At 70.1% G+C, this 56501-nt stretch carries 52 protein-coding genes and 4 pseudogenes (2 of these 56 running past the window's edge); 28 read left to right on the top strand and 28 right to left on the bottom strand.

The window, feature by feature from the left end; translation table 11 throughout:
* From ACFYQ5_RS19355 to ACFYQ5_RS19390, 8 genes are all read right to left on the bottom strand, one after another.
* A protein-coding gene (locus ACFYQ5_RS19355; protein ID WP_389198893.1) for a hypothetical protein crosses the window boundary here: on the bottom strand, positions 1-107 show its beginning. 1063 nt of this gene lie to the left of the window's left edge; 107 of the gene's 1170 nt are visible here — the first part of the coding sequence; its start codon is at positions 105-107; the stop codon falls past the left edge of the window.
* Between the two features lie 117 nt (positions 108-224).
* Entirely contained in the window at positions 225-1259 is a 1035-nt protein-coding gene (locus ACFYQ5_RS19360; protein ID WP_389198895.1) for a 2-hydroxyacid dehydrogenase, read from the bottom strand.
* Positions 1256-1879, bottom strand: a complete 624-nt coding sequence (locus ACFYQ5_RS19365) for a histidine phosphatase family protein (RefSeq protein WP_389198897.1) — start codon at positions 1877-1879, stop codon at positions 1256-1258. The genes ACFYQ5_RS19360 and ACFYQ5_RS19365 overlap by 4 nt, the downstream gene beginning before the upstream one ends.
* Entirely contained in the window at positions 1876-3384 is a 1509-nt protein-coding gene (locus ACFYQ5_RS19370; RefSeq protein WP_389198898.1) for an FGGY-family carbohydrate kinase, read from the bottom strand. The genes ACFYQ5_RS19365 and ACFYQ5_RS19370 overlap by 4 nt, the downstream gene beginning before the upstream one ends.
* Positions 3381-4892, bottom strand: a complete 1512-nt coding sequence (locus tag ACFYQ5_RS19375; protein WP_389198899.1) for an FGGY family carbohydrate kinase — start codon at positions 4890-4892, stop codon at positions 3381-3383. Before ACFYQ5_RS19375 ends, ACFYQ5_RS19370 begins: the two co-directional genes overlap by 4 nt.
* 4 nt (positions 4893-4896) lie before the next feature.
* Positions 4897-6126, bottom strand: coding sequence for a sugar ABC transporter permease (locus ACFYQ5_RS19380; protein WP_389199100.1), 1230 nt, complete (start codon positions 6124-6126; stop codon positions 4897-4899).
* 17 nt (positions 6127-6143) lie between these two features.
* Positions 6144-6998, bottom strand: a complete 855-nt coding sequence (locus ACFYQ5_RS19385) for an ATP-binding cassette domain-containing protein (RefSeq protein ID WP_389198901.1) — start codon at positions 6996-6998, stop codon at positions 6144-6146.
* 33 nt (positions 6999-7031) lie between these two features.
* Positions 7032-8099: a sugar ABC transporter substrate-binding protein gene (locus tag ACFYQ5_RS19390; protein ID WP_389198903.1), complete on the bottom strand. Its 1068-nt coding sequence runs from the start codon at positions 8097-8099 to the stop codon at positions 7032-7034.
* A 324-nt stretch (positions 8100-8423) separates the two neighbouring features.
* Between ACFYQ5_RS19390 and ACFYQ5_RS19395 the strand changes: the two genes are divergently transcribed.
* The gene (locus tag ACFYQ5_RS19395; protein WP_389199102.1) at positions 8424-9212 is read left to right on the top strand and encodes a DeoR/GlpR family DNA-binding transcription regulator; all 789 of its coding nucleotides are present in this window, start codon (positions 8424-8426) and stop codon (positions 9210-9212) included.
* Between the two features lie 212 nt (positions 9213-9424).
* Here the strand turns inward: ACFYQ5_RS19395 and ACFYQ5_RS19400 are convergent, their stop codons facing one another.
* The 4 genes from ACFYQ5_RS19400 to ACFYQ5_RS19415 form a co-directional block, all read right to left on the bottom strand.
* A complete protein-coding gene (locus ACFYQ5_RS19400; protein ID WP_389198905.1) occupies positions 9425-9988 on the bottom strand; it encodes an FHA domain-containing protein in 564 nt (187 codons plus the stop codon).
* The gene (locus tag ACFYQ5_RS19405; RefSeq protein ID WP_389198906.1) at positions 9966-12002 is read right to left on the bottom strand and encodes an AAA family ATPase; all 2037 of its coding nucleotides are present in this window, start codon (positions 12000-12002) and stop codon (positions 9966-9968) included. Before ACFYQ5_RS19405 ends, ACFYQ5_RS19400 begins: the two co-directional genes overlap by 23 nt.
* Before the next feature lie 39 nt (positions 12003-12041).
* Positions 12042-13652, bottom strand: coding sequence for a hypothetical protein (locus ACFYQ5_RS19410; RefSeq protein ID WP_389198907.1), 1611 nt, complete (start codon positions 13650-13652; stop codon positions 12042-12044).
* A 72-nt stretch (positions 13653-13724) separates the two neighbouring features.
* Positions 13725-16004, bottom strand: coding sequence for a serine/threonine protein kinase (locus ACFYQ5_RS19415; RefSeq protein ID WP_389198908.1), 2280 nt, complete (start codon positions 16002-16004; stop codon positions 13725-13727).
* Positions 16005-16186: 182 nt separating this feature from the next.
* Between ACFYQ5_RS19415 and ACFYQ5_RS19420 the strand changes: the two genes are divergently transcribed.
* Positions 16187-17329, top strand: a complete 1143-nt coding sequence (locus tag ACFYQ5_RS19420) for a macro domain-containing protein (protein ID WP_389198910.1) — start codon at positions 16187-16189, stop codon at positions 17327-17329.
* Here the strand turns inward: ACFYQ5_RS19420 and ACFYQ5_RS19425 are convergent.
* Positions 17304-17996 carry a 4Fe-4S single cluster domain-containing protein gene (locus ACFYQ5_RS19425; RefSeq protein WP_389198911.1) on the bottom strand — a complete coding sequence of 231 codons (693 nt, stop codon included), beginning with the start codon at positions 17994-17996 and terminating at the stop codon, positions 17304-17306. The two genes, ACFYQ5_RS19420 and ACFYQ5_RS19425, sit on opposite strands and share 26 nt — an antisense overlap.
* Before the next feature lie 297 nt (positions 17997-18293).
* Between ACFYQ5_RS19425 and ACFYQ5_RS19430 the strand changes: the two genes are divergently transcribed.
* The 3 genes from ACFYQ5_RS19430 to ACFYQ5_RS19440 are packed head-to-tail and all read left to right on the top strand — an operon-like array spanning position 18294 to position 21281.
* Complete coding sequence (locus ACFYQ5_RS19430) at positions 18294-18911, top strand: hypothetical protein (protein ID WP_389198912.1); 618 nt, start codon at positions 18294-18296, stop codon at positions 18909-18911.
* Positions 18908-19696 (top strand): hypothetical protein, encoded by a 789-nt coding sequence (locus tag ACFYQ5_RS19435; protein WP_389198914.1) that lies wholly within the window; start codon positions 18908-18910, stop codon positions 19694-19696. Before ACFYQ5_RS19430 ends, ACFYQ5_RS19435 begins: the two co-directional genes overlap by 4 nt.
* Positions 19674-21281: a hypothetical protein gene (locus ACFYQ5_RS19440; RefSeq protein ID WP_389198916.1), complete on the top strand. Its 1608-nt coding sequence runs from the start codon at positions 19674-19676 to the stop codon at positions 21279-21281. The genes ACFYQ5_RS19435 and ACFYQ5_RS19440 overlap by 23 nt, the downstream gene beginning before the upstream one ends.
* A gap of 217 nt (positions 21282-21498) precedes the next feature.
* Here the strand turns inward: ACFYQ5_RS19440 and ACFYQ5_RS19445 are convergent, their stop codons facing one another.
* Genes ACFYQ5_RS19445 through ACFYQ5_RS19455 form a run of 3 tightly spaced genes read right to left on the bottom strand, consistent with a single transcriptional unit; the run spans position 21499 to position 26500 of the window.
* Positions 21499-22152 carry an RES family NAD+ phosphorylase gene (locus ACFYQ5_RS19445; protein ID WP_389198917.1) on the bottom strand — a complete coding sequence of 218 codons (654 nt, stop codon included), beginning with the start codon at positions 22150-22152 and terminating at the stop codon, positions 21499-21501.
* Entirely contained in the window at positions 22152-22823 is a 672-nt protein-coding gene (locus ACFYQ5_RS19450; protein WP_389198919.1) for a hypothetical protein, read from the bottom strand. The genes ACFYQ5_RS19445 and ACFYQ5_RS19450 overlap by 1 nt, the downstream gene beginning before the upstream one ends.
* Positions 22820-26500 (bottom strand): CHAT domain-containing protein, encoded by a 3681-nt coding sequence (locus ACFYQ5_RS19455; protein WP_389198921.1) that lies wholly within the window; start codon positions 26498-26500, stop codon positions 22820-22822. The genes ACFYQ5_RS19450 and ACFYQ5_RS19455 overlap by 4 nt, the downstream gene beginning before the upstream one ends.
* A 263-nt stretch (positions 26501-26763) precedes the next feature.
* Between ACFYQ5_RS19455 and ACFYQ5_RS19460 the strand changes: the two genes are divergently transcribed.
* The 5 genes from ACFYQ5_RS19460 to ACFYQ5_RS19480 all read left to right on the top strand — a co-directional run bounded on the left by ACFYQ5_RS19460 (position 26764) and on the right by ACFYQ5_RS19480 (position 28790).
* Complete coding sequence (locus tag ACFYQ5_RS19460; RefSeq protein ID WP_389198923.1) at positions 26764-27096, top strand: hypothetical protein; 333 nt, start codon at positions 26764-26766, stop codon at positions 27094-27096.
* Positions 27093-27749, top strand: coding sequence for a hypothetical protein (locus tag ACFYQ5_RS19465; protein WP_389198925.1), 657 nt, complete (start codon positions 27093-27095; stop codon positions 27747-27749). The genes ACFYQ5_RS19460 and ACFYQ5_RS19465 overlap by 4 nt, the downstream gene beginning before the upstream one ends.
* Before the next feature lie 261 nt (positions 27750-28010).
* Complete coding sequence (locus tag ACFYQ5_RS19470) at positions 28011-28382, top strand: hypothetical protein (RefSeq protein ID WP_389198927.1); 372 nt, start codon at positions 28011-28013, stop codon at positions 28380-28382.
* An 11-nt stretch (positions 28383-28393) separates the two neighbouring features.
* Positions 28394-28636: a hypothetical protein gene (locus ACFYQ5_RS19475; protein WP_389198928.1), complete on the top strand. Its 243-nt coding sequence runs from the start codon at positions 28394-28396 to the stop codon at positions 28634-28636.
* 22 nt (positions 28637-28658) lie between these two features.
* The gene (locus ACFYQ5_RS19480) at positions 28659-28790 is read left to right on the top strand and encodes a hypothetical protein (RefSeq protein WP_389198930.1); all 132 of its coding nucleotides are present in this window, start codon (positions 28659-28661) and stop codon (positions 28788-28790) included.
* Between the two features lie 302 nt (positions 28791-29092).
* Here the strand turns inward: ACFYQ5_RS19480 and ACFYQ5_RS19485 are convergent, their stop codons facing one another.
* The 5 genes from ACFYQ5_RS19485 to ACFYQ5_RS19505 form a co-directional block, all read right to left on the bottom strand.
* Positions 29093-29263, bottom strand: a complete 171-nt coding sequence (locus ACFYQ5_RS19485; RefSeq protein WP_389198932.1) for a hypothetical protein — start codon at positions 29261-29263, stop codon at positions 29093-29095.
* Entirely contained in the window at positions 29257-30579 is a 1323-nt protein-coding gene (locus ACFYQ5_RS19490; protein ID WP_389198934.1) for an MFS transporter, read from the bottom strand. Before ACFYQ5_RS19490 ends, ACFYQ5_RS19485 begins: the two co-directional genes overlap by 7 nt.
* 35 nt (positions 30580-30614) lie before the next feature.
* The gene (locus ACFYQ5_RS19495; RefSeq protein WP_389198935.1) at positions 30615-30962 is read right to left on the bottom strand and encodes a cyclophilin-like fold protein; all 348 of its coding nucleotides are present in this window, start codon (positions 30960-30962) and stop codon (positions 30615-30617) included.
* Between the two features lie 193 nt (positions 30963-31155).
* Positions 31156-31821: an SDR family NAD(P)-dependent oxidoreductase gene (locus ACFYQ5_RS19500; protein ID WP_389198937.1), complete on the bottom strand. Its 666-nt coding sequence runs from the start codon at positions 31819-31821 to the stop codon at positions 31156-31158.
* Between the two features lie 62 nt (positions 31822-31883).
* Positions 31884-32900 carry a zinc-dependent alcohol dehydrogenase family protein gene (locus tag ACFYQ5_RS19505; protein ID WP_389198938.1) on the bottom strand — a complete coding sequence of 339 codons (1017 nt, stop codon included), beginning with the start codon at positions 32898-32900 and terminating at the stop codon, positions 31884-31886.
* Positions 32901-33156: 256 nt separating this feature from the next.
* On the opposite strand from ACFYQ5_RS19505, the gene ACFYQ5_RS19510 reads away from it, so the two are divergent.
* The 5 genes from ACFYQ5_RS19510 (at position 33157) to ACFYQ5_RS19530 (ending at position 36697) form a co-directional block, all read left to right on the top strand.
* Complete coding sequence (locus tag ACFYQ5_RS19510; RefSeq protein ID WP_389198940.1) at positions 33157-34071, top strand: helix-turn-helix transcriptional regulator; 915 nt, start codon at positions 33157-33159, stop codon at positions 34069-34071.
* Positions 34072-34516: 445 nt separating this feature from the next.
* Positions 34517-34924, top strand: coding sequence for a cupin domain-containing protein (locus ACFYQ5_RS19515; protein ID WP_389198942.1), 408 nt, complete (start codon positions 34517-34519; stop codon positions 34922-34924).
* 166 nt (positions 34925-35090) lie between these two features.
* Complete coding sequence (locus ACFYQ5_RS19520; protein WP_389198944.1) at positions 35091-35417, top strand: carboxymuconolactone decarboxylase family protein; 327 nt, start codon at positions 35091-35093, stop codon at positions 35415-35417.
* Between the two features lie 155 nt (positions 35418-35572).
* Positions 35573-36298 carry an SDR family NAD(P)-dependent oxidoreductase gene (locus ACFYQ5_RS19525; RefSeq protein ID WP_389198946.1) on the top strand — a complete coding sequence of 242 codons (726 nt, stop codon included), beginning with the start codon at positions 35573-35575 and terminating at the stop codon, positions 36296-36298.
* Between the two features lie 210 nt (positions 36299-36508).
* Positions 36509-36697 (top strand): hypothetical protein, encoded by a 189-nt coding sequence (locus ACFYQ5_RS19530; RefSeq protein ID WP_389198947.1) that lies wholly within the window; start codon positions 36509-36511, stop codon positions 36695-36697.
* A gap of 36 nt (positions 36698-36733) precedes the next feature.
* On the opposite strand, the gene ACFYQ5_RS19535 is transcribed toward ACFYQ5_RS19530, so the two are convergent.
* The gene (locus ACFYQ5_RS19535; protein ID WP_389198949.1) at positions 36734-37579 is read right to left on the bottom strand and encodes an SDR family oxidoreductase; all 846 of its coding nucleotides are present in this window, start codon (positions 37577-37579) and stop codon (positions 36734-36736) included.
* 72 nt (positions 37580-37651) lie between these two features.
* A pseudogene (locus tag ACFYQ5_RS19540) lies at positions 37652-38418 on the bottom strand (SDR family NAD(P)-dependent oxidoreductase).
* 209 nt (positions 38419-38627) lie between these two features.
* Between ACFYQ5_RS19540 and ACFYQ5_RS19545 the strand changes: the two are divergent.
* Positions 38628-39578 (top strand): annotated as a pseudogene (locus ACFYQ5_RS19545) (helix-turn-helix transcriptional regulator).
* A gap of 83 nt (positions 39579-39661) precedes the next feature.
* On the opposite strand, the gene ACFYQ5_RS19550 reads toward ACFYQ5_RS19545, so the two are convergent.
* On the bottom strand, positions 39662-41059 hold the full coding sequence (locus ACFYQ5_RS19550) for a DUF6056 family protein (RefSeq protein WP_389198951.1): 1398 nt from the start codon (positions 41057-41059) through the stop codon (positions 39662-39664).
* A gap of 130 nt (positions 41060-41189) precedes the next feature.
* Positions 41190-42506: pseudogene (locus ACFYQ5_RS19555) on the bottom strand (glycosyltransferase).
* Between the two features lie 785 nt (positions 42507-43291).
* On the opposite strand from ACFYQ5_RS19555, the gene ACFYQ5_RS19560 reads away from it, so the two are divergent.
* From ACFYQ5_RS19560 to ACFYQ5_RS19590, 7 genes are all read left to right on the top strand, one after another.
* Positions 43292-43705 (top strand): DUF3052 domain-containing protein, encoded by a 414-nt coding sequence (locus tag ACFYQ5_RS19560; RefSeq protein ID WP_389198953.1) that lies wholly within the window; start codon positions 43292-43294, stop codon positions 43703-43705.
* A gap of 471 nt (positions 43706-44176) precedes the next feature.
* Positions 44177-44665 carry a hypothetical protein gene (locus ACFYQ5_RS19565; protein WP_389198955.1) on the top strand — a complete coding sequence of 163 codons (489 nt, stop codon included), beginning with the start codon at positions 44177-44179 and terminating at the stop codon, positions 44663-44665.
* Positions 44666-44679: 14 nt separating this feature from the next.
* Positions 44680-45261, top strand: a complete 582-nt coding sequence (locus ACFYQ5_RS19570; protein ID WP_389198956.1) for a DUF6529 family protein — start codon at positions 44680-44682, stop codon at positions 45259-45261.
* 158 nt (positions 45262-45419) lie between these two features.
* Positions 45420-45746: a transposase gene (locus tag ACFYQ5_RS19575; RefSeq protein WP_389198958.1), complete on the top strand. Its 327-nt coding sequence runs from the start codon at positions 45420-45422 to the stop codon at positions 45744-45746.
* A gap of 794 nt (positions 45747-46540) precedes the next feature.
* A complete protein-coding gene (locus ACFYQ5_RS19580; protein ID WP_389198959.1) occupies positions 46541-47731 on the top strand; it encodes an SPFH domain-containing protein in 1191 nt (396 codons plus the stop codon).
* 638 nt (positions 47732-48369) lie between these two features.
* Positions 48370-48597, top strand: a complete 228-nt coding sequence (locus tag ACFYQ5_RS19585; RefSeq protein WP_389199114.1) for a hypothetical protein — start codon at positions 48370-48372, stop codon at positions 48595-48597.
* 644 nt (positions 48598-49241) lie between these two features.
* Entirely contained in the window at positions 49242-51296 is a 2055-nt protein-coding gene (locus ACFYQ5_RS19590) for an APC family permease (RefSeq protein WP_389198960.1), read from the top strand.
* 307 nt (positions 51297-51603) lie between these two features.
* On the opposite strand, the gene ACFYQ5_RS19595 is transcribed toward ACFYQ5_RS19590, so the two are convergent.
* From ACFYQ5_RS19595 to ACFYQ5_RS19605, 3 genes are all read right to left on the bottom strand, one after another.
* Complete coding sequence (locus tag ACFYQ5_RS19595; protein WP_389198962.1) at positions 51604-52632, bottom strand: PP2C family protein-serine/threonine phosphatase; 1029 nt, start codon at positions 52630-52632, stop codon at positions 51604-51606.
* 547 nt (positions 52633-53179) lie between these two features.
* The gene (locus ACFYQ5_RS19600) at positions 53180-54112 is read right to left on the bottom strand and encodes a M56 family metallopeptidase (protein ID WP_389198964.1); all 933 of its coding nucleotides are present in this window, start codon (positions 54110-54112) and stop codon (positions 53180-53182) included.
* Positions 54109-54483, bottom strand: coding sequence for a BlaI/MecI/CopY family transcriptional regulator (locus ACFYQ5_RS19605; protein WP_389198966.1), 375 nt, complete (start codon positions 54481-54483; stop codon positions 54109-54111). The genes ACFYQ5_RS19600 and ACFYQ5_RS19605 overlap by 4 nt, the downstream gene beginning before the upstream one ends.
* Positions 54484-54606: 123 nt before the next feature.
* Between ACFYQ5_RS19605 and ACFYQ5_RS19610 the strand changes: the two genes are divergently transcribed.
* From ACFYQ5_RS19610 to ACFYQ5_RS19630, 5 genes and pseudogenes are all read left to right on the top strand, one after another.
* Positions 54607-55275: a DedA family protein gene (locus ACFYQ5_RS19610; protein WP_389198967.1), complete on the top strand. Its 669-nt coding sequence runs from the start codon at positions 54607-54609 to the stop codon at positions 55273-55275.
* A complete protein-coding gene (locus ACFYQ5_RS19615; protein ID WP_389198969.1) occupies positions 55275-55880 on the top strand; it encodes a phosphatase PAP2 family protein in 606 nt (201 codons plus the stop codon). Before ACFYQ5_RS19610 ends, ACFYQ5_RS19615 begins: the two co-directional genes overlap by 1 nt.
* On the top strand, positions 55877-56254 hold the full coding sequence (locus ACFYQ5_RS19620; RefSeq protein WP_389198971.1) for a hypothetical protein: 378 nt from the start codon (positions 55877-55879) through the stop codon (positions 56252-56254). The genes ACFYQ5_RS19615 and ACFYQ5_RS19620 overlap by 4 nt, the downstream gene beginning before the upstream one ends.
* A complete protein-coding gene (locus ACFYQ5_RS19625; RefSeq protein WP_389198973.1) occupies positions 56236-56460 on the top strand; it encodes a phosphatase PAP2 family protein in 225 nt (74 codons plus the stop codon). The genes ACFYQ5_RS19620 and ACFYQ5_RS19625 overlap by 19 nt, the downstream gene beginning before the upstream one ends.
* Positions 56457-56501: pseudogene (locus ACFYQ5_RS19630) on the top strand (DNA-binding response regulator); its annotated part runs 54 nt beyond the window's last position; the annotation flags it as partial. The gene ACFYQ5_RS19625 and the pseudogene ACFYQ5_RS19630, both read left to right, overlap by 4 nt.

A 56501-nucleotide genomic window follows, 5' to 3' on the forward strand; every position in this document is an offset into this window, starting at 1 on the left:
CGGTCGGCCTCGGCGGCGATGCCGGGGGAAGGGGTGGCAAGGAGGAGGGCGGGGACACTGATCCCGGCGACGAGAAGGGTTCGGAACGTCCGGAGCTTGCCGCGCACGCGGTTTCCTTTCCACGAGATCGTGAGTCGTGCTCCACCGGAGCGTCCCGCGATGTCTCAGGGGCGAGCAGGAGGCGAACCGGTGGTGCCCGAGCCGTGAAACTCTTCGTGTGCCGTTCAGGACCGGGTCCGCAGCACCTCCGGGTTCGCGCAGTGGGCGGGGGAGCGGCCGGCCAGGAACCGGGCGACCTCATCGGCGACGAGGGCGGACGCGTTGTGGGCGGTCTGCCTGCTGGCGCCGGCCAGGTGCGGGGTCATGACGACGTTGGGGGTGCGCCGCAGCCGGGAACCGTCCGGAAGCGGCTCCTCGGGGAAGACGTCGAAGGCCGCGCCGAAGAGCCGGCCCTCGTCCAGGGCGTCGCAGACGGCGTCGTAGTCGAGCAGGGAACCGCGCGCACAGTTGACGAGTACGCCGCCGGGAGGCATGAGTCCGATCAGCTCGCGGGAGAGCAGCCCTTGGGTCTTCGGGGTCGCGCGGGCGTGCACGGTGACGAAGGAGGAGCGGCGCATCAGTTCGGGCAGGTCCACCCGGTCCGCGGGGGCCAGGTCGGCCTCGCCGACGTAAGGGTCGGCCACCAGGACCCGGGCGCCGAATCCGCGGACGATGCGAGCCACCCGGGAGCCGATGGCGCCGTATCCGACGATGCCGACCGTGCTGCCCTCCAGTTCGGGGCCGACGCTGTCGTAGCGGTAGTAGTCGCCCCGCCAGATGCCCGAGGTGAGGTCCTGGTGGGTGGCGGGGACGCGGCGGGTGGCCGCCAGCATCAGGGCGACCGTGTGCTCGGCGGTGGCGGTGGCGTTGCGGCCCGGGGCGAAGGTGACCGCCACGCCGTGCCGGGTGGCCGCCGCGAGATTGACGTTGACCGGGCCGCCCCGGCCGACGCAGAACAGGCGGAGCCCGGGGCTCGCAGCGAGGACCCGCTCGGTCAGCGGTGCCATCTGGGTGACGCAGATGTCCGCACCGTCCAGGGCCTCGATGAGCTGGTCCTCGGTACCGGATGCCTCGTGGACCTCGGCCACCGCGCCGAAGGGCTCGACGGGCCAGGGCAGGGTGAGTTCACGGAAGGTGGCCTCGGGTGCGACCGGCCGGAGGCGGTCGGTGAACAGGGAGTTGCGGACGAAGTGGTCGCCGGCCGCGAGGATGGTGGTCACTCTGGTACTCCTGGGGTCACGTGCTGGTTCAGAGACAACAGCGAGGGTGTGCCGTCGCGGAGGATCAGTTCGTTCAACGCGCAGTTGGCCAGGTAGGGGAAGACACGGCGGTAGTCCCGCAGCGGCACACCGAGCAGTCGGCAGAGGGTGAGCCGGATCGCGGTGGAGTGGGCCACGACGAGAACGCGTCCTTCCTGGTGACCGCCCCGCAGACCGGTGAGGAAGTCGGTACAGCGTTCGCTGACGGCGGCCGGATCCTCTCCCTCCGGGAAGTGGCTGCCGACCGGGTCGGCCTCGAACGCCGTGAGCGCGCCGGGCAGGCGCTCCCGCAGCTCGGCGCGGGTCATCCCCTCGGCGATGCCGAAATCGAGTTCGCGCAACCGTGGTTCGAGAAGCAGTGGCAGACCGGCGCGGGCCGCGCTCTCCTCCGCGGTCTGCCGGCAGCGTCGCATCGGGGAGGACCACACCGCCGTGAGATCAGCGCGCCCCGCCCAGCCGGCGAGCCGGGTGGCCTGGGCGCGGCCGTGCGTGGAGAGATCGATGTCGGAGATCCCGGCGTAGCGGTTCTCGGCATGCCAGACGCTCTCCCCGTGCCGGACGAGGAAGACATGGAGGCTCATGGAGTGGTCCTTTCTCGTGCGTGGGCCGCGACGGTGTCGGGCAGCCAGCCACGCCGGACCAGCAGACCGAGCAGCCGGGCGTAGCCCTCGTCATGGGCGGATCGATGCGAGGCCCGCGGCTCCAGGACCCGGTCGGGCCGCACCATCGCTGCGGCGGCACGGTCCAGCCCGTGCTCTGCGTGGCCGTACTCCCCGCACGCGGAGGCGGCGAGTACGGCCATGCCGAGCGCGGGCTGGGCATGGCGGGGCAGGGACACCGGCCGGCCGAGCACATCGGCGCGCAGCTGGTTCCACACCGGGTTGCGGGTCGCACCGCCGGTGAGGACGACGGCCCCGTCGGTGGAGGCCCCGAGCAGGTCCACGTAGTCGAAGCAGAGGCGTTCGACGTACGCCGCGCCCTGCATCAGCGCGGCGAAGTCCTCGGCAGCACCCACTGGTTCCCGGCTGCGGAAGGCGACGGCGTCCGGGGCGACGAAGGGGAACCGCTCACCGGACGAGACCAGCGGATAGCGCAGCAGCCCGGTGGGCAGCAGGGGCGCCGCCTCGTCGGTCAGCCGGTCCAGGCCGGATTCGGCGAACTCCCTGGCGACCAGGCCCGCACCGACACTGGAGGCACCGCCGGGAAGCCAGTGGCCGGAGGGCGAGCGGTGGGAGTAGACGACACCGTTCGGGTCGTGCAGCAGGTCCTCGGTGACTCCTTTGAGAACGAGTGTGGTGCCCAGGACCGAGTTCCAGCTGCCGACCGCGGTGGCTCCGGAACCCAGTTGGGCCGCACAGCCGTCGGTCATCCCGGCGACCACGGGGATGCCAGGGACGAGCCCGCACTCCGCCGCCGCACCGGCACAGACCTCGCCGATGACGGTGCCGGGCATCACCAGGTCCGGCAGCACAGCGGCCGGGATGTCCAGCGCGGCGAAGACATGTTCGGGCCAGGTCACGGACGCGGCGTCGGCCCCGGACTTGAGGGCGTTGCTGGTGTCCGTGGGTACCTCGTGCCCGACGAGCGTGCGGTTGATCACGTCGTTCTGGTGGGCGAGGCGCCAGCCGTCCGCCACCGCGTGCGGATACCGGTCGAGCAGCCAGCGGAGCTTGGGAAGCCCCCAGGAACGCTGCATCCGCCGGTAGCCGGCCTTGGCCCACTGCTGTTCGCCGAGCGTGTTGACCTGCTCCGCCTCGACACCGGCGCGGCCGTCGTCGTACATGAGGCCGGGGGCCGCACACCGACCGTTCCGGTCGGTCAGGGTGACGGTGCCCGATGTCGCGTCGACGGCCACGGCCCGGATTCGACGCGGGTCGGCGCCCGCCGCGACGGTCTGCCCGACAGCCGAGCAGACCGCACGCCACCACTGGTCCGGGTCCTGTTCATGACGTTCACCCCGCCGGTTACTGGTCAGCGGCGAGGACCCCGTGCCGAGCAGCCGGCCGGCCGAGGTCACGGCGACCGCGCGGACTCCCTGTGTGCCCAGGTCGATGCCCAGCCACACGTCCGGGTCGACCCCGGTCACGCGCCGGCTCCACCGACGAGACCCGCGCCCTCACGGCCGAGCGCCCAGATGGGCCGGTGCAGCTCCCGCAGCCGGAGGAACTCCGCGTAACGGTCGCTCACGGCCCGGTCCTTGGCCGGGTCGGGCTCGCAGGTCGCGGAGATCCGCACGTGCCGTTCCGCCGCGGTGGCGAAGTCCGGCTCGCGGCCGGTCGCGACCATGCCGGTCAGCCAGGCGCCGCGGGCCCCGGTCTCCGTGTCGGCGGGGATCGACACGGGCAGGCCGACGACATCCGCGATCAGCCGCGTCCAGTACGCGCTCCGGGCACCGCCGCCGCTCAGGGTCAGCAGCTCCGGGGTGGCGGTGGAGGCGGCGAGGCAGTCGCGGATGGCCATGGTGACGCCCTCCACCACCGCGCGGGCGACATCCTCCCGGCCGCTGTCCAGGGACAGGCCGGAGAGCGAACCGCGGGCTGCCGGGTCGAAGAACGGGGCACGTTCCCCGGCCGAGGAGACATAGGGCAGGAACCGCACTCCGGCCGTGTTCTCGGCGCCGCGCTCGGCCAGGGCCATCAGGTCGGCGACCGAGGCGAGACCGAGGAGCCGCGCGCCCCAGTGCAGCATGTCCCCGCCGCTCATGGTGGGGAAGGCACGCAGATAGTGACCGGGGACGCCCAGGGTGACGGTGATGCCCACCGGCTCGTCGGTGAGCGCACAGCCGGCGGAATCGGTGACGATCTCGGTGGACAGCGTGGTACCGAGCACGGTGCAGGCCCGGCCGGCGCTGACCGCCCCGGAGCCGATGGCGGTGGCGCAGATGTCGTAGGGCGCCAGCACCACCGGGATGCCCGCGGGCAGCCCTGTCGTGGCGGTGACGGTGGCGCTGAGCGCGGTCACACGGTGGTCGTCGTCCCGGAGCGGGGGAAGCAGGTCACGGGCCCACTCCACGCCGTACAACTCGAACAGTTGGTCGGACCACGTACGTTGCCCGATGTCCAGGAAGGGCGCCGATGCCTCGGACTCGTCCACGGCAGCTTCTCCCGTCAGTTGCAGGAAGAGCCAGCCCCCGCAGGTCAGCAGGTGGCGGGCGTCGCGCGTCCGGTCAGGGTCGTGCTCCCGCATCCAGGCCAGCACGGCGTTGGGCATGCCGGTGGAGAGCCGGGAGCCACAGATCCTGAAGGCCTGCTCCAGGGTGCCGTCGCGCTCCCATCCGGTGACCAGGTCGGCGGCCCTGCCGTCGTTCCACAGCACAGCGGGCCCGGTGGGGCGGCCCCGGTCGTCGACGAGCCACGCCCCGTCGCCCTGCCCGGTGAGGGCGACCAGCCCGGGCGGCTCGGGCAGCGCGGCCACGACCTCCCGGGTGGCGGAGGCGACCGCTTCCCAGACGTGGTCCATGTCCTGCTCCGCCCAGCCCGGCCGGGGGCGCAGTACCCGGGTCGGCCGGTGGCTGACCGCCAGTTCCTCGCCTTGCGCGCCGTATCCGACCACTTTGACGGTGGTGGTGCCGGCGTCGATGGCCAGCGACGTCATGCCCTCAGCCCCTTCCGTGTGCCTGCCGCGAGCGGCGGGCGGCGGAGTCCAGGGCGACGGCGATCAACAGCACGCAGCCCGTGATGATGAAGCGGTACGACGAATCGAGATTGAGCAGGGTGAGCCCGCTGGAGATCGACTGGATGACGAGGACGCCGAGCAGGGCGGCGAAGGCGGAACCACGGCCGCCGAAGAGGCTGGTTCCGCCGATCACCGCGGCGGCGATGGCGTTGAGGTTCACGTCCGCGGTGCCGGTGCTCTGATTCGCCGCCGCGAGACGGGCGGCGGCCAGGACCCCGCCGGTCGCGGCGAGTGTGGAACACATGACGAACGCCGTGGTGTACACGGCGCGTACGTCGATGCCGGCCCTACGGGCAGCCTCCGCGTTCCCGCCCACCGCGTACAGGGACCGGCCGAAACCGGTCCGGGTGAGGACGTAGTGCAGGATCAGGACCAGGGCGACGAAGAGCATGAACATCCACGGCACACCGCGGGTCCGGTTCAGGTAGTACACCGCGAACAGCAGCGCCGCCGCCAGCGCGAGGGACTGCACCGCCAGCCACCGGGGTGAGACGGACGACAGCCCGGCACGGCGGCGGCTGCGGGCACGGGCCAGGCCGACAGCGAGGAAGCCGCCGGCCGCCAGGAGCATGAAGGCGTAGGCCGTCACCTCGGGGACGAACCACACCTGGGCGAACTTCACCAGGCCGGAGTCGTACGGCAGGTTGATGGCGTTCTGGCCGCGCAGGAGCCAGAGCTGGGTGCCGAGGAAAGCCAGGAGGCCGCCCAGAGTGACGACGAAGCTGGGTACACCGAAGCGGTTGAGCACCTGCCCGTACACCCAGCCGATCAGCGCGCCGGCACCGGCCGCCACCAGGATCGCCAGCCACACCGACTGCTCGTGACGGACCATCACCACGCCCGTGGTCGCGGCGGCGACACCGCTCACGGAGCCGACGGACAGGTCGATCTGGCCGACGAGCAGAACACACACGATGCCGAGCGCGATCACCCCCAGGGACACCATGTCGAAGGCCAGGTTCACCAGGTTGGTGCTGGACAGGAACGTCCGGTTCAGCGACTGGAAGATCGTCCAGATCACCACGACACCGGCGACGACCGGCAGCACGCCCAGGTCGCCGTGCCGGGCCCGGCGGACCGTACCGCGGACACTGTCGCGGAAACCGTGCCGTGCCGCCGGAGGTTCGTCCTGCTGGTCGGTGGCCGCCGCCACCTCGGAGCCGAGAGATGTCACGGCTGTCCCTCCTCTTCCCGTGCGGGGGCCGCGCGGCGCGCGGCACGCTGCGAAACGGCGTTGTCGGCGGCGCCGGTGATCGCGGCGACGACCTCTTCGGAGGAGACCTCCCGGGCGTCGAACACACCGTTGTTGCGCCCGAGCCGGAGCACGGCCACCCGGTCGGCGACCGCCCGGACGTCCTCCATGTTGTGGCTGACCATGACGACGCCGAGCCCGTTGCCCTTCAGCCGCTCGATGAGGTTGAGCACCTCGGCGGTCTGCGCGACACCGAGGGCGGCCGTCGGCTCGTCGAGCAGGACGACATCCGGCCGCCCGAGCAGGGCCCGGGCGATCGCCACCGTCTGCCGCTGGCCGCCCGAGAGAGAGGCCACCGGGACGTCGAGCGTGGGGATCCTGGCCCGCAGCTCACGCAGCAGTTCCCAGGACCGCTTCTCCATGGCGACGTCGTCCAGCATCCAGGGCCGGAGCTCCTGGCCCAGGAAGAGATTCGCCTTGACGTCGAGGTTCTCGCACAGCGCCAGGTCCTGGTAGACCGTCGCGATACCCAGCGCGTGCGCGGCGCTCGGAGAATCGAACGAAACCTCCCGGCCGTGGAAGGAGACCGTCCCCGCGTCGGGGGAGTACACCCCCGAGAGGATCTTCACCAGGGTGGACTTCCCGGCGCCGTTGTCCCCGACCACGGCTACCACCTCACCGGCCGCGACATCGAGGTCGATCCCGCTGAGCGCGGCGACCGCGCCGAACTGCTTGCTCACACCCCTCAGCGACAGCACGCCGGTCGCGTCGGCTCCAGGGCCCGTCGCGGGGAGCGTGCCGGGGGCCGGTCCGGGCGTCGCGGAGCTTGTCATGGGCACCCTCTCTCGCTCTGGCACAGGACGCCGCTACCCGACGCCCAGACGCCGGCAGCCGTCGGCGTACACACGGGTGCAGACGTCCTCGGCCTTGAGCACACCGCCGGGGCCGAAGACGACCTCTTTGAGGTTCTCCCGCGTCACCACCGTCGGTTCGAACAGTTGCGAGGGCGTGTCGAAGAGCGTCGAGTCCGCCTTGGGCGTCTCACCCTCCATCAGCTGATGCGCGGCCTCCGCCGCCGCTTCCGCGACCGTCTTGATGGGCTTGGAGATGGTGTTGTACTGATCGCCTGCGATGATGCGCTGGACCGCCGCCAGCTCCGCGTCGTTCCCGGTGACCGGCGGGACCTTCACCTCGGAGCCCTTGAAGGCCGCGATCGCCCCGCCGCCGGTTCCGTCGTTGGCGGCCACCACGCCGGCGATCTTGCCCGAGTACTGGGCGATCTGCCCGCTCACCCACTGCTGGGCCTTCTCCGGCGACCAGTCCGCGGTGTCGTACTCGGCGAGCAGATCGAACTCGCTGTCGTCGACCGCCTTGTGGATGCCCTTCTTGATCAGTCCGGCAGCGGCGTCGGTCGGAGAGCCGTTGACCTGGAGAATTCCGCCCTTCGCTCCCGTCTTCTCGAGATGGCCGACCAGCGAGCTGCCGATGGATTCACCGATCGCCTCGTTGTCGAACGAGACATAGAAATCCGCGGGCTTCTTGGACACCGGCCGGTCGTAGGCGATCACCTTGACGCCCTGGGAATGTGCCGTCTGCACGATGGTGGACGCCGAGTCGGAGTCGACCGGGTCCAGCACGATGACCTTGGCGCCCTGCGCCATCGCGGAGTTTGCCTGCTGCTGCTGCAACGACGCGTCGCTGTCGGCGTTCTGGTAAATGACCTCGCACTCCTGGCAGAGCGCACCCATGCGCTTCCTGAAGAGTGGGGCGTCGTACCGCTCGTACCGGGTGGAGGCGAGGTCAGGCATCAGGAACGCGACCTTGCCCACGCCGCCGGCGCCGCCGGAACCGGTCGCTCCGGGTTCTTCCGCGCAGGATACGAGCGCGCCCATGGCGAGGATGCCGGTGAGAGCGAGACGTGCCGGTCTTCTCATGTTCCACTCCCTGCTCATGGACGCTGAAGGCAACGCTCAGGAAACTCAGATGTTTCATTTGTGTCAACGGACCGCAGTAATTGAACAATTGCTGTGCTGCTTCTCCGGCCATAGATGTTCGCTCGGCGTGCGGGATCCGGGACACGGGACGCGGAGTCCGGCTGCCGGCCATCGCTCAGAAGCGCGGCGACAGCGTCCGCGGGTGCACTGTCGGCCTCTCCGGAAGGAACGACGAAAGGGTAAAGGGGGCAGGTCCGGGGGTGTTCACTTCACAGAAAATGAACAGGAGTATTTATGGGAGCAGAGAACCGGCAGCCGGCCGACATGAGCAGCAGGAAACCCCGCGAACGGAGGGAGCGGATCAAAGGCCGCGTCGTGGACAGAGGGTTCGTCCGGATCGAACAACTGGCCGACGAGCTGGGTGTGACCGCCATGACGATCCGCCGGGACCTCGACTACCTGCAGGACCGGGGCTGGCTGAGAAAGGTCCGCGGGGGCGCGACCGCTCAGCCTTCGACCGCCTTCCACGGCGACGTCCGTCACCGTGCCCGCGCCATGACGGCGGCGAAGGACGCCATCGCCCGCGCCGCCCTGCCTCTGGTCAGGCCCGGGCAAGCGGTCGTCATCGACGACAGCACGACGGCTCTGGCACTCACCCGTCTCCTGGACCGGCACGCCCCGTTAACCGTCATCACCAACTTCGGCCCCGTCACCCAGACGCTGGCCGGCAGCCCGGGCATCGAGCTCATCTCCCTGGGCGGCACCTACTACCCCGCCTACGACGCCTACCTGGGCCTGCGCACGGTGGACGCCGTGACCAGTCTCAGCGCCGACACGCTCTTCGCCTCCACGACCGCCATCACCCGTGGCCACTGCTACCACCAGTCGCAGGAGACGGTGGCGGTGAAGCGGGCCCTGATGGATGCCTGTGCGCGCAAGATCCTTCTGGTGGACCACACGAAGTTCCGCCGCCGGGGCCTCTACCAGCTGGCCCCCGTGACCGCCTTCGACCTCGTCATCGTAGATTCCGGTATTCCGGCCTTCGACCTGGACGCCCTCCAGGCCGACGGCGTCGAGGTTCTCGTGGCCCGTCCGGAACAGCCGCGGCCGTGACCGCCATCCGGCACCTGACCGCGCCGGTAGGTCAAAGGAGTGATGGACGCTCCACGACGTAGTGGCGCTCCTCCATGCCGTAGCAGGCGCAGCCGTGCGGCGGTGTCGTCGTCGGAGGTGAGTACCGTGCTGCCGTCGCCGTCGCCGCCGAGCACCTTCGTCGGGTAGCGGGAGAGGCCACCGCGTGGCGGCAGCGCCTTCGGCCACGGCCGCTACGGCGGCCCTCCCGGCTCCTGCACCGTGAACGTCACCTCGGGACCGAGCGATACCACGTCCCCGCCCCTCAGGGGCTCCGGTGTGCCGGGAGTGAGCACCCGGTCGTTGACCCGCACGCCGTTCCTGGACCCTCGCGATACCTCCGTGACCGTGAGGCGGCCGTCGCCGGAGCAGGCCACGGAGGCGTGCATCCTGGAGACGGTGGTCTCGCCGGCCAGGAGCGCGGCGGCCCCCGGCGACCAGGCGTCGTCCGTGCCCAGGCGCATCTCCGTACCGGGCAGGACTTCGAGATGCCCCCCGGCTCCGCGGAAGACCAGCCGTACCGCCGTCGCCGGCGAGGAGGCCGCCGGCGCGCTTCCGTCCAGGGGAGACAGGCACACGGGGCACGAGGCGAGTCCCGCGGGCAGGAGCCGGCTGCAGGCGGGGCACGGGTGCCGCACCTCGAGGACATCGCGCTCCGCGGGAGCGGGCCGAGGCGGGATGCCGGCCCGCGCATCGAAGCGGTGGATGCCGGTGTCCTCGGGGTCCGTCAGCTCCTCATCGTCCAGGTGATCCCGCACCGCTCCCGCCTCCGTGCGCCGTGACCGTCTCCCGCGTGCCCGTCGTCCGTGTGCCGGCCCGGAAATCCACCGCGATCTCCACCCTGCCGGCGTCGTCCTGCGTCACGTCCGAAACCAGTGCCTCCGCGCCAGGTCGCAGGTCCGGAGCAGCGAACAGGGCGCGGGCCAGGGGGTTGATCAGATGGGTCTCCAGGACCATGCCGATGCCACGGCCTCCCTTCCAGGGGTCCTGGGTGCAGTGCCCGAGCAGCGTCGCGCGGGCGCCGTCCGTCAGGTGGAGAGTGATGCCGTGCCCGGCGGTGAGCTGCCGCCGGATGTTGCCCACCTGGAGGTCGAAGATCTTCTCGGCGACATCGGGGGAGATGAAGTCGAAGACGACGACATTGCCGCCCAGCCGGTTCATCAGCTCCGGGCGCCCCACTACGCGTTCGAAGTGCTCCTTGATGTTCCGGCGGACCTTCCTCTCCAGCTCCGGATAGGGGTCCCCCGGCGTCACCAGCGGCTTCCACTCCTGCGTCCTGGCATCGACCTGCTGCACACCCAGGTTGGAGGTGAAGATCAGGACGCATTCGCTGAAGTACGTGGTGACCCCCTGACCGTCGGTGAGCCTGCCGTCCTCCAGCACTTGCAGGAACTTGTCCAGTACGCCCTTGTCGGCCTTCTCGATCTCGTCGAAGAGAATGACCCGGAACGGGTTCTCGCGTACCGCCTTGGTGAGTTCGCCGCCCGCCTCGTATCCCACGTAGCCGGGCGGCGCTCCCACCAGGCGGTCGGCGGAGTGCGCCGCCGAGAACTCACTCATGTCGAAGCGCAGGTACGCCTGGTCGCTGTCGAAGAGCACCGAGGCGACCGCCTTCGCGAGCTCGGTCTTACCGGTTCCCGTGGGACCGGCGAAGAACAGCACCCCCCGAGGCCGGTGCCCCGGACTGGTGGCCTGCGCCCCGGACAGACCGAGCGCCGCGCGCTTGAGGATGTCCAGCGTCATCGCCACCGCGGCCTCCTGCCCGAGGACCCGGCGCGGGATGGACCGCTCGTTCCCGGTGTCCTCGCCCTGGAGGATGCGCTGCCGGATCTCGTCCCGGCCCCACGGGTTCTTCTCCACGCCGAGCCGGTATACACGGACCGCGTCCGTCATCCTGTCGAACGGGATGCGCCGGTCGAGCGCCAGGTGGAGGCTCTCGCGCATCGCGGTCAGGCTCATGCCCGACGCCGACCGGGCGAACGCCCCGACGGCCTCCTCGGGGTCCTGCACGGGCAGTGCGCGCGGCGACTGCGCCCCGTATTCGCGCAGGAGTTCCCGTGCCATGCGCTGCCGCTCGTCCGCGTCGGGAGCCGGAACCGCCACGGTGCGTATACGTTCGCTGCCGGCCAGCAGCCAGTTCGGCAGGTCGCGCTCGCCGTCGGCCAGCCAGATCAGCGGGTTGAACAGCGACGTCCAGGAACTCCCGGTACCGGGCCGGCCGGGAAGCGTGACCGGGTCGGCCTCGTAGGCGAGTTGCAGGCAGGAGAGGAAGAAGTCGCGCTCGTCGGGGTTCAGCCGGTTGACGTCGCCGACCAGCCGCGAGGCGTGGTCGATCACGAGGGCGACGCGCAGGGGAGGCAGCTCCCTCCCGTCGTGGCCTCGCTTCCGCTCCTCCTTCCAGCCGGAAAGGATCGCCCGCAGCCGGTCGGCCGTCCGCCGGAGCTGATCGGCTCCGGCGCCGGGGAAGTCCGAGGACTTCGGTGTTTCGAGCAGAGTCAGGACGGCGTCCCGCGCCGACGGGTCGGTCTGCATCACCTGGATCCCCCTGATCTGGTCGAGGCTCAGGAGGGCCTGATAGCCCAGCGGACGCAGGCGGTTCCACAGCACTTCGAGGAGATGGAGCGGGTGGTCGCGGTCGCGGTCCCGGACGAGGTGCAGGTCGCGGAAGTTGCCGTGCAGCACGTACTGGGCGTGCACGCTCAGCGTGCCGGCCAACTCTTCCGCGAACGGCGGGAACTGTGGTGTCGGGCGGCGTTCCTTGGCCAGATCCATGCGTCTCCTCCTGCGGGGTGGGTGGGGTGGTGCCGGCGGTCAGCGGTCGCTCTCGCCCACGACCCTGGCCCGGCGGGCCGACCGCTCGTCCTGCGACGCCGCACCCCGCCCTTGGTCCGTGAGGCCGCCGCCGTCCAGGACGACGACGTCGTCCTCACCGAGGAATCCGGGCAGCGCGCCCTCACTCTGCTCGATCCTGAAGGCGACGGTGAGACCCAGATCGCGGGCCACGTCGGTGAACTCCTCCAGCCGCCGCCGGGCCTCGGCGCAGCGCTCGTCGTCGAGCCGCCGGTCCTCCGGCCCGCGTTCACCCGGCCCGCCGCGGTACATGGTGGCGACACGGAACGTCCCACCGGTGAGGGTCGCCCGCAGCCAGTGATCCGGCCCCCACCCCTCAGGCGTCCAGTCGAGGCGCAGGTCCACGCCCTCGGGCCGGGTGACGTCCGCGGGGCCGCCGTGGCGGGCCGACAGCTCGGCCAGAACGCGGGAGCACTGGGCGCGCACGTAGAGGGACTCCACGTGGTTCAGGCGTTCCGTGACCCTGCGGTCCACCAGCCGCCGCTCCTCCGCGCCCAGCGGCACCCCGTCCTCCAGCAGCCTGCGCAGCGGCTTCTCGGCGTCGGGCGCCTCGGGCAGGGGCTCTGCGCCCTCGGGGGCCCGCCGCGTGAGGAAGTCGAGCTGCGCGGCGGCCCATTCCGTCCGGTCCCGGCGTGCCGCCGCCTCCCGGTTGGCGTCCTGGACGACCGTACGCGCGTCGTTGAGGTGCCGCCGGGCCCTCGCGGGACTCTCCGCGGCCCGGCGCACGGCGTTGCCCACCGCGGCCGCGGCGAGCGCGGCGGTCCTCGGCCGGGCCTGGGGATCCAGCGCGGCCAGGATGTCGGCGCCGAGCCGGCGTACGGACTCCGCGTCCCGCGCCGTGCCCGCCGCGGCACGCGGCACCTCCGCGACGGCCTCCTCCGCTCGCTCGGCCCGCGCGGTGCGGCTCGCCCCATGGCGCGCGGCCATGGCGCCCTGTCGGTCCCGGATCATGCGTTGCCATGTGTCGTCGCCGTCGACCGCGGTGTCCAGCACGGTGGTGAGCCGCCGGATCTCCCACGCGGTCCACGTCTCCTCGGCGTGCCGGACAGCCTCCTCGAAGCGGGCCAGTTCGCCGCGCAGCACGCCGAGCCGGCACCCCACCGGGTCCAGCGGCGGCGGGAGTTCGGGGCGCGGCGGGCCCTCGCCCGGAACTCCCGCCGCGCTGGCCCGGGCCGCCGTCGCCAGCAGTGCCGCTCTGCGGGCGTTGGCGCGCGCCACGGCGTAGGCGGCCGCCTCCCACTGTTCGGCGGCGACGGCAGAGATCTCCTCCTGCCGTTCCAGACAGCGCTGTTCGTCGGCGGCGCGGACGGCGGCCGACGCCAGGACCCGTGTGGTCAGCATCGCGGCCCGGCCCGCGAGCAGGACCCCGCTGAGCGATCCCAGCACCTGGAGAGCCGCGTCCGCCGCGTCCTGAAGACCCTGGCCGACCGCCTCCGCCAGCTGCGCGGACGTCTCGGCCGGGTCGACGAACGACGTGGCACCGGTGTGCGGAAGCGCGTACGGGTCCACCGGCGGGAACGCCACCGCCGGTGCCACCAGGTCCAGGGACGGGATCGCGAGTCCCGCGCTCATGCCGTGCCTGCCTTGCCCATCTCGGTCTCCTCGCGTTTCGTTCCTCCCGGCGCGTATGCCGGACTTCGTCCGTCAGAGACGTCGCGCGGCGATACCGCCACGCCGCACCCTCGCCCGGCGCGCCAGACGCGCACGCCTCTCCCGTCGCCATACCTGGCAGCGCCGGGCGCTCCACGCGCCGAGGCCCAGGACACAGGCCAGCGGCCAGACCCACGGCGCCGTGGCCACGGAAGTGAAACCCAGCAGGACGGCGCACACCAGGAGGGCCGCGGCGGGCAGCAGTGTGCGCAGCCCCCGCGACAGCACCAGTCTCGAAGGGCGGTCGGCCGTACGGATCAGGACTCCGGCCAGTGAGCGGTGGGGGTGATAGGCGGGCGGGCCGATGTAGACGGCGGTCAGCAGCTCCAGCACGAAGACCGCCGCCGCGGCCGGGAGCGTCTCCAGCCAGGCGACGACGACCGCGTCCTGGGAGGCGCGACCGAAGACGTCGGCCAGGCCGATCACGAAGCACCACGGAGCCATGAGGACGGTGGCGCCCAGCAGCGCCCAGGTCAGTGTGGGCAGCCGGTCCATGCGGCGCATGACGGCCACCACACCGTCCGTGTCCTCGTCCATCAGCCGCTGGATCTCCTCGTCGAGGCGCCGACGGTGCAGCTCCCCGGCCTCACGGACGGCGTGCTCGGTCAGCAGCAGCGCCGCAAGGAGCAGCGGTGGATCGTCCTGCCCGGCAGCGACCAGCCGGTCGAACCAGGGCACGGGTGCGGCGAGCCGCCCGTGCACCCCCGCAGCCTCCGCGGCGAGGCGACCGGCGGCGCGGACGGGTTCCCGGGCCAGTTCCAGGAGCCGTGCGTCCACGGCGGGGGTCTGTCTCAGTGCTCTGCGGACGCGGTCGAGGCCGCCGACACCGGGACGGCGGCGCAGTTCCCGGACGAGGTGCGGCCAGCGGGACCGCAGGGCAAGCCAGCGGTCACCGGTCTCGTCGAGTCCCTCGCCGCGCGGACGCCCTGCCAGGACGGTCAGAATCTCCGGTACCGCCGTCAGGTGCCGCAGCAGGGACAGCGCTTCCTCGTCGCCCTGCCGGACTGCCGTGCTCAGAGCCCGGAGACCCTCGACGCTCAGTGGAAGTCCCCAGCACGACGCCTCCCGGTAGGGACCGAGCCAGGTGATCAGCCGGATGCCGGTCCCGGTCCCGGGCGGGTCGCCGAGTTCGCCGCGCAGGGCGGTCAGCCGCCGGAGCTCCTCAGGACTGCGTCCGCCCGCGGTCTCGAGCTGGCCGAGCCAGTCCACCAACGCGGCCCGGTCCTCGGGGTCGGCCAGCATCGCCGAGGCGGCGAGGTGGTGGCGGTCGAGGGCACGGGCCAAGTGCTCCGTCTCCGTGAACTGCTCGCCGAGAAAGTGGAACGGGCGGAGGGTGGGGGGCGGTTCGGCCTCCGGTGCGGGGCCCCGGAACCTGCCGGTGACGGCCGGCGACCGGCCCGCCAGCCATGCCTCCACCTCGTCGGCGCCCCAGCGGTCCTCCGGAGCCCTGGTCAGCAGCCCTTCGCAGAGTCGGCGTGTCCGCGAGTCGCGGATGCCTCCGACGTCCGGATCGTGGGTGGCTATCTCGCGCAGTACCGCTTCGTCGCTGAAGAAGTCCACGGGATGCCTGCCCAGAGCGAGTTCGGCGACCACCATGCCCACCGACCACCAGTCACCGGCCTCGGAGACGGTCTGGTGGAGCGGACCGGCCTCGGGTGCCAGATAGCGGGGCTTGCCCCGCCAGGCCGGACGGACACCCGTCCGCCCGGCGTCCCCGCGGACGGCGACCCCGATGTCGACGAGGACGAGATCGAGGTCGTCACCGCGACGGCTCTCCACCATGATGTTGTCGGGTGTGATGTCCCGGTGGACGACCTCGTGCCCGTGCAGTGCCGACACCGCGGCGTGCAGCTGCCGGGCCACCGCCTCGATCCTTTTCGGCGGCAGCGCCCCGGGGTTCTCCTCCAGATGGGCCGCCAGGTCCGTCTCGCCGTGTGACCGGAACACCAGGTAGGGGTGGCCTTCGGCGTCCCCTTCCTCCAGGAGCTCCTCCAGGTGTGGACCCGGGTTCCCGCCGAACAGCCGCACGACCTCCTCATCGGGGGCGTGCATCCAGTGGTACCACTTCAGCACGAGCGGGGCGTCCTCCGCGCGGGCACCGGTCCTGCGCACGCGCAGGACGACGGCCTGGCTCGGGCGTTCAGCTGCCCGTATCACCTTGACCAGGGTGAATTTCGCGGCGAGCTCCGGTGGAACGTCGCCGCGGACCGAGCGGGTCTCCCGGGCGCGGGGGACGAATCCACCCTGGGGGGAAGAGACGAAATCGGTCACCATCGGCTCTCCTGGAGGCATCCTCGAAAACGGCGGATCCGGTCAGGCGGAAGAGCAATGAGAATAGCGGCGGTCCGGCGTCGACAAGGCCCGTTCCCCGGGTAATTCGCCGGGGGACAGGAGTGGAATATGCCTCTCGGGAATCCGTCCCTCGACCCGAACACCCTTGGATTATCATGCGAGGCATGCCGGACCTGCCCACGCACCAGAGCCTCGTGCGCGAACTGAGAGACATCAGGCGGCCGGGGCTGCCCCGGCTGCGGCACTGCGCCCGCGAGGCGCTGCGGGAGGCCGCCGTCGCGGTCGGCACGAGCACGGGCGAAGGTGACGAACTCCAGGGCATCGAAAGGATGCTGGCGGCGGCCGTGCAACACCTCGCCGGTGGCGGTCCACTGCGTGACGAACCGGCCTGCGACCCGCTCGCCCGCGCTGCCGCTCACACCTTCGGACTCTTCCCCGACCGGCGCGGAACTGCCGCCGCCGACCGGAGGAAGGCCGCGGCAGCCGTCTACGGCGTCAGCACCGAGCGGTTCCGCAGGAGCCACGAGCAGGAGATCATGGCGGAACTCGCCTCCTCCGTGCTGATGTTGGTCCGGGAAGCGGGGCCGGCCGTGCGGACCGGGGGGGCCCACGGAGGGCAGCACCGCCCGCCGTTCCCCCTCTCCGGCCGCATGCTCGCCGGGCCCCCGCCCACCGGTCCGGTGCCCGCGCACGTCACCAACCGGATAACGGTCCGCGTCTGCCCGATCGAACTCGTGCGGGACGCGGACATCCTGGTCTCCTCGGAGAACACCTACCTGGAGATGTCCAAGATCTTCCGGCCCACCGTCTCCGGCGCGCTGCGCAGGGCGGCGGCAGTCCGGAACGGCTCCGGGGAGATCGTGGACGACGTCCTCCAGCGCGAGTTGAGCACCTGGCTCCGCGGCCACGGCCGCACCGGTCTGCCGGTGCGGCCCGGAACCGTGGTCGCCACGTCGCCGGGCGCGCTGGCCTCGCACGGGGTGCGGCGCGTCTACCACGCGGCCATCTCCTCCCCCGTCGAGGACGGTGACCGCTACCACATCGCACCGGCCTCGCTCGCCGAGGCCGTGCGGGCGACCTTCACGCTCGCCCGGGCCGAGCGGGAGACGCTGTCCATACCCCTGTCCACCGTCTGTTTCCCCCTGTTGGGCGCGGGCCATGGTGGCCTACCCGCCGAAACGGCCGCGCGCTGGCTCCTGTGGGCCCTCCGGCAGGAACTGAGCGAGGACAGCACATGGCGGGTGCGTCTGGTCGCGCAGCAGCAGGGCGGCGCCGACGCGCTCAAGGCCGCCAACTCGACCCCTTGAGCGACACGCCTGCCGCGCGCAACCCGCGCTCCACCCCCGCCAGTTCGTCCCTCAGGGGCACCCCGTAGAGCCGTACGTCCATGGCCGCCCCGTCACTCCCGACCACCACCTGGAGCCGGTTGCCCGTGCTCTCCCGCGCCAGGTGCGGCGCGTACCTGGCCACGCCTCGCGGGGTGAGCGGCCGGACGCGCTGGTTGGCTGAGCCCCGCCACACCAGCCGGGTCGGCTCGGTCACCCGGAAGCGGCCGGTGACGACGGCGTCGGCGTGGGTGAGCGCCTTGACCTGATGGGACGTCAATTCATCCCATTCGTACCCGGTGTAGACCAGCAGGTCCTCGGTGCCGGGGCCGGCGTCCTGGTCCGCGGCCGCTGCCGCCCTCCGCTCCCGCAAGCGGGCGGCACCCGCCAACAGGGCGGCCAGCGCGTCCGGTTGCTGGAGGGGCTCACCGCCACTGACGGTGAGCCCCTCGGCCCCCCTCCCCAGCGCCTCGGTCCACGACGCCAGGAGCTCGGAAAGGTCCTGCGCTTTCCCCCCTCGGGTGTCCCAGGTGTGCCGGGACATGCAGCCGGCGCAGGCGAGGGAACAGCCCTGGAACCAGACACCGAGTCGCCGGCCCGGTCCCAGGGTTTCCACGGGGAAGTGCGTACCGCTGATCCGGACCCGCATGCTGCCCCCTCCTTCCGGTCACTGCCCGTGAGTATGTCGAGTTCCGGATGTGTCCCGCAATCGCTTCTTCATCGTTTCCCGGCCGGGGAGCGGTCGGAATCCGGTTGTTTTCCGACGCGGCGCCTGAATGATCAATTCCGCAGTCCTTCCGGCTCTCCGGGCGGGAACCATTCCGCTAATCTCACCGTCATTGCGCAGTGTCCCTGGGACACCGCGAGGAAAATGGGGGTACCTCCGATGATCAATTCCGGCCGCACCGGTGGACTCGTCCGAAGACTGACCATCGGTCACGTTTCCGTGGCCATCGCACGCAGTCATGGCAGACGGGACGCCGAGGGGCTGCTGTACCTCATGGCGGACGCGGTTCCCGACCGCCGGCCGCCCGGGGACCGGCTGCCCCCCTACGTCATGGGCGTACGGGCACAGGTCACGCGCAGAACCACACGACTGCGGTCACGGCTGCTTCACAGCAAGCGCGGACTCGTCGGGACGATCCACGCGGAATCCGTCCGCGTGGTCACCCAGTACACGGTGCGAAACGATCCCGCCCCGGCCGCGCTGGCCAGGTTCGGCAGGACGGTCGGCGACTGGCGCAGTTCGGCTGCGGTCTGCCGGTCGCGTGCCCAGGGCCTCGTCGACGAGGCCAACCACCTTCTGTCCTGCTACTGGGACGAGGTCTGGGCACACGCCCGCCTGTCGGCCGACGTCCAGGACCGGCGCCCCGCCAGGTGGCTGCCGGGCAAGGCCGAACTCGACCCCACCTGGCACCGTCTCGACGACGGTCTGCTCCCCGACCGGTGGTACGGAGCCGGAACACCGGCCCCGGGGGCGGATCCGGCGGCGGTGGAGCAGGCGCTGGCCATCCTCGACAGCCAGACCGCCGCCCGCACGGTCCGGGCAGGCGGCGACCGATGAGGAACTCCCCGCTCGCAGGAAAGGTCACCGCGCACTCCTCGGCGCGATCCCGCTCCTCCCGTGCGAGCGGGCTCCTCGGCCTGCTCGGGCCGGCCGTGCTGCTGGGCGGCCTCGTCTCGTGCTCCCAACCGGCGGAGCCGCTCACCACGCCCTGCGGAGTGGTCGTCGACGGATCGGGCTCGGGCGAGGCGACGAAGGACGGGTTCGACGCGAAGGCGAAACTCAAGGATTCGCTGATCCCCTTCCTCAAGGACCAGAAGTGCGGCACCGTCGACTTCGCGCCCATCACCTCCACCTCGATGAGCTCGTCCTGCAAGGTGGAACCGGTGGACCTCGACCCGCCGCACAACGAGACCACGGACCAGGAGAAGCAGCGTCGGCAGGCGTTCCTGGCCGCCGCGGAACAAGCGCTCAAGGAACTCGACTGCGCTCGTGACGACCGGCCGGGTTCCGACGTGTGGGGCGGTATCGGCCGCATCGCTTCGAAGATGTCCGCCGACGGCCCGAGCGCCAAGCTGCTCGTGGTGAGCGACTTCGAGCAGGCCGACCCCGAATTCTCACTCGTCACGAACGACGAAATCGCCACGGAGGCGAACCGCGCCGCGACCATAGATTCCCTCGTCGAGGAACGCGGCCTGCCCGGAATCAAAGGGATGGAGATCTTCCCCGTCGGCTACGGCATGAAGTTCGCGAGCAAGCCGAGCCAGCAGAAGCTGTTCGAGGGGTTCTGGACGGAAGTTCTCGAAGGGAGAGCGAAGGCCCGTGTCAACACCAAGTACCAGTGATCCGCGCCGGCAGCGGCGCAACCCGCCTCTCCTGCCGTCTCCCCGGAGACGGCAGGAGAGCCGACAGGCCGACCGGTCCGACCGCGCGCCCCGGGCCCGTACGGGCGGTTCCACCGTCCTCGACGACCGGGCGGAGCGGAAGCTGCTGAGCACCGCCCGTGACAGGGGGAGCAAGGCGGCCAAGCGCGGCATGCTGGACCCCTGGGTCCTCCAGAGCGGTGACCGCGTGCCCTATCTCGTCGAACTCGCCTCTGTGCGTGACCGCGTGATCGGGCGGACGGGAGAAGAGGCGGGCCTCACGGAGGAACGGGCGAGACTGGACGACGCCCGTGCCGAGTCCGAGGTCACGCGGTGGGGGAACGACACCGAGCTGATCGACCACCGGTTGAGCGAGGCGGCGGAACAGATCGCCACCGCCAAGGGACAGCTCGATCTCCTCGCCCGGCGCGCCACCCGCTGGAACCGGTTCCGTGACGGAATCCGGTCGAGGCTGGAGCGGCAGTGGACGGAGATCACCTTCCCCGCGGCCACAGTGCCCGGCCCCCGTTCCGGCGAGGGGCACGGCAGCGGCGACCACGGACGGAGCGCCCCGCCCGAGGCGGAGCCGGGTCAGGGGCGGCGGACGGACCCGGACGGGGAGGGCCCCGACGCCCTCCAGTCGGTGCCCCGTACCGGCGAGGCACCACGACCCGCCGACTCCCAGGACGGGGCGCCGCACACCACCCCGCTCCATCGTCCGCTCGACCGTCCCGACCCTCCGGCCAGCGATGCGTGGGAGGGGCTGGTCAAACGGCCGGGGATACCCGCCTGGCTGAACTGGGCGATGCTCCTGTTGATCGTCCTGGTCGAACTCCCCATCTACTACGCCGCGTTCGAGCCCTTCCACGGAATCGGCGCGTTCACCGCCCAGGCCCAGACGGTCACCCTGGCGGCGGCCGCCGCCGTCGTCATGGTGTTCCTGCCGCACCTGGCGGGACGCATGCTGAGGTGGCGAGCCACCACCGGGTCCGTCCGGAGCTCGTGGATACCGGCGTGCGTGCTGCTCGGGGTGTGGGCCGCGCTGACCGTGCTGCTCGGCACTCTGCGTGCCAAGTACCTGATGCAGCAGGAGGACAGCCCGGAGACCGGCGGTGAACTCGGCGGCTTCGAGGGGGTGGACGGCGGTGCGACCGCGTCCCTGATCGACAGGCTGGACCTGGCACCGCAGACCGTCACGGCCATGTTCTGCGCCCTGCTGCTTCTCTCCGGAGGTATCGGGCTGCTCCTCGGTATGTTCAGGGAGCACGCCTTCCTCGACGCCTACCGGACGGCCGTGGAACACCGCGCGGAACTGCTGGCCTTCCGCCAGAAGAGCGTAGCGGCCACGGAACGGGCCCGGGCCACGGTGAACACGGCCGAGGCGCGGCGGGAGGACCGCAGGCAGGCGACCGAGGACCGGATCCGCGCCGTGCACGCGCTCTACGACGCGGCGGCCGCCGCCTACCTGGACGAGCTGGGGGCCCGGTCCGGCGATCCCGCGGTGACCGAGGCCGCGATGAAGCTGCTCCGGAACTGGCCGTTGCTGCCGCCCCCCGCGCGCCGTTAGCGACGCGCCGGGCGGCCGGCCCTCAGCCGCCCCAGGCCCCCGTACGACGGGAGTCCTGGGGCGGCCTGACGCGTGCGCGTGCCTGATCGACGGGGTCGTGGGTTGCCCGGTGGCCGGGTCGCCCGCTCCGACGTACCGGGTTCTCCGCCCGCGGACACCCCGGCGGACGCGCGCACCGTCGCACGGGACACGCTCCCGCGCGGAGCGGGAGCGGTTCTCAGACCTCCGGCTCCGAAACCACCGCGCGTAGCGGGCTCAGCATGCGGTTGATCTCCTTGAGATCGGTGGGGGAGTCGAGCCGGTAGCACTCCTCCGGCGGGGACGACAGAAGGTGTTCGCCGCACCGGTCGCCGAAGAACTGCACGACGCGGCGGGGCATGCACCGCTTGGACGTCCAGCGCAACCCCTGCGCGTCCTCGCTGTGTTCACGGATCAGCCGGACCCAGTACCTGGTCTGCGCGTACTCCAGGCTGGTCACCAGCCACTCGTCCTGCCACACCGCGGCCAGGCCCTCGGCGGTCGAGATGTCGACCAGTCTCACGTCCGAGGCCGTACGGACCGCCGAGAGCAGGTACCGCGACGCCTGTGCCCACGGAATCTGCCGGGCAGCCGTCCCGTCACTGAACTCCACCGATCTGAGGAGCACTTCGGCCAGTGCCGTCACCGGGTCGAGCCCGGCGTACAGATAGGGGTAGGGGTCGATCTCGGTGGAGTCGAACCGGCTGCCCTTGAAGTGCTCGTGCGCCTTACGGCGGTTGAAGTCCCCTACGCCGTAGTCGTCCACGTGGCAGCGCCAGACGAGCGACCCGGCGGGCAGCACGGTGAACACAGGCTGCATGACGACGCCTTCGGGAGGGATCTGTCCGGGCATCAGCCGGCCTCCACCAGAGCGGACGCGGCGCCGACGAGGTCGTCGTCCGGCACCGTGCCGAGAAGCTCCGCCGGGACACCGTGCAGCCACACGTTGCCGCCGAGCCACCAGTCGGCAGCTCCCCAGGGGTCCATGTCCGCCTGGAGCAGTTCGTTGACCCGCCGCACGACCGGCAGGGGCTCGGCGGTACCCGCCCTGAACTGGAACCGCGGGTACCGCGGCCCGCTCCCGGGATCGGGCAGCCGGATCAGTCCGGCTGCCCCGTTCCCGGCCCCGGTGCCCAGCAGGCGGGCGTACTCCTCCAAGGAGAGGGCAGGGGCGGACAGCAGGTGTGCACGTGCCGCGCGCCGCAACTCCGCAGGATCCGGCGGAGGTTCGCCGAGGATGTCGATCAGTTCCGTGATCTGCGCGACCGGCGGCAGTCGCAGCGCGCCGGACGCGTAGCGCCGGCCGCCCAGGTGCGGCACCACGGGATGGCCAGGAGGGAGCGCGGACAGCGCCCGCTTCAGGCCACGCAAGGCACGGGCGGCGCCCGGGGCCCGGCCGGCGGCCGCCTCGTCGCGCATCTCGCGCAGCGCGGCGACGACCACCTCCCGTGTGCTGCCGTCGAGCTCACCGCGGAGCAGAACGGCGTTCTCCTTCAGTGACGTGAGCAGGTCCGTGATGTTCATGTCCGGTGCCCCTGTCCCCTCTCGTACGGTACGGCCGGTGCCAGATTCCCCTGGTGGACGAAGGCGGCCCAGGACTCGGGCCGGCCGCGGAAGACCTCACGGAGCCGGTACTCGGATATCCCCTCGAGCGCCGGCACCGCAGGGCGCAGGTCCGGCGGGGTGAGCATCCAGCGCTGTGCCGCCCGCAGGGCGTCGGGCGGGGCGAGGCCGGTGGCGATCCGGTCATGGAGGACGAGCATGAGGATCTCCGAGGCCCCGTCGGGAACCTGCCACCGGGACCCGATCGCGTCCGCCGCGAGCCGGTGCACCAGGACGGAGGTCACCGTGAGGGCCTCGTCGTGGTCACGCGTGGTGAGGTCGGTCTCGCACGCGCTGCACACCACCAGCGGTCCGCGGGAGCGGAACGCGTCCCCGTCGGACGGCGCGTCGAGCAGCGTGCTGAGGGTGAGACGGCCTGCCGCCGGGTCGTCGCCGGCCCCCTCCTCGGGCAGGGCCAGACGCAGCGCCGAGGTGGTGGGGTCGGGGCCGGCCATACCGTGACACGCGAGATGCACCAGCGAGGCGGTGTCCTCGCCACCGTTCCTGAGCAGGGTCATCACGGTCCGAGGGGTCGGCGGGGTGCCGTGGTCCTCGGCGTGGTGAAGTGCGTCCGGGTAGAAGGCGTTCTTCAGCTTCTCGACCTCGTCCTCCGCCCACTCCAGGTCGTAGCCGTGGAACACCAGGGCGGGCCGGTCGGCCGGACGCATCCGCTTCCGGGCCGCGGCCCGCAGGAACGCGCGCCCCGAGGCGGCGTGCGAGACGACCGCTATCTCGCAGGCGTGCACGCTTGCCGGACCTCCGTATCCGGCGGGCGGGCGCAGTACGGCCGCCTGCCACGGCACGACACCCAGCTCGCCGCACGGCACGAGCACCAGCCGCACGGCCGCACCGTCGGTGCTGTCCTGTCCCGGTCGCCGGACCAGCCCGGCCTCGCGCAGCGCCCTCTCCCACAGACCGAGTTCGTCCAGGGCCGGGCCCAGGACACCGCCCGCCCAGTCGCACAGCGCGGCGAGCGCCGACGTCCACGCCCTGTCCGCCCGGTCCCATTCCTGGTGCGACGCCTCGACGTCCGCCAGAGTCAGCTTCTGCCGGTGCGCCGCCGCGGCGAGGAAGTCGGTCACCGGTGTACGTCCGCCCTGTGAGAGGCCCGGTGACGGGACAGCCCGTACCGGTCCTTCCCTGGGGACGATCAGCAGTGCGCCGTCCCCCACGTCTGCCCCCGGCAGCAGGTGGATCAGCGCGTCGGCATCGCACCGCGTCAGACCGGTGCGCAAGGCTGCCACGACCTCGGACGCGGGTGCGTCGAGGGGCTGTTCCTCGTCGCGCAGGAGCGCCAGTGACTTCCGCCGTACCTCGCTGGGCAGTTCCGGACTGTCCTCCAAGGACTTGGACAGCAGCATGTCGAGCGGGGACCTGGACGTCGCCACGGTGCCGGAGGCGCCCCTCGCAGACTCGGCCGCACGCCACCGCCCGGCGAGCCCGTCGGCACCGAGCGCCTCGAGCCGTTCCGCCACCGCCGAGGATTCGGCCGCCGCCTGGAGGACCAGCGAACGGCCCGCCTCCGAGCAGCCGACGGCCTCCTCCAGGTCCCCGGCGCGAAGGGCCCACAGCGCGGCCTCGCGCCCCAGGTCGGCCGCCTCCCGGGCCGTGCGCAGGGCGTGCAGGGCCTCCGACTGGAGCAGCACGCTGTCGGCCGACGCCCTCAGCGCGTCCCGCGCGGCGCCGACCGCGGCCCGAAGATCTGCGGACGACGCGGACGACGCGGACGACGCGGACGACGCGGACGCGTCGGGCGCAGCGGCCTCCCCGGGCGTCGGCGTGCCGAGGCGCATCGTGGCGCGCCGGGCCCGCATCCGGGCGTACATCCGGTGTACGGAGACCGTGCCCGGCGCCCCCGGCGGCAGCTCTTCCCTGGCCCGGTCCATCTCCTCGATCGCCTCGTCCAGATGAGCCGCTTCGCCGGTGAGGTCGTGCAGTGTGTCCAGCCCGATGGCAAGGGCGGAATGGACACGCGTCGAGAAGTCGAAGGTCAACCCGGGGCGCGACAGGACCGAACGCGTCCGCTCGATCCCTTCGGCGAGGCGGCCGGGGTCCTTGTCGACCATCGCGATCAGTGCCAGCAGAGGCGCCGACATGGTGTCGGCCATCGCCCTCATGGCGGGGGCACCCTCGGTCCGTTCGAGGAACCGCTCGAAATGATGCGTGGCCATCCGCACGTCGTCGACCGTACCCGTGAGAGAAGCGAGCCCCAGGTACGAGACGCCGAAGAGCGAGGAGACCATCCCCTCCACCCACTCGTCGGCCTCGCGCGCCTCGCCGACCTCGTCCGCCATGTCCTGGAGCTGGGTGATCACGGACTCGACGCCGTCCACGTCCTGGGCACCCAGGGCCTTGTCCAGGTCGGACCTGAGACGGACACAGCCTCCGCACAGGCGGAGTACGAACGCGTCGGGGGTGTTCTCCGGTGCGACGTGCTCCAGATCGCGGAGGATGGCATCCGCCAGCTCCTGGTCCTGGAGGCTGCCCCCTGCCATGGAGGCGCCGGTGAGCATGCCGGCGGCCACCGGCATCAACCAGTCGGAGAACTGCTGCGCGGTGAACTCGTCCTCTGTCAGCGCCACGTGGAGGAGATTCAGCGCGGAGTTCAGCCCGGTCAGGTCTCCGGTGCGCATGGCGACCGAGAAGTGGGACAGGGACGCGATCATCCGTGACGACAGCGGAGGTCCGTCCTGGCTCCCCTCGGGGGCGGCGGTCAGAATCCTGATGAGTTCGGGCAGTTCCCCGGGGGCCAGCATCCCGGGGTCCCTCGCCTCGGCCAGGGCCATGACCTCCCACAGATGGGCCGCCGGGTCCTCCTGCGTCCGCGGTGGGTCCTCCACGCCCTGTGCGTGAGTTTCCCGGGCACCGTCCGGAAGGATCGAGAGGACCGCGGGCCCGAGCGAGTTCACGACCTGCGGCAGGATGAAGCCCCCGTCATGGTCGCCCTCCAGGAGCTGTTTCGCCGAGGCGAGCAGCGCCGGCAGGTCACCCCGCCGCATGGCCTCCGTGGCGGTGACGACAGTGGTGAGATGGCCCTGGACCTGGGGCGGCAGGTCCAGTGTGCGGTCCCCCAGGAGCAGTTGGGCCAGCCGGTAGGTGTCCTCCATGACGCCCGTACCGCCTTGGTCGGCCGGCCTGCCGATCTCCAGGGCCAGCCGCAGATCGTCCAGCCGCATGCCGTCCGGCCGGGGGCTCCGCGTCTGCGGCGTCTCCGCCTGGAGCCGCACCAGTCGTGAAGCCAGCAAGCGGGTGAGGTCGTTGTGCGCGTCGCGACGCGCGTCCTCCGCCAGGAGCCCGGACACACGGGCGGCCTCCAGCAGCTCGCGCGCCCGGGACAGGTCCTCGGCCACCCCTTCGAGGACGAACCTGACGGCGGTCAACCTCCCGAGGCGTGCCTCGGCCAGCGCCAGGATCCGTTCGTGTTCCGGCCCGCCCCTCAGCTCGGTGGCGAGCACGCTGAGTTCCATGACCGCGTCGTCCAGCTCGCGTCCGCGCACGCCACGGTACTGCGCGGGATCCTTCGGAACGGAGAACTCCGTGGTGCGCGCCAGGACCCCCTCGGCACGCGTCGGCAGCGACTCCTTCGAAGCGTCGTCCATCCGTCCCCCTCCCGGTGCCATCATGCCCGTTCGCCGTGTCCGCCACGGCTCCTTGGCGGGGGCCACCGGCGCGCGACCGGGAAACGACCGCCTTTCGCCCGGCGTTCACCCCTTTCCTTCCCGAACCGGTCGTATTCCGGGCGGGATCACGGAGAGCCGGGCACGTCGTGATGTGCTGGTCCGGCGGACGACCGGCGTACCGGACGCCGGTGCCGCACACCGCACCGCGGGAGGCACGCGGGCACGGGGAGGGGACGACGGACGTGACGGCTACGGCACCGGGAGGCGCGGGACCCGGCGGACGGTCCGCCGTCCCGTACCACGAGACGACCGAGGACGACTACGCGGCCACCTATACGGCCCGTCTGGACATCACACACGTCAACGAGGAGACGGCGGTGCTCAGCGGCGCATGCCCGCGATGCGGTTGTGCCTGTGCCTACGTCCACACCCGGCGGACGTTCCGCGGTGCGCGGCGCCGGCTCGGCGACGGCGAGATCCCGGTCCACTGCACCTGCGCCACCGGCCATCCGGGGCGTCCGGAGGGGGAAGCGGGCTGCGGCGCCTACTGGAACGTCCGGCTGGAGAGGCGGTGACGGCCGGTTGGCGTGCCACGCCGGGGACGCCCGCGACGCCCGCGCACCGCAGGGCGGCCCGGCGGGCCCAGGAACTGCTGGCGAACGAACTGCCGCTGGCCCGTGAGGCCGCGCGGGCGTGGAGCCACGGACTCGCCGGGCTCTTCGTCGGGTTGCTCGGCTTCGGGCTGGTCAAGGGGCGCACCGACGTCAGCAAACTCGCCGCGCCCTACGGTTCGGCGGTGGGCGGGGCGCTGTTGCTCTCCCTGCTCTGCGGTACGGCCGGCGCGCTCCTCCTGCTGCGCGCGGCCCACGGCGCTCCACGCCTGCTCCGGCTCCCCCTGGGCGTGGGAACGGCCCCCGCCCTTCTCGAGGTGGGCGACCATCTGGAGACGCTGAGCGTCGTGCGCGCGTTGCGCCTGGGTGTCCTGCTCACCCTCGCCTGCGGTGCCGCACTGGTCGGCGCGGTCGGTCTGACCTGGTACGGCCCGGTCAAGGAGGCACCGCGTCTGGTGGTGAGGACCGGTGCGGAGAGCGTCTGCGGGGAGTCGGTGCGCGTCACCGCCGGGCGCCTGACGCTCAGGACCGAGACGGGCGAGGTGACCGTGGATCTCACCGACGTCGTGTCGCTGGGTGCCGTCGGCGCCTGCCCGGCGGCCGGTGGCGACCGGTGACGTGACGACGTCCCCGGGTGCGGGATCCGCGTACCGGCCGGTGGGGTGGCCGCGGCGTCAGCTCGCACGTGCCGCACGCCTACGGCGAGTCGCAGCCGATCGCCTGGGCCGGGATGACCGCTCGGACGTGCCGTGGGGTGGGTGATGTAGAGGAGGTGTGTACAGCGGATGACATGTGATTCTCGGTATATGCAGCGAGTGTTAGCCCGTCGTGATCATGATCGAATGCATACGGGATCGAATGCATACGGGGGAGGCTCGGTGGGCTTCGACAACTACCAGATCAAGGCAGGTATGACCGGCCAGGCCGGGCAACTCGACGACGCCGGTACGGATATGGACGGCGTCAGCTCGGCCGTCAAATCCCGCACGACTTACTCGTACGACGACGCCGGCGGCGATGACGCCGCGTCGGCGCTCAACGCGTTCGTCAAGGCATGGCAGTCGGAGGCCAAGACACTGGCGTCGGCGTTGCACGAGCTCGGTGGCAAGGTGCAGTTGGCCAAGAACGCCTACCGTGGCACCGACGGTCTGGTGAGGACGAGCGTGGACGGTGTCTCCGTCGACGACACGAGCGGTCCCACCGGCACACCGACGCAGGGCGGGCGCAGCTCGGCCCTGTCGAGCTACTGAGAGGTGAGCCGGTGTCGTTCTTCCCCTCTCCCTTCGACTCCCCTTCCCTCCGCCTCGCGTGGCTCGCCGGGCTGTCCAAGAAAATGCTCGCTGCCGGGAGCAAGAACGAGGTTCTCGGCCTGATGGAGGACGCCCTCTCGGTGCCCGCACCGGGTGGGGACCAAGGTGTTCTCGAGGGCCTGGCATCCCTCTACCGAGGCCAGGTCGGCAACGTCGGCAGCGTCTTCGACCAGGTCGACCGGGTGGGCCGGTGACACGGGCGTTCTCGCCTCCGACGTGGTGAAAGCCGCCGGGCGGGCGGTGACCCAGATGAGCGAGGCGTTCCACGAAGGCGCGACGGTGCTGCTGACGCTGGCCGACGCGATCGGCGCCGCGCAGCGCCAGGACGAGCGGGGCCGAAGTACGTGATCCGAGTAGCCGATCCGAGTGCGGCGGCGAGCGTGGGGCCACCGGGCGGCTGCCTGCCGTGGGCTGCAAGGAGACGACCCGTCCCGCCCGAACCCGACGCCGGCCACCCGCGCACCCCCGCGGAGTGGTGGGGCAGACCGTCCGGAGGGTGACTTCTTCTCCCCGCCCGTCTCTGGGCATACGCGGGCATCCACCGCCTGCCCGACCGTGAGCGGCGATGGAGGAGAGTTGGACTGGCTCCCTTGCGGCCGCGCGCGACCGGGATTCGACCCGCGACCGGTCAGGTGCCGATGTACTCCGCTTCAGTTCGCCTGGGGGTACAGCAGGCAGTCCTGGGGGCGGATCAGCAGGTTGATCTCGCGGCCGGTGTGGCGCTCGGCGTTCTCGGCGTGGACCCGTAGGTCGCCGACCGCGAGTTGGTACTCGAAGCGGGCGCCGGTGTACGAGTACTGCTCGATCGTCGCCGTCAGCACGTTGACGGCGGTGTCGCCGGGACCGACGTCCGTGCGGTCGGTGAGGGTGACGCGCTCGGAGCGGAGGCCGGCGGTGCCGGGCTGGAGGCGTCCTCCCGTACGCAGGTGGGCGTCGAGCGCGGGGCGACGATCGGCGTGCGGTGGCGTGTGCCGCTCAGTGCGAGCGCGGTGAGCGGGAGCAGGGTGAGCGCGGCGAAGACGGCCCCGACCAGGGCGGGCCCGGTCAGGCCGGGGGAGGAGTCCAGGGCCATGCCGGCGATCGCGGATCCGGCAGCGATGCCGGTGTTGTAGGCGGAGGTGGTCAGCGCCGAGGTGAGGGTGGGGGCGTCGCCGGCGGAGCGCACAGCCATCGAGGTGACGACCGGGTTGACGGTGAACCCGGCCAGGGCCATGAGGAAGATGAGGACGACGGCCATGACGGGGCCGGTCGACAGGGGGATCAGCAACAGCAGCGTCAGGGCGGTGGCCGCGGCGGCGGTAATGGTGGTGGCCATCGGGCGGCGGTCTCCGAGTCGGCCGCCGATGGCGGTGCCGCCCAAGGCGCCGATGCCGAAGGCGATCAGGACCAGCGGGACGGCCCCTGCCGGGATGCCGGCGCGGTCGGTCAGCAGCGGGGTGATGTAGGTGTAGGCGGCCAGGACACCGCCCATGATCAGCACGGCGGCGGCCAGAGCCAGCCACGGCCGGCCCTGCCGCAGCGCCCGGACCTCGGCCCGTACAGACACCTGGGCTCGTTGCTCCGTCCGGGGGATGAACCGGCCGACGAACACCGCGGCCAGGCCGGCCAGGACGGCCAGGGCCCAGAAGGGGCCGCGCCACCCGGTCACCTGGCCGGCGAGAGAGCCGATCGGCACTCCGATGACATTGGCCAGCGTCAGGCCGCCCATCATGACGCCGACCGCCTTCGTGGAGTTGGCAGGGCCCGCGGCGCCGGTGGCGATGACGAACCCGACGGCCCAGAACGCCCCAGTGGCCAGAGCGGTGACGACGCGGGCGACCAGCACGACGGTGAAGGAACCGCTGAGAGCCGCGACGACGTGCCCCAGGGCGAAGACCGCAAGGGCCAGAACCAACGTCCTGCGCTGCGGCAGGCGCAGGGTTGCCAGGGCCATGGCCGGCCCGCCGACGATCATGCCGACGGCAAACGCGGTGATCAGCAGACCCGCTTGGGACACGCTGACGCCGAGGTCACCGGCCATCTCCGGCAGCAGTCCGGCAATGACGAACTCGGTGGTTCCCATCAGGAACGTACCGGCGGCGAGCACCCACACGACGAGGGGCAGCTTGCCGTGGATGGTTCCGGTCGGGGAGGGCATACGTGTGCTTCTTTCCGTGAAAGTGGCCGACGGGGTCAGGAGGCGGCCTCGATGGTGATGCGGTCGGCCCCCGCCAACCGGTCGGCGTCGGCGTCGATGTGGCCGAGGACGAGCAGGTCGGCGTCGGTGGAGGGGCCGTCGCGGTAGAAAAGCGCCAGGTTGCCCCAGGGCGCGTAGTAGGCCAGGTCCCCGGCCTGGGCCGCAGCCGGCTCGGGAGCGCCGGAGGTGTCCAGCTTGCGGGGCAGATCTGCGACCCGCTCCGTCTGGTGGAAGTCCTCCAGATCCAAGGTGAGCGGGAGAAGCCCGGCGAAGTCGCGGGCAGCAGGGTTGTCGTTCAAGGTGGCGTCGACGGGGCGGCCGTCGAGGGTGACGCGGATGTCCATGACAGTGCTCCTGGCGGGTCGGACGGTGCGGTGGATGCCGACGTCATCGGCGGCCCGGAGGACACTGCGGAGGACGGCGTGGCGGGTGGTGCGCCGTCGGAGCAGGCGGTCACGGCCATCAGCAGCGCGGCTGCCGGTACAGCGCGGACCAGGGCATGGCGGGCTGCGGATTTCATGAGGGCCGGCCAGCGGGTCAGCCGAACAGGGGTTCGGCGTAGTGCCGGAATCCGTTGCGCTCGGTGTGGAGGGCGTACAGGCGCTGGGCCAGGACCTCGGGGCTGGAGTGTTCGGCGTCCGGGTGGATCGCACCGGGGATGATCAGCTGGGCTGCGTGGATGTTCTGTGGGGCGAGTGCCTCGTGGAGCATGGCCGCGTAGGCGCTCTCGGCGGCGAATGCGATGGAGGTGCCGGCGACGTTCGGGTTGGGCCGCACCGCGCTGGAGCCGTTGACGAACAGCAGGGTGCCTCGGCCGAGCTCCCGCATGCCGGGCAGGACGGTGTTGACGCAGGTGAGGGGGCCCTTGACGGAGAAGGACAGCGGCGCGTCGAGGTCGGCGGCGTGAGTGTCGAGGACCGGCTTCATGAAGTCGGCGCGGGGCACGGGGCTGTATTGGAGAATCTCGATGGCCCCCAGGGCAGCCGCAGCCGCGTACAGGGCCGCGGTGAGCGACTCGGTGTCGAGGACGTCGGCGGTGAAGGCGCGGGCCTGGATGTTGTCACGGGCGAGTTCGGCGGTCAGGCCGTCCAGTTTCTCCGCGTTGCGGGAGATGAGCGCGACGGTGTGGCCGGCGGCGCCGAAGCGGCGGGCGGTGGCCAGCCCCAGGCCGGGGCCGGCTCCGATGAGAGCGAAAGTGGTCATGGTTGATCCTTCGTGTGGTGCGTGCCGGGGCCGGTCAGGCGCCCGGCCCCGGGCCGTGGTACTCAGGGCTTGAGGAGTGCCTTGATGGCGCGGCGCTCGTCCATGGCCTTGTAGCCCTCGGCGACCTGGTCCAGGGGCAGGGTGAGGTCGAAGACCTTGCCCGGGTCGATCTGGCCCGACAGGACCCGCTCGATCAGGTCAGGCAGGTAGCGGCGCACGGGGGCGGGGCCGCCGCGCAGTCCGACGTGGGAGAAGAACAGCTCCTGGCCGTCGATGGCCACCTCGTGCGGGACGCCGACGAAGCCGACGTTGCCGCCGGGGCGGGCGGTGTGCAGGGCCTGCCGCATGGCCTGCGCGGTGCCGACGCACTCCAGCACGCTGTCGGCGCCGATCCCGCCGGTGAGGTCCTTGATCCGTGCGATGCCTTCGTCTCCGCGCTCGGTGACGACGTCGGTGGCGCCGAACTCGCGGGCGAGCTTCTGCCGGGATTCGTGGCGCGACATGGTGATGATCCGCTCGGCGCCCATCTCCTTGGCCGCGATCACGGCGGACAGGCCGACCGCGCCGTCGCCGACCACGACGGCGGTCGAGCCGGGCTTGACCTCGGCGGCGTCGGCGGCCCACCAGCCGGTGCCCATGACGTCGGAGACGGCGAGCAGGCCGGGCCAGAGTTCCACGCCGGGAACCTCGCCGGTGGCGACCAGGGTGCCCTGGGCGTTGGGGATGCGTACGTAGTCGGCCTGGCAGGTGCTCATGAACTCGCGGTGCAGACAGTTCGACTGGAAGCCATGGCGGCAGTTCGCACAGGTGTTGTCCGAGGTGGCGAACGAGCCGACGACGAACTGGCCCGGCTTGACCGAGGTGACGTCGCTGCCGACCTCTTCGACGAAGCCGACGTACTCGTGCCCCATCGGGTGCGGGTCGCCGATCGGCTCCAGACCGCGGTAGGGCCACAGGTCGGAGCCGCACACGCAGGAAACGGCCGTACGGATGATCGCGTCGGTCGGGTGGAGGATCTTCGGGTCGTCCAGGGTCTCGAAGCGGACATCGCCGGGGGCGTGGATCACTGTGCCGCGCATGAGGGGCTCCTTGTGTGCCGAGGCGTGCGGTACGGGGGTGTACCGGCAGGCGCCGGGTGCGGTTGCGGGCCCGGGACGAGCGGCGGGGGCGCCGCCCACGGGCGGGGTGCGGGCTTCGAGTCCGACCGCGTTCACGGTCGGACGCAAAGCGCCACGCCATCCAGGCAACCCGCTCCCGGCGCTCCGAGCGAGTCACTGTCGAGGGGTGTACCAGCAGTGCATCCCTTCCACGGCGTGCGGCACGTACGGTCCAGGGGTGGACAACCGTGAAGAGGTCCGCGAGTTCCTGACCTCGCGGCGAGCAAAGATCACCCCCGAGCAGGCGGGACTCCCCTCCGGCAGCAGGCGCCGCGTCCCAGGTCTGCGCCGCAGCGAGGTCGCGGCCCTGGCCGATGTCAGCGTCGAGTACTACGCGAAACTCGAACGCGGCAACCTCGCCGGCGTCTCCCCGGCCGTCCTCGAAGCCGTTGCCCGGGCCCTTGCGCTCGACGATGCCGAACGCGCCCACCTACTCCATCTGGCCCAGGCCGCCGACGGCTCCGACACCCTCACCCGGCCCCGCCGCCGGCGCGCCAAGGGGCAGTGGACACCACACCGCAGCCTGCAATGGACGCTGGACGCCATCACGGCCGGGCCCGCCTTCGTTCGCAACGGCCGCATGGACCTCCTAGCCACCAACCAGCTCGCCCGAGCCTTCTACAGCGACGTCTACGCAGTCCCTGGCAATCAGGCGAATCTTGCCCGCTTCAACTTCCTCGACCCCGCATCCCGCCGTTTCTACCCCGACTGGGACACCGCCGCCGACATCGCCGTCGCCATCCTGCGCACCGAAGCCGGCCGCAACCCCCACGACAAGGATCTTCACGACCTCGTCGGCGAGCTGTCCACCCGCAGCGAGGAATTCCGCACCCGCTGGGGCGCCCACAATGTCCGCCACCACGGCACCGGCACCAAACGCTTCCGCCACCAGGCCGTCGGAGAGCTCACCCTCGCCTTCGAGGGCCTGGAAATGGCCGCCGAGCCCGGCCTCACCCTCACCATCTACACCGCCGAACCTGCCTCCCCCTCCGAAGAAGGACTACGCCTCCTCGCGTCCTGGGCCGCCACACACGAAACCGGACACCTCACGCGCCACGCAGGCGGCGGGCCGCCCCCTCACGAAGCGTCGTGAGGGGAATCGTGAAGAAACGTCACAGGCCCCGGACGGCGTACGTCCGGGGGGTTCTGCCAGTACCTGCCTCAGCAGGCCCTTCCTCACGTTTTTGGCCTGCGGTTTCCTTGAAGACGGAGCGATCGGCGAGACCCGGCACCCACCTGGGCTCTGGGGTGCACCCGCTGCCGGAAGGCACTGCCTGACGCAGAGTGTTACTGGCGGGTGCACCGCATTCTTTCGTCGAGGAGTGCCCGTGCGAGACAGGAAATGCACGCACCTCGCCCCGTACGCCGACGCGATACCGCGGCCGGATGCTGCCCCTTCTCTCTTCCTTCCTTCCCGTCTGTCTGGAGCACGTCCTCATCATGAGCAAAGACTTCGTCGACGTCTCCGGCGAGCTGGGCTCCGGCCTCGCCCACACCGCTGCCTGAGCAACCCACAACCCCACCTCCGAGGAGACACCATGGAATTCGTCAAGCAGCAGGACACGGTCAAGGCTCCTGCGGACTGGTTTACCGGCGACGTCTGGTTCGACGTGATCTACGCGGGCAAGGAGCCGTCCCGGATGCGTGCCAACCTGGTCCGTTTCTCTCCCGGGGCCCGTACGAACTGGCACTCCCACGTTGTGGGTCAGACCCTGCACGTTGTCGCCGGCGTCGCCCTCATCGGCACCCGTGACGGCACCGTCCTCGAGGCCCACCCCGGTGAGACGGTCACCTGCCCCCCGGACGAGGAGCACTGGCACGGCGCCACCCCCGGCCGCTTCATGGAACACATCGCCATGTGGGAGAGCAAGGGCGACGGCAGTGAGGAAACCACCTGGAACGAGCCGGTCGCCGACGAGCAGTACGACCGCCCCCGCACCCGCTGACCGGACACCGTCGCGCCGCGGCACGCCGGGGGGTACGGCCGGTCGGTCGGATGACCTCCCGGACGGGCCCGGCGGCGTGCACCACTCCGGAAACGATGAACACACGGCCCACGCGTATGCACCAGCCCTGGGCCTGCGGCACGCAGACCGACGAGAGGAAAATGTGATGACTGACCAGCAGAGGCAGATCGGCGGCGGTCGGCGCACGATCGGTGACTTCGCGACGAAGCTCGCCGAGCTCACCGACGACGTCCTGTTCGAAGAAGTCTGGAACCGCACTGAGCTGGCCGCCCGCGACCGCAGTCTGATCACCATCGCCGTCCTCGTCGCCGGCGGCGACTCCGGCCAGCTCGGCTTCCACCTCGGACGGGCGAAGGAGAACGGTGTCACCGAGACCGAACTCATCGAGGCGATCACTCACCTCGCCTTCTACGCCGGCTGGCCGAAAGCCATGACGGCGATCACGGTCGCGAAGCAGGTCTTCGCAGCCTGAGCACCCCGGGTGGGACGACCATGAACAGAAGGAAGCACTCCGATGCCAGGAGCACTTACGCACGGTGCCGACGAGCGGGGACGCCCCGCGGGCGCCACCACTTCGAGTCCGGGTGCCGAGTGCACCGGCGCCTCCGCCGACGGGGTGGTGTGATCGTGGGTCGGATTCTGGTGACCGGTTCCGCGGACGGCCTCGGGTGGCGCGCGGCGGACTCCCTGCTGTCCGCGGGGCACGACGTGGTGGTGCACGCCCGCAACGATGAGCGCGCGAGGAACCTCGACCCGCTGGTCGAGCGGGGAGCGCGCCTCGTGGTGGGCGACTTCATGGAACGCGACGCCGTACGGCGCATCGCCGCGGAGCTCAACGGCACGGAGCCGCTTGACGCGGTCATCCACAACGCCGGTGTGTGGAGCGGGCCGGCGGTCATGCCGGTCAACATCATCGCGCCCTACCTGCTCACCGCTCTGCTCCGCGGGCCGCGCCGACTGGTGTACATGAGCAGCAGTTCTCATGTCGGCGGGCACCCTTTGCCCGACGGGGTCGACTGGCGGGGCGAGAGCGCAGGCTCGTACTCCGACAGCAAGCTGTTCGTCACGGCACTCGCGGCTGTGGTGGCCCGCCTGCGTCCCGAGACGCTGAGCAACGCCGTTGATCCGGGCTGGGTACCGACGAAGATGGGCGGCGCCGGCGCACCGGACGACCTGGAACAAGGCCATCGCACGCAGGAGTGGCTCGCCACCAGCGACGAACCCGACGCCCTGACCAGCGGCGGGTACTGGTACCACCGCGAGCGGCTGGAGCCGCACCGCTCAGTCCGCGACGAATCGTTCCAGGACCGCCTTCTGCAGGCACTGGCCGAGGAGACGGGCACCGCACTCTGAGAGGTCACCGCGCACAGCACCGAGGGGCTCCACGTCGACGATGTGGAGCCCCTCGGTACAGGGACGTTCAGTCGCGTTTCGCCGTCACCGATCTCGCCCACGATCGTGACGCTGGTCGCGTGCACGCCAGTGCCCGTCGGCTGTGCGTGCAGCGCCTGCACGTACGTTGTACACGAGCACGTCGGGAGCACCCAGCTCGGCGGTGTAGGTGTGCAGCTTCGCCTCGCCTGCCGGCGGCAGATGAACCGGCAGCTCACCGTGGAGGAGTCCCGCCACAAGCTCGCCCGGAACATCTGCGACGACGAGTGCCCCGCGGTCCGCCGTGGCTACTGCCCGGATGCGACATCAGTTGTCGGAGTCTTCGGCAACTTCGGGATGCGCCTGGACATGTCGGAGTGAGCGTGGGTCACGGCTGATGGGTAGAGATGAGAGCCGTCAGGCGGTGGCGTCGTCGTGGCCGAGGTCGCCGCCGAGTTCGCGGGAGACCCGGGCCTGGGCGAGGAGTTCCCTGGCCTTGGCCTCGACGCCCTCGATGGCGTCGGCGCCCGCGACGAAACGCAGCGGCGGATCGGCTTGGTCGGCGATGGTCAGCAGGGCGCGGGCGAGCTTGACGGGGTCGCCGCCCTGCTGCCCGTTCATGCTCTTCCAGGCCGCGATCGTGGCGCGGGTGCGTTCGGCGTAGTCGTGGATGGTCGGCTCGGGCCAGGTGGTGGAGGCGTCAACGAGCAGCTCGGTGCGGAAGAAGCCGGGCTCCACGACCGTGGTACGGATGCCGTACGGCTCGACGTCGTAGCGCAGCGACTCCATCCAGCCCTCGACGCCGAACTTGGAGGCGGCGTAGGCGACACAGAACTCCTGGCCGATCAGGCCGGCGGAGGAGGACAGCGTGATGATGTGCCCGTCGCGCTGCTTGCGGAGGATCGGCAGGACGGCGCGGGTGACGTTCATCGGGCCGAAGAGGTTGGTCTCGAACTGCCGGCGCATCTGCTCGGGAGTGATCTCCTCGAAATACCCGGCGTAGAAATTCCCGGCGTTGTTGATCAGTACGTCGATACGTCCGAAGCGGTCGATCGCCGCCTGGGCCGCGGTTTCGGCGTCGTCCAGGCTCGTGATGTCCAGCTTGGTGACCAGGAGGTTGTCTTGCGGTCCGCCAAGGGTCTTCTCGACCTCCTCGGGACGCCGCCCGGTGGCGACGACCTGGTGGCCGGCCGCGAGGGCCTGGCGGGCGATGTCCGTGCCCAGACCGCGACCGGCGCCGGTGACGAAGACGACCTTGCTCATGAGGAAATCCGTTTCCTTCGGGCGCCGGGGTGGGCGCCTGGGAGTAGCTATTGGTGCAGATGAGTGGGGCGGTCAGGCCTGGTCGGTCGGCATGATCCACAGCTCGCCGATGGAGGCGTGGCGGGGGCGGGTGACCATGTAGGTGAGACCGTCGGCGATGTCCTCGGGCTGCAGAACCTCGGTCTGCTCGTAGAAGGCGGCGGTCGCCTCGCGGATCTCGGGCTTGTGGTCGTTGTGCGAGGACAGCTCGGTGGCCACGCCGCCCGGCTCCAGGACGCCGACGCGCACATGACGCTGGGTGACCTCCTGACGCAGGGACTCGGTGAAGCCGTTCACGCCGAACTTGGTCAGGTCGTAGACGCCGTAGCCGTTCCAGGCGACGCGACCGGCGATCGAGCTGATGTTGACGATGTCGGCGACCTGACGCGGGTCGTCCTCGGCAGCCTTGAGCAGGTGCGGGAGGGCGGCGTGGGTGGTGTGCAGCAGGCCCTGGACGTTGACGGAGATCATGCGCTCCCACTCCGTGGGGTCCGCACCGACGACAGGGCCCAGCAGCATCAGACCGGCGTTGTTGACCAGGATGTCGAGCGTCCGAAGTGCTCGACGGTCTGCCGCACGGCCGCCGCAGCCTGGGCGGAGTCGGTGATGTCCGCCGCCACCGCCAGTGCGACGCCTCCGGCCTGGGCGATCTCCGCGGCGAGGCCGTCGAGGCGGTCCTTGCGGCGGGCCACCAGCGCCACCAAGGCGCCCTGCTCGGCGAGCAGGCGGGCGGTGGCGGCGCCGATACCGCTGCTCGCACCCGTGACGAGCGCGACGGTGCCAGTGAGCTTCGAAGTCATGGGGAATCCGTTCTGCCGGTGCGCCACGCATGCAACGATGCGCGGGCACTGTGCTCTTTCTTCGCTCAAGGGCTCGAAGCGGCCCGATATCCAGGCAACCACCCGCGGGGCCTGCGTGGGGCGCCGTACGGGGCACCCCTCTTCCCGGGGGCCTGCCAGTACTCCTTTACCGGGGCCCGCCCCCGCGGCGCCCGCCGTACCGTGGAGTCATGGAGCACAGCACCGAGATCCGCGAGTTCCTGCGCGCCCGCCGGGCCCGGATCACCCCGGAGGAGGCGGGCCTCACCACGCACCCCGGCCCCCGCCGGGTACCGGGGCTACGGCGCGAGGAAGTCGCCCAGCTCGCCGGGGTCAGCGTCGACTACTACATACGCCTGGAGCGCGGCCGTACCCGGGGCGTCTCCCGCACGGTCCTGGAAGCCGTCGCTCGCGCCCTGCACCTGGACGACACCGAACGCTCCCACCTCTTCGACCTCGCTCAGCCCACCGATACTCGGCCTCGGCGCAAGCGGCCGCTCAACCCCCAGCGCGTCCACCCCGCCCTGTACCAGGCCCTGGACGCCATCGGCTCCCCGGCGATGGTCCAGGGGCGCCGCACGGATGTCCTGGCGACGAACCGTCTCGCCGCCGCCGTGTACACCGACTTTCAGGCCCGCCCGCACGCCGAGCGCAACTTCGCCCGGTACCTCTTCCTCGACGAGGACGCCCGTACCCTGTACGGCGACCACTGAGACAAGGCCGCCGCCGAAACCGTCGCCTCCCTGCACCTGTACGCCGGAAGCCACCCCGACGACCCCCAGCTCACCGAACTCATCGGTGAGCTGTCACTGCACGACAAGGACTTCCGCCGTCTCTGGGCCGATCACGACGTCCTGGCCCACGCCACCGGCACCAAACACCTCCACCACCCACTCGTCGGCGACCTCACCCTCGACTACGTGACCCTGAACGTCGCCGGCGCCCCCGACCAGGCCCTCATCATCCTCACCCCCGAGCCCGTCTCCCCCTCCGCCGAGGCCCTCTCCATCCTCGCCAGCTGGATCGGCACCGCCCCCGCACCGGACCCCGCCGAAAAACGCGCGAATCGGCTGACTGACGCCTGCGACGGCACCGGTGTCGATACGGCGGACGGCTCCTCGGGGCGACGTCCTGTGTCGTGACCGTCCGGCCCTGCCGGTGCAAGCGAAGCGGTTGCGTGCGTTGCACGGGGTTACTGTGCGACGCAGCGAGCCCATCAGCGCGCTTATCGATTCTGCGCCATCCTTCCGTCTGTGATCTTTTCTACCTGGTAATAGGTGGCGACACAGGAGGCAGGCCATGGCCGCTTACCCTGGTTGCCGAATGGTTCCGTCATCTTGCTGATGACGAGCGGTGTGTAGGGGAGTACCGTTGCGCCCGCCGCAGCCCGCTTTCTGAGCAGGTGGTCCTGGCTGTCCCAGGCTTCGGCTCGTACACGCATGTCCGTTTCCAGGGCGCGCAGGGGGACTGCGAGTACGGCTGTGAGGCACACGCACATGAAGGCAGCGCTTATGGCTACCGGCTTCATGTGACGGCGGTACCGCCGGGCTGTCATGTTCCCGAGGAGGCCGCCCGCGCTGGCGAGCAGGAGGAGGAGCAGGAACAGGTAGTCGTTCCACAGCCGGTTGGCGGTCGCGACCGAGGGACCGAACGCCGGACGGGCGATCACCGTGCATACGTATCCGGAGAAAAGGAAGGCCGCCGCTCCGGACATGAGGAGCAGGGTCGCCCTCCGGTCAGGCCGGGGAATGCCACCGTCCGCGCGACGGGCGAGGATGCCGATCAACACCCCCACGGCGATCACGCCGAGATACTGCCAGCTCGTCGCCAGGGTATGGAGGATGTGCATGTACCCCCGCAGCGAAGCCAGAAGCGATTCGGGCGCGAACATGGAGTCCGCGTGGTGACGTGTGCGGCGGTTGCGTGAGCCGGGTGAGGTGAGGAGTACGGCGGTGCCGATGATGATGCCCGCTCCGGCAGCGGCGCACCAGGTTCGTAGGAAAGTGAGCCGTCCTGCCGGGAAGAGTCGGTGACCCAGCAGCAGTGCCAGGGCAAGGAGGGTCAGGGCGACTACGGAGGTCTCCTCGGACAGTGTGCCCATGACGGCTCCTAGGACGGACACGGACGCGGTGGCGGCGATCTTCCCTCGTCGCGAGGTCGCCAGCAGGGCCGGGATCGTGGCGGCGGCCGTGAGGACGGGCGGAAAGGTGTGGGAAATCGACGAGGCCGGCCAGAAAAAGGTCTTGTACGTGTTCACGGAGCCGAAGCAGAAGACGGCCAGGAAGATGGCTGCCGAGAACAGTGGGACGCCTCGGGGTGCCCGCCACCGGGCGCATCGGAGCAGTGCCACCGCCCACGCCCACAGGAGCACCAGCATCACGACCGAACTGATTCCCGCGTACCACTGCTGACCAGCGACGCCGAACGCGGCGTACGAGGCGACAAGCACGCCGTTGGCGATCCGGCCGTTGTCCGTGGAGTAGAACTGGTCTACCAGGGCGATGACGCCGTCGTCGCGTACGAGTGGCAGGAAGCACCACTCGTCGCCACTCGGGCGTACCCAGCGCGCGAACCATGCGGCTCCGCCGAAGAGGGACAGCGCGAGGAGAGGCAACAGTGCCACACCTGCCGAGGCTGGGCGCGGCAGGGCGGTGTTCGGGCTCGCCTCGCTCGTGGGCCCGAGAACGTCGGTACCGACGTTCTCGGCGTATCGCGCCGGCGCAGTGTGTTTCCCGCCGTCCGAGCCGGTGGCGCTAGCCAGGGGTGGGGTTGCTCGACCTCCTCTCGGCAGCATCGTCCCGATTCGTGCCGGTGGTGTTCGCCGGCTGTCGGCCGGAGTTGATGGCCCAGCGGGCGAGGAGGAAGGAGACCGGGGTGACGAGGACTCCGGCGATGAGTGCGGCGACATTCTTGTCCATTCCGAGTCGGCTGACAGTCACGTAGAGAAGCGCGCCGGAGGCGAAGAGGTTGAAGCCGCTGGACAGCGGATACCGGAGGAACGCGCGCCAGGTCGGACGGGTCCGGCAGGTGATGTAGGAGTTGAGCAGAAAGGAGCCGGCGATACTGACCGTGTAGCCGAGAACGTGTGCCGTGAGACGTGAGATACGGGATCCATGGGTTCAGGACGGCTCAGGTATACGGCGGTGTTGACGAATCCGATCGCCACGAACGTTGCGAACTGTCGTGCCGTTGTCGCAGGGGCTGCCGGACCAGCATTCGAGTCATGGTGGGGAAGGCGGGGCCTTGGGGCGGGGTGCTCGTCCGTTTCCCGGACCACGAAGGGTGGGCGGCGTTTGACCTCGTGATAGATGCGGCCGACGTACTCACTGATGATCCCCAGGGTGATCAGCTGGATTCCCCCCACCCCCACCACAACCATCAGGAGTGTCGCGTAGCCGGGGGCAGGTGCTCCGTGGAGGGCTACGTCGAAACCTACCCATGCCGCGTAGACGACTGCGGCGAGCAGGCACCAGAAGCCCGCGTAGACGGCCAGTCTCAGGGGCCGGTCGTTGAAGGACAGCAGCCCGCCGATGCCGTAGGTGAGCAGGCGGCGACTTCCCCCTTTCGAAGTGCCCGCGAGCCGTTGGGCGTTTCGGTAGGTGAAGGTGGCCGTCGTGAAGCCGATCCAGGCGAAAATGCCCTTCGAGAACCGGTTGGTTTCCGGCAGCGACAGCAGTGCGGGCTGCGCCCTCACCCTCACGGTTCCTCCGGGGAATCACCTTGTCGTACCCCAGCCTGTGGAGCTCCAGCATGCGCGGAATGAGCTCCGGAGGATGCTGCAGATCTGCCTCCATGATGACCACCGCTCGCCCGTGGGACATGCGCAGGCCGGCGAGCATCGCGGCTTCTTTACCGAAATTCCGGCTGAGCACCGAGTACCTGACGCGGCGAACAGCGGAGCCCAGGCCCTCGATGATGTCCCGTGTGCGGTCGGTACTTCCGTCGTCCACGTAGTAGATCTCGAAGTCGATCCCCGATGGGTCGAGGACGTCGTCGACCGCCGAGTGGAATCTCTCGATGACGGAAGCCTCGTTGAAGCATGGAACGACCACCGACAACTGGGGAGTCACCGAACCAGTTCTCCTGACCGGACAGCCCGAGCGGTGCCGTCCACCGTAGAGCGGTGGGGTCTCTGCCCCTTGCCCCGTGCAGGAGCCGATGCCATGGCTATTCCACCGGTGTTGCCCCGGGGACAGGCGGAAGCGCACCCTTAACCGATTGCGAGTGACCCGTTTGGCCTGCCGAAACCCGACACGGCAGCCTCGGTGGAAGCCCTGGGCTGGCCGGGGTGCGCGGCTTCGCGCACCAGCTCCGGCTTATGGGCGGGATCTCAACGCACGGCGGGCCGACCGACGTCCGGCTGTGTCTGTCTGGTGAGCACAGGGCGACTATGAGGGCCGTGTGCCGGACCGGGCCACTCGGGCGTCACGGGCACGGAGCGTAGTTGCGTTCCTCAGGCCCGCCGAGAGTGCGGAAACCGTCAGCGCCACCGCGACTGCCACCAGGAGTTCCTTGCTCGCGGGATTGGGCTTGACGACCGGCTCGGCAACCATGCCTACGACCAGAAGGACCCTGGTGAACCAGGCGCGGAACCGAAGGCAGACGCAGAATGCGAGACCCACCATCGCCCCCGACAGACCGGCGTCGAAGAGCTGTCCATAGTGACGCGCTCGGATGGTGCGGCACTTCCGCAGTGGTTCGCCGCTGCTGAAGCGTCCATTCCTCGCGGATCGTGGCCGGACACATGGACGACTCGATCGTGTTGCGGATCCCAATCCCACAGCCAGCACGCTCCGTATCTGTTTTGCTACGGAAAGGCAATGCCGGAGTGGCATTCAGGTCACCGAGGAGCCCTATGACTGACAGCACGGCCCTCACCCTTGCCGGGCGTCTGGGATTCCGCGCCGGGCAGGTGGTACTGGAGATCGGGTATCACGACGACGTCGACCAGACGCTGCGCGAGGACATCGAGAAGGTGACAGGCCAATCGATGGTCGACGAGGACCGAAGAGGCTGGGTCGACGTCGTACTGGTCTGGCACCGCGAGGGTGACGGCGACCTTGCCGACACGCTCGCTGACACAGTGCCGCCGCTCACTGACGGGGGCTACGTATTGATTCTGACTCCGAAGCCTGGCTGGGAGGGGCATGTGGCCCCCTCCGGCATCGCCGAGGCCGTGCCCGTCGCGAGTCCGGCCCAGGCTCCCTCCGTCAGCGCGGGAGACAACTGGACCGCTACGCGGTTGATGGACCCCCGCACCAAGCACTGAAACTCGACACCCTCCCGCCTGCTTGTGGGAGGGCGTCATGCATCATCTGTAGACGGGTAGTCGCCGCTTGAACCGCCCGGGGTCGGAACCCAAGGCATTCCGACCTGCCTCTCATCGGGCGAGTGGCGAGAACACACGCCTTGGCGCCGCGGATCGACCCATTCGGTCCCGGCGGGCGGGCTGACGCTCGCCTCCTCGCTGTCCGTAGAACCACCTGCGTCCAGGGGGAAACGGTGCCGGACCTTGCGTGCCGTACGCGGCCCGCAGCGGACAAGTGTGGCGAGGCGCAAGCGGATGGAGCACGGCGGTGGACAACGGACTGGAGACCGGGTGGTGTGAAGCCGTTTTCATGTGCGTGCGGGCTGTGTCCGGAGTAGCTCCGTGTGAGTGGTCTTGACGATGACGCTGTGAGCGATCGGGCGTAGGCGGGGAGAGACAGGGAGCCCGCCGCACTTTCCCCCGGAGACCTTGATGAAGCGCACCACCACGATGGCCACCTGTGCCGCCGCCCTGCTCACCGCCGTCCTGACCGGCTGCTCCGACAGCACCTCGGGAGAGGGGCACGGGCCCACTGCCTCCACCGCCTCGCCTGCGACCCCGGCCACCGTGGACACGAAGTCTGCGGGCAAGCTCGGCAGCATCCTTGTCGACGACAAGGGCAATACCCTCTACCTCTTCCTCGCCGACACGGAGAACAAGTCGAACTGCACGGGTTCCTGCGCCAAAGCATGGCCCCCCTTGCTCACCAAGGGGGCTGCCAAGGTCGGCAAGGGTGTGGACAAGAAGCTGCTCGACGTCACCAAGCGTTCCGGTGGTGACGAGCAGGTCACATACAACGGACACCCGCTGTACTACTACATCAACGACAAGAAGCCCGGCCAGACGAACGGGCAGGGCCTCAACCAGTTCGGCGCCGAGTGGTACGTCCTGAACGCCAAGGGCAACAAGGTCGAAAGCTGAGTCGGCGGAGCAGGATGAGTGCGCGGCACAGTGAAGACGGCGGCAGGAGCCTCGTATCCGCCGCCGTGCTCGCTGTCCTGGTACCAGTCGCAGTCGGGGTCGGGATCTACCTCTTCGGAACCCACCACACACCGAACTACGACAACGGGCTCTTCGGCGAGCACGGCACCGCCGCAGTCGACCTCAAAGCCCAACTCAGCACCGCGCTGCTCGGCCTCGCTCTCATCCAGCTCGGCCTCGCCCTGTGGATGTACGGCCGCGTGCCAGGCCACCGTCCCGCGCCTCGATCGGTGCCGCTGGGGCACCGCGTGCTCGGGTTCGTCATTCTTCTTCTCTCCCTGCCGATCGCCTACCACTGCCTTACGACTTATGGGACCGAGACGAGTTCCCCGCGGGTGGCGGTGCACTCCTTCGCCGGGTGCACGCTCTACGGTGCGTTCGCGGCCAAGGTGATCGTTGTGCGCAGCAGGTGCCTGCCCCGCTGGCTCCTTCCGGTGGTGGGCGGCCTGCTCGTGCTCGGTGTGGCCCTCCTCTGGTACACGGCCGCGCTCTGGGCTCTGAACGGAGACTCGGTACCAGGGTTTTCCTCCATCTGAGCGAGCGCCCCGGGCCTCGGGGGCGTGGTGCCTGTCCAGCGGACGCGGGCCCGGGGCGGCTGCGTGCTCGCCGCGCGGGAGTGGGGCACGGTGGCGCCAGGGTGATGCGTGCAAAATCAGCCGAGGAGCGTTCCATCGCTGGACAGCAGCCTTGCGGCGTGTGGACCACTGCTACGGCGAGCAGTGCGAAGGCCGCTGCGGCAGAGGGGCCGGACCACGCGCCGTCGGGGAACTTCCAGGCCAACGCCGCCTGGCTCGCGCTGGCCGCCCTCGCCTTCAACCTGATGCGCGCCTGCGGCACCCTCGCCGACACCTTCCACGCCCGCGCGACCTGCGCGACCATCCGCGAACACCTGATCAACGTGCCCGCCCGCCTGTCCCATTCGTCCCGACGGCTCACCCTGCATTTGCCCGAACGCTGGCCCTGGCAAGACGCCTTCGACACCCTCCTCCATGTCGTCCACGTCCCACCCCCAACGGCCTGACCAGGACCTATCCGACCCGCCCACGAGGGCCCAAGACCGGTGGACAAGTGGAAAAGCTGGGCAGACCAGCGGCCACCCCGCGCCCGAAAACAGAAACACCGACCCGATCACGAGAATCAAGCACTCACGAAGCGAGCCGGTGGATCCAGGCTCAGTGGTACCGCAGGTCAGAAGATGAAGGCCAATGCAGAACGAACTCACAGGAGTCCCGGCATCGGGGTGGCCGTTGACCATTCTTGGGGCAGGGGGGAGGCCGAGCAGTTCGGTGTTCTTGGCGGCCTGAGCGACCTGGGCGAGCATTTCCCATGCAGCGAGGTGGCGCCGCCAGATGGAGGCGGCTCAGGCCCCTCGCGCGCACTCGTTCCCGTATTCACGCCGAAGCGGGAGTATCGTGAAGATATCGAGAGAATCGTCGCCGTCGGCTATGCGTCGTGGCCGTTCTCGAGCGAATGCAGGCCGGAGGTAATCATCTGTGATCATGAGCCGTATGCCCGGCGAGAGGGCCCATGACTAGTACTGACGAGTCCGCCCAGAGTCCGGTTGGGGCGATCGGAAGGATTACGGTGGGGATTCCTCCGGACGGGCCGGGTGAGGTCTTGGTGGCTGTTCGCGGGGGCTCGGAAACGTACGCGGCGTGGTCACGTAGCCACATCACCCTCGCCATAGATACACGGGTAATCGTCATCGACTCCATCTCAGCTCGCTCGGTGATCGTCGAGCCGTTGCCGTCCTGAATGTTTTCCCGCAAATCGTAGGGGGCGCAGCGCATCCCAACACTCGACGGGAGTCCGCCCATGCTGTTCTGGCAGGTTCCTGCGCCGAATGAGGCCATGCTCATATCCGGCACGAAACGGCAGGCACAGGAAACACAGTTCCGTATCGTCACAGGTCACGGCAGTTTCGTGCTGCCTGTGAAGCAAAAAGCCCGCATGCTGTCCCTGGCGCTACGGGAAGCGGAGATCGCGGAGGACTGCGTCACACAGCAGGGCATACGGCTGAGTGTGCGCGCGGTCTGTGTGTTCAAAGTCGGTGATGACGCGATCTCGATCGCTAATGCAGCCCGTCGTTTCCTCTCCGAACAAGAACGGATGGAGGAGCTCGTCGGCCGGATCTTCGCCGGGCACCTCAGGTCGATCGTCGGCGGACTGACCGTCGAACAGATCATCCGGGAACGCAACCGGGTGGCTCAGGAAGTGATGGCGGGGAGCCACAGCGAGATGGAGAAACTAGGCATTGTCGTCGACGCACTCCAGATCCAAGAGATCGAGGACGCCACCGGATACATCAATAACCTCGCCGCTCCGCACGCCGCAGCAGTCGCAGGCCATGCGCGTATCGCCCAGGCCAAGGCCGACCAGGAGGCAACCGAACGCGAGCAGCAGGCGGCCGCCCTCAAAGCTGAGTACGAGCGGGACACAGCAATCAAGCGGGCAGGGTTCCTCGCCGAGACCGAACAGTCCAACGCCCGCGCCGCCCAGGCCGGCCCGCTTGCTCAGGCCATGGCGTCCCACGAGGTCATCGAGGAGCAGACTGCGCTCGCCCAGCGACAGGCCGAACTGGCGGCCCAGCACCTCGAAGGAGAGGTCAGGCGCCCGGCAGACGCAGAGGCATACCGCCAGCGCACCCTGGCCGAGGCCGCTCGGGACACTGCCAAGTTCGAGGCGGACGGCAAGGCGTACTCGGAGCGGACACTCGCACAGGCCCAGGCCGACGCGAACACCGCCCGCGCGCTCTCGCTGCGCGATGGCAACCAGGAACTGATCGCCGCCAACCGTGTGGTCGAGAACCTTCCGGCCCTCGCAGATGCAGCCGCCCGTGGCATGTCGGGCGCCAGCCTGACCGTCCTCAACGGCACCGACGGTGTCAACCAGGTCGCTGCGGGCGTGGTCGGCCAAGGCCTCGCCATTCTCGACGCGCTCCAGAACACGAAGGATCCCTCCGCCAACGGGAAGAGAAGTCTGCGAATTCCTGGGCTGTCACCATGACGGCCGGAGCTGCGTTCTCTTACGGGTGTTGTGGGAGGTAGAGGCTTCGACTCCAGGGTCCGGGCGATCAGATGGAGGACTTGCTCGTCCATCACCGTGCGGGGCCCTCGACCCGGACGCGGCTCCTCCGGCAACTCGTCGAGACGTGCCGCCGCTGACCGCACCTCACACCGCGGCCAGGGCGGCGGCGCGGCTGGCGACGCCCTGGGTGACCTTGGTCCTCAGGCGCACAGTCGCGAAGCCCGACTCGATCGGGTTCGTGGTCCGCAGGCCTTCAAGCTCATCGAGTCAGCCCAGGAACGCTGGCGGGCCGTGACCGCTCCCCATCTCGTCGCCCTGGTCCGGGCAGAAGCCCGCTTTCGAGCGGGGCTTCCTGGGCGAGCGATACGAGGACCGCGTGGCATGAACACCGCCTCCTGCCGCCGCCGGTCAGAAAATCAGTGGCAGGCCCGGCCCCCTGTGGTGAAGCGCGGCATGCCCAACTTCCTGGAGACTGACCGGCTCGTCCTGCGCGCGTTCATGGCGAGCGACATCGACCGCCGTCGACGGCAGATACCTGTCAATTTGCCCGGCCTGCTTGCCATGGGCCTCGGCATGGGCCTGTCGATGACACCATCCACCGAGGCCATCACCGCCTCATGCCGCGCGGGAAGCAGGGCGTCGCCTCCGTGCTCAACCACGTCACTCGCGAGTTCGGCACCGCGCTCGGCGCGCTCGTGTCTGCCGGCGACCGCAGCTCCATCGGCGAGAGGCTCGACGGCATCCCGCTGGTTGCCGCAGACACCGCACGCGAAGGCGTCGCCAACGCGGCCGAGGCGACGCCCAGCACAGGCTCACACGCACAGAGCCCGCTACATGCCGCTTAGCGGTCCTTCGTCGACAGCTGTCAGGAGGCTATGTGGGCAAGCGTAGCCGTCATGGGCACACCTCTATATCTTCCTCCGCGGCCCGAAGAACACGGCCCCGCCATCGGGGACGAGACAGAAGCCACCGAGGCCGTCGCCGCCCACTGACGACACCAGGGCCAAGCGGACAGCAAGCCGACGGCTCGCGCTTCTGCAGGTGTCCGGCACCGCGCTCACGGTGCGGACACCCCGCGCAGGCCGGCTTCCCACCGCGCCCAGTCGCCGATGCCGAGGTCTCCACGGGCACCTTCTTCGCGATCGAGGAAACCGCGACGCCCAATCACTCGGAGACGCCGGCAGCGCCCCGGCTTCCGGGTCCGGCTACGCGTGTTGGTTCAAAACCCGCGTCAGTTCGCGGTCGGCAGCGCGTGCCGCATCCGACTCCGCCTCTCTCCTCCACCGTGCCGACCGTGCGGAGCTGAGCTCGGGGTCGCGGGTAGGGGCAGCCTCGGAACGGCCTCATCAAACGCTACGTGTACCAATAGTTCGTCCAGTTGAGGTGCCGCAGCGATCGCGGGCACGTGAGCGCTGCGCACTGGGCTTTGATTCAAGTTTTTTGCCCGCGCCAGCGGGGTCGGCGAGGGAAGCCGGTTTACGATCGCGCCGTGCCGACGGCCATCAAGATCCTCAAACGCCTGGTCATCGGGCGTGCCCGGCGGAGTGAAGAACTGGGTGAGACGCTGCTGCCCAAACGGCTGGCTCTGCCAATCTTCGCGTCCGACCCGCTTTCCTCCGTGGCCTACGCCACGCAGGAGATCCTGCTGGTCCTCACCCTCGGAGGGCTGGCGTACCTGCATTTCACCCCGTGGATCGGGGCCGCGGTCGTCGCGCTGATGACGGTGGTGGTGCTCTCCTACCGCCAGGTCGTCCACGCCTACCCGAACGGCGGCGGATCGTACGCCGTCGTCTCGACCAATCTCGGCCCCTCAGCCGGTCTGGTGGTCGGGGCCTCTCTGCTGGTCGACTACGTCATGACCGTGGCGGTCTCCGTGGCCTCCGGAGTGGACAACATCATCTCGGCCTTGCCTTCCCTGGCCGACTACCGCGTGCTGATGGCACTGTGCTTTGTGGCCCTGCTCACCGCACTGAACCTTCGGGGCCTGCGCGAGTCCGGCCGGTTGTTCGCCGCTCCTACCTATCTCTTCATCGGCGGGGTGCTGATCATGATCGGCACCGGGCTGCTGCGCTACGTCCTGGGCGACGCCCCGGTCGCCGAGAGCTCCCAGTACAACGTCACCCCCCAGAAGGCCGACCTGGATCTGGCCGGACTCGCACTGGTCATGCTGGTGCTCCGCGCGTTCTCCAGCGGCTGCACGGCACTGACGGGCGTGGAGGCAATCTCCAACGGAGTGCCCGCGTTCCGCAGGCCCAAGTCGCAGAACGCCGCGAGCACACTGGCTGCCATGGGCATCATCGCCGTCATCCTTTTCGTCGGCGTGACCACGCTCGCGATCGTCGCCAAGGTGCACATCGCCGACGACGCCTGCCGACTGACCGGACTGCCCGACTGCGCCGGTTACACCCAGCGCACGGTCATCGCGCAGCTCGCCGCGGCTGTCTTCGGCGGGGCCGACAGCTTCGGCTTCTACTACATCCAGGCAGTCACGGCCCTGATCCTGATCCTGGCAGCGAACACCGCCTTCAACGGCTTCCCGCTGCTCTCCTCGATCCTCGCCCAGGACAGCTACCTTCCGCGCCAGCTGCACAACCGGGGCGACCGACTCGTCTTCTCCAACGGCATCATCGCCCTGGCAGTCGTCGCCGGGCTCCTGCTGTACGGCTTCAAGGCCAACGTCACCAGCCTGATCCACCTCTACATCCTCGGTGTCTTCACCTCTTTCACCCTCTCCCAGGCCGGCATGATCCGGCACTGGAACCGTGCGCTGCACACCGAGACCGACCCCGCGCAGCGCCGCCGTCACCACCTGGCCCGTGCGGTCAACTCCACCGGCGCTGCCGTCACCGGACTCGTCCTGGTCATCGTGCTGGCCACCAAGTTCACCCAGGGCGCGTGGCTCGCCGTCGTCGCCGCGACCGTGCTGTGGCTGATGATGCGGGGCATCCGCCGGCAGTACGACAGAACCGCCGCCGAGCTCGCCGTGACCGACCCACGGCAGGACAGCATCCCGCCCGCCCGGGTCCTGGCCGTCGTGCTCGTCTCCACCCTCAACAAGCCGACCCTGCGAGCCCTCGACTACGCCCGCGCCTTCCGGCCCGACCACCTCGAAGCACTCACCGTCGCCGTCGACCAGGAGTCTCTGTCCACACTGCACAGGCAGTGGAACGACTTCGACATCCAGGTGCCACTCAAAGTGCTCCGGTCCCCCTACCGCGAAATCACCAGACCAGCGGTGGAATACGTACGCTCCGTCCTCCGCGATGGCGGCCCGCATGACGTCGTCGCCGTCTTCATCCCCGAATACATCGTCGGCCGCTGGTGGGAGAACTTCCTCCACAACCAGACCGCCCTCTGGCTCAAGAGCCGTCTGCTCCTCACCCCCGGCGTAACCGTGACCAGTGTCCCCTGGCAACTGTCCTCCGCCACCGGCACCCATCGGCCCATCGCCCGCGCCCCCGGCTCGGTCCGCCGCGGCGAGCCCCCCAACAGGGTCGGCCACACCGCACTGCACAGCACGTCACGAGGCCCCGACACGAACTGACCACGCGAGCACAGCGGAAACAAGTCCCCCCATGACCAGGTACCGGCCTTGGTCGCAGCCACATCGTCACCCACACCAGCAAGCAAAGGGGGAACGCCCTGGTTCGGTTGCAGCTCTGTGCAGTCGGCTGAGGCTTGCCGTGTGTCCGCGCCCGAGCTGACGTGCCGCTGGGTCTCAGGACGTCCAGGCGGGTGGTGTCGATCTGGGCCTGCCCGCAGGGTCGCAGCGCCGTGACGGGAGTGAAGGCCTGACCCTCGAAGACCGCGAGCATGTGGCGGACGGCACCGGCGGGCAGTCCGCTCCCGCCCTAGTCAGCCAGCCGTTCGATCGCAACCATGGCGGCGTCGTCGCCGAGGTAGCCGCCCGCATGGTGCAGAAGGTCTGCGCACAGGAACTTCAGCAGTAGCTCAGGGCCTCCCTCGGGCCGCGTAGCCGCTAGCCGCTCAGCGAGAGGGTAGAAGTGGCCTGAACGGTCGCGGGCTTCAGTGACCCCGTCCGTGTACAGGAGCAGCGTGTCACCGGCATCGAAGGTATGTACCTCCTCCGTGAAATGCATAGCCGTCAGCTGTCCGATTCCGAGCGGCGGGGCCGGCTCTTCGGCGTCGAGTGAGAACACTCGGCCTGCGCGGAGAATCAGGGGCGGCGGATGTCCGCAGCTGACAAGGCGGAGCACGTCAGAGGTATGGGGAATATCCAGCACGGCCGCCGTGACGAAGTCTTCGGCGGTTTTTTCGTCCTCGGTCTCGTACAGGGAGTCGATCTGACGTGCGGTCACACTGTTGTCGAGGCGGGCTGCCAGATCGGGCAGGCTGGCTTCCTGGCGGGCAAGAGCTCGAAAGGCGCCCAGAACACCGGCGGCGCCGCTGATGGCGTCGAGGCCCTTGCCTCGGACGTCGCCGATGATTACGCGGGTTCCCTCGGTGGTGCGCGCGGTTGCGTAAAGGTCTCCGCCCAGCTGTGCTCCCGCTTCGGCGGCCAGGTACACCGATGCCATGCGTAGGGGACCGCTGCGTGCAGGCAGGGGTCGTAGGACCCCACGTTGAGCCGCCTCGGCTACGGAGCGCAGCCGCACCATTTCCGCGGAGTGACGTTCTCGCAGGTGGGCGAAGAACGTCACGATCGCAGAGATCAGGACCAGCGCAATGATCTGGTAGAAGACCTCGAGATTGGTGATGGTGCTGTTGGCCGCAGCGACGGCGCTCTGGGCCAGTACTGCGACCCCACCGACGAACGAGGTCAGGCGCGGGCCGGCAAATGAGGCTGTGAGCGCAGGGGCCGCTACGAGAAAAGGACCGACGTGGACCTGTGGTGGAGTGGTGATGTCGACCACGGTCACGACAGCGATCAGAGCGAACGGCACCGCGATGAGTGCCCTGCTTTGCCGTGTGCCTCCGTAGAACGACTGCAGCGACTGTCGAAGACCCATGGACCCGGCATACCTCACCATGCCGATGACCGCCTCTCCTGCTGAACGGTCAGGCGGGCGCGGTGCAGGCTCCCGCCCCCGTGAAGTCTACGCATCGGTGTTGCTCAGCAGACGGATCTTCATGTCCTCCGATCCCGTCTGCACACGCCACTCCAGGTAGTCGATCAGCGAGCAAGCGTAGATCCCTGCCGCCGTCCGAGCTGGGGTGACTTCATAGACTTTGAGAGCTTGACGTGCGACACCAGCCAGTCACATGGCCCGGCCGCGTTTGCCGCCCGGGCACGCGCACGCTCTGTCGCATCTGGTCGAACGTGGCTTCCGCCGGCCAGTGGCGGAAGGGGCTGTGTTGGTTGACCCAGGCCGTATCTCTCGGACACATCCCGCCAGTCCACCCCTGTCGTAACAGGTGCTTCGTGGTGATCGGCGCGACCGACGACGGCTGTGTCCACCCTGCGGGTCAGTTGTCCTGCAACTCGCCCTGGGCGATTTCCACGTGGTGATGCAGGTTTACGAGCCCGGCAGTGGCTCCTGTGCCGGCCGCGGCTGAGCAGGCGAGGAGCAGGCTGGCCGCTGTGACGGACATCCTGTGAGAGGTGGGTGCTTGCTGGAGCAGGGCTTTTACGCGCTGCGGTACGGGGCCGCCTGAGGCTCGTGCGGCGAAGGTGGGGCGGCTGGTCCTGTTGGCGGTTCCGGCGAGGGCTGCGCGGCCGATGGCGCGTGCTGTCAGGTTGCGGTCGCCGACAACGCTTGCGGCAGCCTCGTCGGCGACGCGTTCCACGGCAAGGCCGATGGCGTCGCGCAGTGCTCTCATGGCGGGATGGCAGCGGGCGGCGAGGTCGGCAACGGTGAGGAAATAGTGGTGGCGGCCGGTCAGGTGGGCCCGTTCGTGGGCGAAGAGGGCCTCTCGTTCGGGGCCCGCCAGGGTGCGCAGCATGCCGGATGTCACCACGATGCGCCCCGGATTCCCGGGGAGGGCATAGGCGTCGGCTTCGGGGTGATCCAGGACGCTGAGATCTCCCGCGGAGGGTGCGTGTCGCAGCTGCGCGTGCGCGGTGCGGTACTGGCGGAGCTGACGCAACGCCGACCGGGTCACGGTGCAGGCGCAGAGAGACAGGGCGCCGACGGCGAGGGCGGTCACCGGGTAGGCGACGATTGCGGGCGCGACGTTCAGGGGGTATTTCAGGTGGCCGAGGCGGGCCAGAGCAGACACGGTGAGCATGCCGGCGAGGATGAGGCCCCCTAGTGCCACCAGCCAGCCGCCCGTCAGCACGCAGGCTGTCGCGGTCAGCGCCCACATCGCGGCCGCAGGCCGCAGGCGGGGAGCTGTCCACCGTACGAGCGCCGGTGCCGCGAACGGCATCAGCAGCGGCACGAGCAGCAGGGTGATCACCGCCCGTCACCGCCCTCCAGAAGGTCGCGCAGTATGCGCTCGTCCTCCGGACCCAGGTCTGAGACGAACCGGGCCAGCACGCTCTGGCGGTCGTTGTCCTTGTCGAGTTCGTGGTGCATACGCCGGGCGGTCAGGCCATGGGTGTCCTGGACGGGGAAGTACGCGAATCCACGACCTGAGCGTTCCCGGCCTACCGTTCCCTTCTCGAAGAGGCGGGACAGGATCGTCGTCACCGTCGTGCGGGCCAGCTCCATCGTCAGGCTGCGCTGCACCTGGCCGGCGGTCCGGGGGCCGTCCGCGGCCCACAGCGCCGCGAGCACGCTCGCCTCCAGCTCCCCAGCCCCCCTGCGCTCGACAGCACCCTCCGCCATGACGTTCCCCTCATCCCTTAATCGTCTACAGTGCAGTAGACCGTCTACGCGATTGTAGTCGACTGGTTGTTCCATCCGGCTGCCCCCTGCCCGTATTCAGTGAGAGTGAGAGGCCCCCTGCTCATGGCTGTACCTGTCCTCGTCTCGCCTCCACTCGCGGTGAACCTCCTCGATGCGCCGTCGCTACTGGCGACTTTCGGCGTCCTGGGTATCGCGGTGGTGATGTTCGCCGAGACCGGCCTGCTGGTCGGCTTCTTCCTGCCCGGCGACTCTCTGCTCTTCACCGCCGGCCTGCTGTGCGCGGGGACCACGGACAAAGGTGCAACGCTGTCCCTGCCCTGGGTTCTGGTCGCCTCGGTGGCCGGCGCGCTGGCAGGCGCCCAGTGCGGATACCTCATCGGGCGCCGAGCTGGGGGAGCACTCCTCGCCCGCAGCAGGTCCAAGCGCCTGCACGAGGGCGCAGAGCGCGCCGAGGAACTACTGGAGCGATACGGCCACGCCAAGGCGATCGTGCTTGCCCGCTTCGTCCCCGTGGTGCGCACGGTCCTCAATCCCCTCGCCGGAGCGCTGAACATCCCCACCCGGGTCTTCACCCTCTGGCAGGTCGTCGGCGGCCTGGTCTGGACTGTCGGCCTGGTGCTTGCCGGATACGCCCTCGGCTCCACCATCCCCGACGTCGACCGATACCTGCTGCCGATCATCGCCGTCATCGTGATCGTGTCCCTGCTACCGCTGGCAGCGGAACTGCTCCGCTCCCGGCGGGCTGCCAAGCACCGGAATGAGGCCCCTTGATGAATCTCGCGTACGACGGCTCGAGTATCGACGGCCCCGCCTACCTCAAGATCGTCAACCTCGCCGACCGAGCGCCCGGCTGGGTCGACAGTCTGGTCACCGGCTGGTCGACCTACGGGCTGGGGGTGTTCGCACTGCTGATGGTCGTCGGATGGTGGCGGGCGCGCCGCGCGGAAACCGCGGCCACGGTCACCGCGCTGGCGGTCCCGCTGGTCACCGTCCTCGCCTTCGGCGTCGACTCCCTGCTGAAGCTGGCCGTCCATGAGGACCGGCCGTGCCAGCGGCTGCACGTGCTCACCCTCGAAGCGTGCCCCGTCCCCGGCGACTGGTCCTTCCCCAGCAACCACGCCGCCCTCGCCTCCGCAGCCGCCGTCGCACTGCTCCTCGTATCGCGCCGGCTGGGCCTCCTCGCCTTGGCTGCTGCGGTCCTGATGGGAGCCTCCCGGGTATGGGTGGGCGTGCACTATCCGCACGACGTCCTCATCGGGTTCGTCGTCGGCGCCCTCGTCGCGCTCCTCGCCATCTGGGCGGTACGGCGCAAGCAGAGCGCGCTCGCCGCCCGGCTGAAGGACGGCCCGCTGCGCCCCCTGGTTACTGCGGCGTGACCCGCCGTCCACCCGTTCGCCTGTTCGCCTGGGCGGCCCTGGCGGCCGCACCGGCCTTCGCGCTGCTTGCCGTAGCCGTGCTCAACGCGCCGCCCGGGCTGCTGCCCGGCGACGCGGCGCTGCACCACTGGTCCCAGGCACACCGGCCCGGCGCTGCCCTGGCCCTCTCCCGTGCGGTCACTGCCACCGGCACCGGGGTCATCCCGTTCGCCGTTGTCGTCCTGGCGGGCCTGTCGGTGGGCGGCACCACCAGGCAGCGTCTGATCACTGCCGCCGCGCTAGCTGCTCTGTCTCGGCATCGGCCAGGCGTTGCGAGTCGCGGTCATGTGGCTGGTTGCCCGACCCCGGCCGCCGCTTGGCCGCGGGGCTCCTGATCGCTGCCCTGTTCCTGTGGGGTCCGCGCGTCCCGCGCTTGGTCGCCGTCCTGATCGGTGTCTGGGGCACGGCCGTAGGACTGACCCGGGTCTACCTCGGGGTGCACTGGTTCAGCGACGTCATCGGCGGCTGGTTCTTCGCCACCGCCTGGCTGGCCCTGAGCGCCGGCGCTTACCTGCGGGGTACGCGGAGGACCGTGAGGTGACACGTTGCCGCATCCTCGTTGTCGAGGACGATCACGCCCTG

Origin of the sequence: Streptomyces sp. NPDC005794, from assembly GCF_042871445.1 — a bacterium.
Taxonomy (GTDB): Bacteria; Actinomycetota; Actinomycetes; order Streptomycetales; family Streptomycetaceae; genus Streptomyces.

Excerpts from the sequence above, each read along its gene's own strand:
- ACFYQ5_RS19425 (WP_389198911.1), bottom strand. The coding sequence starts at position 17,996 with ATGCGGGTCCGGATCAGCGGTACGCACTTCCCCGTGGAAACCCTGGGA.
- ACFYQ5_RS19410 (WP_389198907.1), bottom strand. The coding sequence starts at position 13,652 with ATGAGCGCGGGACTCGCGATCCCGTCCCTGGACCTGGTGGCACCGGCG.
- ACFYQ5_RS19585 (WP_389199114.1), top strand. The coding sequence starts at position 48,370 with ATGCCGCGCGGGAAGCAGGGCGTCGCCTCCGTGCTCAACCACGTCACT.
- ACFYQ5_RS19415 (WP_389198908.1), bottom strand. The coding sequence starts at position 16,004 with ATGGTGACCGATTTCGTCTCTTCCCCCCAGGGTGGATTCGTCCCCCGC.
- ACFYQ5_RS19445 (WP_389198917.1), bottom strand. The coding sequence starts at position 22,152 with ATGCCCGGACAGATCCCTCCCGAAGGCGTCGTCATGCAGCCTGTGTTC.
- ACFYQ5_RS19605 (WP_389198966.1), bottom strand. The coding sequence starts at position 54,483 with ATGGCGGAGGGTGCTGTCGAGCGCAGGGGGGCTGGGGAGCTGGAGGCG.
- ACFYQ5_RS19500 (WP_389198937.1), bottom strand. The coding sequence starts at position 31,821 with ATGACCACTTTCGCTCTCATCGGAGCCGGCCCCGGCCTGGGGCTGGCC.
- ACFYQ5_RS19505 (WP_389198938.1), bottom strand. The coding sequence starts at position 32,900 with ATGCGCGGCACAGTGATCCACGCCCCCGGCGATGTCCGCTTCGAGACC.
- ACFYQ5_RS19385 (WP_389198901.1), bottom strand. The coding sequence starts at position 6,998 with ATGACAAGCTCCGCGACGCCCGGACCGGCCCCCGGCACGCTCCCCGCG.
- ACFYQ5_RS19405 (WP_389198906.1), bottom strand. The coding sequence starts at position 12,002 with ATGGATCTGGCCAAGGAACGCCGCCCGACACCACAGTTCCCGCCGTTC.
- ACFYQ5_RS19535 (WP_389198949.1), bottom strand. The coding sequence starts at position 37,579 with ATGAGCAAGGTCGTCTTCGTCACCGGCGCCGGTCGCGGTCTGGGCACG.
- ACFYQ5_RS19570 (WP_389198956.1), top strand. The coding sequence starts at position 44,680 with ATGAGTGCGCGGCACAGTGAAGACGGCGGCAGGAGCCTCGTATCCGCC.
- ACFYQ5_RS19615 (WP_389198969.1), top strand. The coding sequence starts at position 55,275 with ATGAATCTCGCGTACGACGGCTCGAGTATCGACGGCCCCGCCTACCTC.
- ACFYQ5_RS19390 (WP_389198903.1), bottom strand. The coding sequence starts at position 8,099 with ATGAGAAGACCGGCACGTCTCGCTCTCACCGGCATCCTCGCCATGGGC.
- ACFYQ5_RS19455 (WP_389198921.1), bottom strand. The coding sequence starts at position 26,500 with ATGGACGACGCTTCGAAGGAGTCGCTGCCGACGCGTGCCGAGGGGGTC.
- ACFYQ5_RS19495 (WP_389198935.1), bottom strand. The coding sequence starts at position 30,962 with ATGGACATCCGCGTCACCCTCGACGGCCGCCCCGTCGACGCCACCTTG.
- ACFYQ5_RS19420 (WP_389198910.1), top strand. The coding sequence starts at position 16,187 with ATGCCGGACCTGCCCACGCACCAGAGCCTCGTGCGCGAACTGAGAGAC.
- ACFYQ5_RS19395 (WP_389199102.1), top strand. The coding sequence starts at position 8,424 with ATGAGCAGCAGGAAACCCCGCGAACGGAGGGAGCGGATCAAAGGCCGC.
- ACFYQ5_RS19490 (WP_389198934.1), bottom strand. The coding sequence starts at position 30,579 with ATGCCCTCCCCGACCGGAACCATCCACGGCAAGCTGCCCCTCGTCGTG.
- ACFYQ5_RS19610 (WP_389198967.1), top strand. The coding sequence starts at position 54,607 with ATGGCTGTACCTGTCCTCGTCTCGCCTCCACTCGCGGTGAACCTCCTC.
- ACFYQ5_RS19435 (WP_389198914.1), top strand. The coding sequence starts at position 18,908 with ATGAGGAACTCCCCGCTCGCAGGAAAGGTCACCGCGCACTCCTCGGCG.
- ACFYQ5_RS19560 (WP_389198953.1), top strand. The coding sequence starts at position 43,292 with ATGACTGACAGCACGGCCCTCACCCTTGCCGGGCGTCTGGGATTCCGC.
- ACFYQ5_RS19580 (WP_389198959.1), top strand. The coding sequence starts at position 46,541 with ATGCTGTTCTGGCAGGTTCCTGCGCCGAATGAGGCCATGCTCATATCC.
- ACFYQ5_RS19520 (WP_389198944.1), top strand. The coding sequence starts at position 35,091 with ATGACTGACCAGCAGAGGCAGATCGGCGGCGGTCGGCGCACGATCGGT.
- ACFYQ5_RS19515 (WP_389198942.1), top strand. The coding sequence starts at position 34,517 with ATGGAATTCGTCAAGCAGCAGGACACGGTCAAGGCTCCTGCGGACTGG.
- ACFYQ5_RS19565 (WP_389198955.1), top strand. The coding sequence starts at position 44,177 with ATGAAGCGCACCACCACGATGGCCACCTGTGCCGCCGCCCTGCTCACC.
- ACFYQ5_RS19365 (WP_389198897.1), bottom strand. The coding sequence starts at position 1,879 with ATGAGCCTCCATGTCTTCCTCGTCCGGCACGGGGAGAGCGTCTGGCAT.
- ACFYQ5_RS19450 (WP_389198919.1), bottom strand. The coding sequence starts at position 22,823 with ATGAACATCACGGACCTGCTCACGTCACTGAAGGAGAACGCCGTTCTG.
- ACFYQ5_RS19375 (WP_389198899.1), bottom strand. The coding sequence starts at position 4,892 with ATGACGTCGCTGGCCATCGACGCCGGCACCACCACCGTCAAAGTGGTC.